General features: G+C 73.5%; 52 protein-coding genes and 5 pseudogenes (1 of these 57 cut by a window edge). 18 read left to right on the forward strand and 39 right to left on the reverse strand.

Translation table 11 applies throughout. From position 1 onward, the window contains the following. Positions 1–61 precede the first annotated feature (61 nt). From M2302_RS16120 to M2302_RS16155, 8 genes are all read right to left on the reverse strand, one after another. The gene (locus tag M2302_RS16120; RefSeq protein WP_280838723.1) at positions 62–3,562 is read right to left on the reverse strand and encodes an ABC transporter ATP-binding protein/permease; all 3,501 of its coding nucleotides are present in this window, start codon (positions 3,560–3,562) and stop codon (positions 62–64) included. Between the two features lie 122 nt (positions 3,563–3,684). After that, entirely contained in the window at positions 3,685–4,278 is a 594-nt protein-coding gene (locus tag M2302_RS16125) for a TetR/AcrR family transcriptional regulator (protein WP_280838724.1), read from the reverse strand. Positions 4,279–4,294: 16 nt separating this feature from the next. Then, entirely contained in the window at positions 4,295–5,704 is a 1,410-nt protein-coding gene (tnpB, locus tag M2302_RS16130) for an IS607 family element RNA-guided endonuclease TnpB (RefSeq protein WP_280838725.1), read from the reverse strand. Then, positions 5,701–6,276: an IS607 family transposase gene (locus M2302_RS16135; protein WP_280838726.1), complete on the reverse strand. Its 576-nt coding sequence runs from the start codon at positions 6,274–6,276 to the stop codon at positions 5,701–5,703. The genes tnpB and M2302_RS16135 overlap by 4 nt, the downstream gene beginning before the upstream one ends. A gap of 125 nt (positions 6,277–6,401) precedes the next feature. Beyond that, positions 6,402–8,552, reverse strand: coding sequence for a YhgE/Pip domain-containing protein (locus M2302_RS16140; RefSeq protein WP_280838727.1), 2,151 nt, complete (start codon positions 8,550–8,552; stop codon positions 6,402–6,404). Next, positions 8,549–9,406 carry an ABC transporter ATP-binding protein gene (locus M2302_RS16145; RefSeq protein ID WP_280838728.1) on the reverse strand — a complete coding sequence of 286 codons (858 nt, stop codon included), beginning with the start codon at positions 9,404–9,406 and terminating at the stop codon, positions 8,549–8,551. Before M2302_RS16145 ends, M2302_RS16140 begins: the two co-directional genes overlap by 4 nt. Positions 9,407–9,532: 126 nt before the next feature. Continuing rightward, entirely contained in the window at positions 9,533–10,372 is an 840-nt protein-coding gene (locus M2302_RS16150) for a DUF4081 domain-containing GNAT family N-acetyltransferase (RefSeq protein WP_280838729.1), read from the reverse strand. A gap of 46 nt (positions 10,373–10,418) precedes the next feature. Beyond that, on the reverse strand, positions 10,419–11,642 hold the full coding sequence (locus M2302_RS16155) for an MFS transporter (RefSeq protein ID WP_280838730.1): 1,224 nt from the start codon (positions 11,640–11,642) through the stop codon (positions 10,419–10,421). 119 nt (positions 11,643–11,761) lie between these two features. Between M2302_RS16155 and M2302_RS16160 the strand changes: the two genes are divergently transcribed. Continuing rightward, positions 11,762–12,340 (forward strand): PadR family transcriptional regulator, encoded by a 579-nt coding sequence (locus tag M2302_RS16160; RefSeq protein WP_280838731.1) that lies wholly within the window; start codon positions 11,762–11,764, stop codon positions 12,338–12,340. Between the two features lie 91 nt (positions 12,341–12,431). Here the strand turns inward: M2302_RS16160 and M2302_RS16165 are convergent, their stop codons facing one another. Continuing rightward, positions 12,432–13,265, reverse strand: a complete 834-nt coding sequence (locus tag M2302_RS16165) for a class I SAM-dependent methyltransferase (protein WP_280838732.1) — start codon at positions 13,263–13,265, stop codon at positions 12,432–12,434. Between the two features lie 130 nt (positions 13,266–13,395). On the opposite strand from M2302_RS16165, the gene M2302_RS16170 reads away from it, so the two are divergent. Next, positions 13,396–14,082 (forward strand): helix-turn-helix domain-containing protein, encoded by a 687-nt coding sequence (locus tag M2302_RS16170; RefSeq protein ID WP_280838733.1) that lies wholly within the window; start codon positions 13,396–13,398, stop codon positions 14,080–14,082. 100 nt (positions 14,083–14,182) lie between these two features. On the opposite strand, the gene ispG is transcribed toward M2302_RS16170, so the two are convergent. The 6 genes from ispG to M2302_RS16200 all read right to left on the reverse strand — a co-directional run bounded on the left by ispG (position 14,183) and on the right by M2302_RS16200 (position 19,553). Next, positions 14,183–15,355: a flavodoxin-dependent (E)-4-hydroxy-3-methylbut-2-enyl-diphosphate synthase gene (gene ispG, locus M2302_RS16175; RefSeq protein WP_280838734.1), complete on the reverse strand. Its 1,173-nt coding sequence runs from the start codon at positions 15,353–15,355 to the stop codon at positions 14,183–14,185. A 9-nt stretch (positions 15,356–15,364) separates the two neighbouring features. Next, entirely contained in the window at positions 15,365–16,603 is a 1,239-nt protein-coding gene (locus M2302_RS16180) for a site-2 protease family protein (protein WP_280838735.1), read from the reverse strand. After that, entirely contained in the window at positions 16,603–17,814 is a 1,212-nt protein-coding gene (gene dxr / locus M2302_RS16185) for a 1-deoxy-D-xylulose-5-phosphate reductoisomerase (protein WP_280838736.1), read from the reverse strand. The genes M2302_RS16180 and dxr overlap by 1 nt, the downstream gene beginning before the upstream one ends. Then, positions 17,811–18,266, reverse strand: a complete 456-nt coding sequence (locus M2302_RS16190; RefSeq protein WP_348529425.1) for a DUF397 domain-containing protein — start codon at positions 18,264–18,266, stop codon at positions 17,811–17,813. The genes dxr and M2302_RS16190 overlap by 4 nt, the downstream gene beginning before the upstream one ends. A gap of 181 nt (positions 18,267–18,447) precedes the next feature. Next, positions 18,448–18,957: a YcxB family protein gene (locus tag M2302_RS16195; protein WP_280838737.1), complete on the reverse strand. Its 510-nt coding sequence runs from the start codon at positions 18,955–18,957 to the stop codon at positions 18,448–18,450. Between the two features lie 50 nt (positions 18,958–19,007). Further along, positions 19,008–19,553 carry a GNAT family N-acetyltransferase gene (locus M2302_RS16200; protein ID WP_280838738.1) on the reverse strand — a complete coding sequence of 182 codons (546 nt, stop codon included), beginning with the start codon at positions 19,551–19,553 and terminating at the stop codon, positions 19,008–19,010. 51 nt (positions 19,554–19,604) lie between these two features. Between M2302_RS16200 and M2302_RS16205 the strand changes: the two genes are divergently transcribed. Both M2302_RS16205 and M2302_RS16210 read left to right on the forward strand, forming a co-directional pair. Beyond that, positions 19,605–20,435 (forward strand): YhjD/YihY/BrkB family envelope integrity protein, encoded by an 831-nt coding sequence (locus M2302_RS16205; RefSeq protein WP_280838739.1) that lies wholly within the window; start codon positions 19,605–19,607, stop codon positions 20,433–20,435. 59 nt (positions 20,436–20,494) lie between these two features. After that, positions 20,495–22,096, forward strand: coding sequence for an NAD(P)/FAD-dependent oxidoreductase (locus tag M2302_RS16210; protein WP_280838740.1), 1,602 nt, complete (start codon positions 20,495–20,497; stop codon positions 22,094–22,096). On the opposite strand, the gene M2302_RS16215 is transcribed toward M2302_RS16210, so the two are convergent. After that, positions 22,077–22,724, reverse strand: a complete 648-nt coding sequence (locus tag M2302_RS16215) for a TMEM175 family protein (protein WP_280838846.1) — start codon at positions 22,722–22,724, stop codon at positions 22,077–22,079. The two genes, M2302_RS16210 and M2302_RS16215, sit on opposite strands and share 20 nt — an antisense overlap. A gap of 109 nt (positions 22,725–22,833) precedes the next feature. After that, a complete protein-coding gene (locus M2302_RS16220; RefSeq protein WP_280838741.1) occupies positions 22,834–24,414 on the reverse strand; it encodes a Rieske 2Fe-2S domain-containing protein in 1,581 nt (526 codons plus the stop codon). 167 nt (positions 24,415–24,581) lie between these two features. Here M2302_RS16220 and M2302_RS16225 point away from each other — a divergent pair, with 167 nt between their 5' ends. After that, positions 24,582–24,803 (forward strand): DUF2631 domain-containing protein, encoded by a 222-nt coding sequence (locus M2302_RS16225; RefSeq protein ID WP_154943497.1) that lies wholly within the window; start codon positions 24,582–24,584, stop codon positions 24,801–24,803. A 130-nt stretch (positions 24,804–24,933) separates the two neighbouring features. Here the strand turns inward: M2302_RS16225 and M2302_RS16230 are convergent, their stop codons facing one another. From M2302_RS16230 to M2302_RS16240, 3 genes are all read right to left on the reverse strand, one after another. After that, complete coding sequence (locus M2302_RS16230; RefSeq protein WP_280838742.1) at positions 24,934–26,007, reverse strand: DivIVA domain-containing protein; 1,074 nt, start codon at positions 26,005–26,007, stop codon at positions 24,934–24,936. 20 nt (positions 26,008–26,027) lie between these two features. Beyond that, positions 26,028–27,179, reverse strand: coding sequence for a 23S rRNA (adenine(2503)-C(2))-methyltransferase RlmN (rlmN, locus tag M2302_RS16235; protein ID WP_280838743.1), 1,152 nt, complete (start codon positions 27,177–27,179; stop codon positions 26,028–26,030). Positions 27,180–27,283: 104 nt separating this feature from the next. Next, positions 27,284–28,582: a phosphatidate cytidylyltransferase gene (locus tag M2302_RS16240; RefSeq protein ID WP_280838744.1), complete on the reverse strand. Its 1,299-nt coding sequence runs from the start codon at positions 28,580–28,582 to the stop codon at positions 27,284–27,286. Positions 28,583–28,723: 141 nt separating this feature from the next. Between M2302_RS16240 and M2302_RS16245 the strand changes: the two genes are divergently transcribed. Then, positions 28,724–28,975 (forward strand): hypothetical protein, encoded by a 252-nt coding sequence (locus M2302_RS16245; RefSeq protein ID WP_280838745.1) that lies wholly within the window; start codon positions 28,724–28,726, stop codon positions 28,973–28,975. Positions 28,976–29,051: 76 nt separating this feature from the next. Here the strand turns inward: M2302_RS16245 and frr are convergent, their stop codons facing one another. The 5 genes from frr to M2302_RS16270 all read right to left on the reverse strand — a co-directional run bounded on the left by frr (position 29,052) and on the right by M2302_RS16270 (position 33,880). Continuing rightward, positions 29,052–29,609, reverse strand: coding sequence for a ribosome recycling factor (gene frr / locus M2302_RS16250; protein WP_280838746.1), 558 nt, complete (start codon positions 29,607–29,609; stop codon positions 29,052–29,054). An 84-nt stretch (positions 29,610–29,693) separates the two neighbouring features. Continuing rightward, positions 29,694–30,461: a UMP kinase gene (gene pyrH / locus M2302_RS16255; RefSeq protein ID WP_280838747.1), complete on the reverse strand. Its 768-nt coding sequence runs from the start codon at positions 30,459–30,461 to the stop codon at positions 29,694–29,696. A gap of 161 nt (positions 30,462–30,622) precedes the next feature. Further along, positions 30,623–31,450 (reverse strand): translation elongation factor Ts, encoded by an 828-nt coding sequence (tsf, locus tag M2302_RS16260; RefSeq protein WP_280838748.1) that lies wholly within the window; start codon positions 31,448–31,450, stop codon positions 30,623–30,625. Positions 31,451–31,587: 137 nt separating this feature from the next. After that, positions 31,588–32,469, reverse strand: a complete 882-nt coding sequence (gene rpsB, locus M2302_RS16265) for a 30S ribosomal protein S2 (protein WP_280838749.1) — start codon at positions 32,467–32,469, stop codon at positions 31,588–31,590. A 445-nt stretch (positions 32,470–32,914) separates the two neighbouring features. Then, positions 32,915–33,880: a hypothetical protein gene (locus M2302_RS16270; RefSeq protein WP_280838750.1), complete on the reverse strand. Its 966-nt coding sequence runs from the start codon at positions 33,878–33,880 to the stop codon at positions 32,915–32,917. A 215-nt stretch (positions 33,881–34,095) separates the two neighbouring features. On the opposite strand from M2302_RS16270, the pseudogene M2302_RS16275 reads away from it, so the two are divergent. From M2302_RS16275 to M2302_RS16315, 9 genes and pseudogenes are all read left to right on the forward strand, one after another. Beyond that, a pseudogene (locus M2302_RS16275) lies at positions 34,096–34,453 on the forward strand (YraN family protein). Positions 34,454–34,475: 22 nt separating this feature from the next. Then, positions 34,476–34,682, forward strand: a pseudogene (locus M2302_RS16280) (magnesium chelatase domain-containing protein); the annotation flags it as partial. 300 nt (positions 34,683–34,982) lie between these two features. Then, on the forward strand, positions 34,983–35,657 hold the full coding sequence (locus M2302_RS16285; RefSeq protein WP_280838751.1) for a hypothetical protein: 675 nt from the start codon (positions 34,983–34,985) through the stop codon (positions 35,655–35,657). A 344-nt stretch (positions 35,658–36,001) separates the two neighbouring features. Next, positions 36,002–36,334: a hypothetical protein gene (locus M2302_RS16290; RefSeq protein WP_280838752.1), complete on the forward strand. Its 333-nt coding sequence runs from the start codon at positions 36,002–36,004 to the stop codon at positions 36,332–36,334. After that, complete coding sequence (locus M2302_RS16295) at positions 36,331–38,565, forward strand: tetratricopeptide repeat protein (RefSeq protein ID WP_280838753.1); 2,235 nt, start codon at positions 36,331–36,333, stop codon at positions 38,563–38,565. Before M2302_RS16290 ends, M2302_RS16295 begins: the two co-directional genes overlap by 4 nt. Positions 38,566–38,913: 348 nt before the next feature. After that, positions 38,914–39,774: pseudogene (locus M2302_RS16300) on the forward strand (ATP-binding protein); the annotation flags it as partial. Next, positions 39,771–40,928 (forward strand): annotated as a pseudogene (locus tag M2302_RS16305) (DNA-processing protein DprA); the annotation flags it as partial. The pseudogenes M2302_RS16300 and M2302_RS16305, both read left to right, overlap by 4 nt. Positions 40,929–41,654: 726 nt before the next feature. Then, positions 41,655–42,827 (forward strand): tyrosine recombinase XerC, encoded by a 1,173-nt coding sequence (locus tag M2302_RS16310; RefSeq protein ID WP_280838754.1) that lies wholly within the window; start codon positions 41,655–41,657, stop codon positions 42,825–42,827. Between the two features lie 186 nt (positions 42,828–43,013). Continuing rightward, the gene (locus tag M2302_RS16315) at positions 43,014–44,195 is read left to right on the forward strand and encodes an aminotransferase class V-fold PLP-dependent enzyme (protein WP_280838755.1); all 1,182 of its coding nucleotides are present in this window, start codon (positions 43,014–43,016) and stop codon (positions 44,193–44,195) included. Positions 44,196–44,375: 180 nt separating this feature from the next. On the opposite strand, the pseudogene M2302_RS16320 reads toward M2302_RS16315, so the two are convergent. After that, positions 44,376–44,778 (reverse strand): annotated as a pseudogene (locus tag M2302_RS16320) (peptidoglycan DD-metalloendopeptidase family protein); the annotation flags it as partial. 507 nt (positions 44,779–45,285) lie between these two features. Here M2302_RS16320 and M2302_RS16325 point away from each other — a divergent pair. Further along, positions 45,286–46,392 carry a sulfite oxidase gene (locus tag M2302_RS16325; protein ID WP_280838756.1) on the forward strand — a complete coding sequence of 369 codons (1,107 nt, stop codon included), beginning with the start codon at positions 45,286–45,288 and terminating at the stop codon, positions 46,390–46,392. Between the two features lie 166 nt (positions 46,393–46,558). Here the strand turns inward: M2302_RS16325 and M2302_RS16330 are convergent, their stop codons facing one another. The 12 genes from M2302_RS16330 to proS all read right to left on the reverse strand — a co-directional run bounded on the left by M2302_RS16330 (position 46,559) and on the right by proS (position 54,836). Next, positions 46,559–46,882, reverse strand: a complete 324-nt coding sequence (locus tag M2302_RS16330; protein ID WP_007075222.1) for a DUF2469 domain-containing protein — start codon at positions 46,880–46,882, stop codon at positions 46,559–46,561. After that, the gene (locus M2302_RS16335; protein ID WP_280838757.1) at positions 46,879–47,691 is read right to left on the reverse strand and encodes a ribonuclease HII; all 813 of its coding nucleotides are present in this window, start codon (positions 47,689–47,691) and stop codon (positions 46,879–46,881) included. Before M2302_RS16335 ends, M2302_RS16330 begins: the two co-directional genes overlap by 4 nt. Continuing rightward, positions 47,685–48,161, reverse strand: a complete 477-nt coding sequence (locus M2302_RS16340) for an NUDIX domain-containing protein (protein WP_280838758.1) — start codon at positions 48,159–48,161, stop codon at positions 47,685–47,687. Before M2302_RS16340 ends, M2302_RS16335 begins: the two co-directional genes overlap by 7 nt. A 61-nt stretch (positions 48,162–48,222) precedes the next feature. Further along, positions 48,223–48,855 (reverse strand): signal peptidase I, encoded by a 633-nt coding sequence (gene lepB, locus M2302_RS16345; RefSeq protein ID WP_280838759.1) that lies wholly within the window; start codon positions 48,853–48,855, stop codon positions 48,223–48,225. Next, the gene (gene lepB, locus M2302_RS16350; protein WP_280838760.1) at positions 48,852–49,733 is read right to left on the reverse strand and encodes a signal peptidase I; all 882 of its coding nucleotides are present in this window, start codon (positions 49,731–49,733) and stop codon (positions 48,852–48,854) included. Before lepB (M2302_RS16350) ends, lepB (M2302_RS16345) begins: the two co-directional genes overlap by 4 nt. A gap of 190 nt (positions 49,734–49,923) precedes the next feature. Then, positions 49,924–50,280 carry a 50S ribosomal protein L19 gene (gene rplS, locus M2302_RS16355; RefSeq protein ID WP_088991045.1) on the reverse strand — a complete coding sequence of 119 codons (357 nt, stop codon included), beginning with the start codon at positions 50,278–50,280 and terminating at the stop codon, positions 49,924–49,926. Positions 50,281–50,423: 143 nt separating this feature from the next. Next, entirely contained in the window at positions 50,424–51,212 is a 789-nt protein-coding gene (gene trmD, locus M2302_RS16360) for a tRNA (guanosine(37)-N1)-methyltransferase TrmD (RefSeq protein WP_280838761.1), read from the reverse strand. Between the two features lie 16 nt (positions 51,213–51,228). Then, on the reverse strand, positions 51,229–51,783 hold the full coding sequence (gene rimM / locus M2302_RS16365; protein WP_238449763.1) for a ribosome maturation factor RimM: 555 nt from the start codon (positions 51,781–51,783) through the stop codon (positions 51,229–51,231). Between the two features lie 2 nt (positions 51,784–51,785). Then, a complete protein-coding gene (locus M2302_RS16370) occupies positions 51,786–52,046 on the reverse strand; it encodes an RNA-binding protein (RefSeq protein ID WP_172862164.1) in 261 nt (86 codons plus the stop codon). Beyond that, positions 52,021–52,521 carry a 30S ribosomal protein S16 gene (gene rpsP, locus M2302_RS16375; RefSeq protein WP_280838762.1) on the reverse strand — a complete coding sequence of 167 codons (501 nt, stop codon included), beginning with the start codon at positions 52,519–52,521 and terminating at the stop codon, positions 52,021–52,023. The genes M2302_RS16370 and rpsP overlap by 26 nt, the downstream gene beginning before the upstream one ends. A 238-nt stretch (positions 52,522–52,759) precedes the next feature. Beyond that, a complete protein-coding gene (locus M2302_RS16380) occupies positions 52,760–53,380 on the reverse strand; it encodes a DUF402 domain-containing protein (protein WP_280838847.1) in 621 nt (206 codons plus the stop codon). 49 nt (positions 53,381–53,429) lie between these two features. Then, positions 53,430–54,836: a proline--tRNA ligase gene (gene proS / locus M2302_RS16385; RefSeq protein WP_280838763.1), complete on the reverse strand. Its 1,407-nt coding sequence runs from the start codon at positions 54,834–54,836 to the stop codon at positions 53,430–53,432. 168 nt (positions 54,837–55,004) lie between these two features. Here proS and M2302_RS16390 point away from each other — a divergent pair, with 168 nt between their 5' ends. Continuing rightward, positions 55,005–55,601 carry a TetR family transcriptional regulator gene (locus M2302_RS16390; RefSeq protein ID WP_280838764.1) on the forward strand — a complete coding sequence of 199 codons (597 nt, stop codon included), beginning with the start codon at positions 55,005–55,007 and terminating at the stop codon, positions 55,599–55,601. Between the two features lie 141 nt (positions 55,602–55,742). Here the strand turns inward: M2302_RS16390 and M2302_RS16395 are convergent, their stop codons facing one another. Further along, positions 55,743–56,822: an amidohydrolase family protein gene (locus tag M2302_RS16395; RefSeq protein ID WP_280838765.1), complete on the reverse strand. Its 1,080-nt coding sequence runs from the start codon at positions 56,820–56,822 to the stop codon at positions 55,743–55,745. 151 nt (positions 56,823–56,973) lie between these two features. Here M2302_RS16395 and rpsD point away from each other — a divergent pair, with 151 nt between their 5' ends. Continuing rightward, on the forward strand, positions 56,974–56,977 hold the beginning of the coding sequence (gene rpsD, locus M2302_RS16400) for a 30S ribosomal protein S4 (protein WP_280838766.1). It continues 608 nt past the right edge of the window; only the first 4 of its 612 coding nucleotides appear in the window; it begins with the start codon at positions 56,974–56,976; its stop codon lies beyond the right edge, outside the window.

Raw genomic sequence — 56,977 nt, forward strand, 5'->3', positions numbered from 1 at the left:
CGCGGTGTCCCCGTCCAGGGACACCGCGACACGCCGCAAACCGTGGATCACCCGGCCGGGGTCAGCCGGCCAGGTGACCCCAGTCGTCCTCCAGGTCGCGCCAGGGGCCCTGCGCGGCGACCGCCCCGTCGCGCAGCACCACCACGTGGTCGGCCCGCACCAGCGCCGCACGTTTCGACGTCGAGCCGACCACGGTCACGCCGTGCTCACGCAGCGCCGCCCAGAGCGCCAGCTCGGTGGTGACGTCCAGCGCCGACGAGACGTCGTCGGCCACCAGCAGCTCGGTACGCGGCGCCAGCGCCCGGGCCAGCGCCAGCCGCTGCAACTGGCCGCCGGAGAGCCGGGTCCCCTTGTGCCCGATAAGCAGCCCGAGCCCACCCCCGGCGGCAGCCAGGTCGTGGTCGAGCTGCGCGGTCGACACCGCCCCGGCCGCGTCCACCTCGTGGCCGAGCGCGATGTTGTCGGCCACCGTGCCGGAGAGCACCCGGGGCAGCTGCCCGACGTACCCCACCTGCTGCGGGCGCAGGAACAGCTCCGGCTCGGTCACCGGTTCGCCGTTCCAGCGCAGCGCGCCGACGTGGTGCACGATCCCGGCCAGCGCGCGCAGCAGCGAGGACTTGCCGGAGCCGACCGGCCCGACGACCAGCACCAGCTGCCCCCGGTCGACGGTCAGGTCGACGTCCCGCACGGCCAGGGTGCCATCGGAGTGCAGGGCCCCGAAGCCGGCCAGCTCCAGCCGGCGCAGCGGACGCCGGGCCGGCGGCACGGGCGCGGGCGCGGTGCCGGCGGCCAGGTCGACCCCGGGGACCGCCGCCGAGTACGTCCCGACCCCGCACATCGCCGCCGTCCGCCGGGTCCAGACCCGCGCCGACGGGTAGTGCGAGACCAGTGACGCGGTGGTCCAGGCGAACCAACGGGCCGCGCCCAGCGTGGAGACCGCCACCAGGGTCGCCCCGGCGGAGAGCCCACCGGCCAGGTAGAGCGCCCACGCGCCGATCGGCAGCAGCCCGCTGACCAGCGACGGCGTGGAACGCGCCCACACCTGCGCGGAGATCTCCCGGCGCTGCCGGTCGCTGCGCACGGTGTCCAGGGCGGCCAGGTGGGTCAGCACCGGCCGGGTGGCGCCGGCCAGCTTCACCGTGCGGGCCGCGGAGAGCGCGGAGACCAGCGCGGTGGCGAAGGCCGCCCGCGCCGCCACCGTGCCCCGGGCGGACCGCTCCAGCCGGGGCCCGAACAGCGTCGCCGCCAGCCCGGAGACCACCATCGTCCCGGCGAAGAAGAACGCCGGTACGAAACTGCCGGTCACCGCCGTCATGGTGGCCACGATCGCCAGGGCGATGAACTGGTCCATCAGGTTGTCGGCGAGCTGCACCACCCGCTCGGTGTCGCCGCTCTGGGCGACCACCTCCGCCGGGGTGTGCCCGCTGACCCGGCGCGCCCCGGTCTGCCCGTGCACCAGGCGCAGGCTGATCCGCAGCATCTGGCGTACCCACCACTGCGGGAACCACAGGTTGGTGTAGAACGGCAGCGGCAGGACGACCAGCAGCGCGGCGGCGATGCCGAGCGCGGGCAGCCACGGGCTGCCGCCGTCGACCACGTCGGCCCAGAGCCACGGCAGCACCGCGCCGTCCAGGCCGAGCAGCGTCATCACCACGAACATGGCGACCGACACCAGGCCGTACCTCGGGTCGTTGGTGCCCAGCCGGAGGATCTCCCGCATGGTGCGCGCGGGCGGCGGCGCGGGCAGCGGCGGCGGGTCGGTCTTCGGCACCGCCACGGCGGCCGGCCGCTCGACCGCCGGTGCCGACGCCGGCGGCTCCACCTCCCACGGGTCGCGCGGCCCGGGCAGCAGGTCCACCCCGCCCCGGCCCGCGCCGGCCGGGGCGTACGCGGCGGCGTGGCTGCTGGCCAGCAGCTCGGCGAAGCGTTCCGACTCGCGCAGCGGGCCGGCCTCCAGCACCGCGCCGTCGGCCATCACCACCACCTCGTCGCAACGGCGCACCGAGGAGAGGCGGTGCGCGATGACGATGCCGATCCGGTCGGTGAGCAGCCGCTCGGTGGCCTGCCGCACCCGGGTCTCGGTGACCGGGTCCAACCGGGCGGTGGCCTCGTCGAGGATCACCACGTGCGGGTCGCGGACCAGGATCCGGGCGAACGCCACCAGCTGTTCCTGACCGGCGGAGAGGACGTGCCCGCCCTCGCCCAGCCGGGTCCGGACGCCGTCGGGCAGCTCGGCGATCCAGCCGGCCAGCCCCAGCTCCTCCAGCGCCCGGGTGGCGTCGTCGAGCAGGTCGGGGTCGAAGAGCGCGACGTTCTCGGCCAGCGTCCCGGCCAGGATCTCGGTGCGCTGCGGGACCACGGCCACCCACCGGCGCAACTGCTCGACGTCCAGGTCCACTAGGTCGGCGTCGCCGAGGAAGACCGTGCCGCGCGGCACGTCGACCGCGCGGGTGAGCACCTTGGCCAGCGTCGACTTGCCCGACCCGGTCCGCCCGACCAGGGCGTACGACCGGCCGCGGACGAAGGTGAGCCGGATGTCGCGCAGCGCCGGCCCCCGCTCCCCGTCGGCGGTGTCCGGGTACCGGAAGGTGAGCCCGCGAACGCTCAGGTCGCCCTCGGCCGGGGCCGCACCGCCCGCCGGCTCCTGCCGGGCGTCGGAGAGCAGTTGCACCCGGGCCCACGCGCCGAGCGCGTACTGCAGGTGGGGCACCCAGCGGGCGAGATGCTCCACGGTGGCCCCGAAGGCGATGGCGAGCAGCCAGATCGCGGTCAGCCGGGCGCCGTCGATCCGGCCGGTGGCCAGCGCCCACGCCCCGCCGAGCACCACGGCGGCGATGCCGGCGCGGATCGCGCCGGCGGCGATCGTGGTGACCCGGGCGGACATCAGGAACACCCGCCGGCACCGGGCCAGCACCTCGGCGGCCCGCCCGGCGTAGAGGCGCAGCACGTACGGCCGGGCCAGGCTGGTCCGCACGTCGTCCTGGCCGTGCACCGCCTCCTCCATCACCGCGGCGAGGTCCGACCAGGCCTCCTCCTCGGCCATCCGGGCCGGGGCGATGCGCGCGGTCGGGCGGCGCAGCACGACGCCGAGCAGGGCGGTGAGCACGAGCATGCCGACACCGGCCGGCCACCAGACGAACAGGGCGCTGACCGTGGCCAGCAGGCAGACCGCCAGCCCCTGCACGAGCCGTACGCCGGTGTTCCGCAGCTCCGAGGCGACCTGGTAGACGTCGTTGTCGATCCGGTCCAGCAGCTCGCCGACCGGCGTGGTCTCCAGGGTGGTCAGGTCCTGACCGAGCGCCACCCGGCAGAGCCGGCGGCGGACGTCGGCGGACCAGTCGGCGGTGAGCCCGGCCATCAGCAGGCCGATGACGAGGTCGCTGAGGACGGCGGCGACCAGCGCCAGCACCAGCACGGCGAAGAAGGCGGTGGACCGGTGCACCAGGACCGGGCCGGCCAGGGCCGAGGCGGCGGCCTGCCCGGCGGCCCCGAGCACGATCAGCACGACCACCACCGCCATCCGGCGTGGCGCGGCGGCCCAGAGATCACGGAGCAGGCGCATGGGAGGGTCCCTCCGGACTCGGGTTGGTGGTGGCGGTAGGTCCAGCCTGGCCCTCGGGCCGCGACCATTCAACGCATTTACCGCGCCCCCGCCGCCTCCGACCTGCCCAGATGTATCGAAGGTCAGGTCTGGGCGACCCGCCGGACGATGCCGAGCAGCGCCTCCTGCACGTCCTCGATCGGCCGGTCGGGTTGGAAGACCAGCCAGTCCACGGCCACCACCAGGCCGACGCCGAACAGCGCCGAGGAGGCGGTCCGCACGTCCAGGTCGGCGGGGAGGTCACCGCTGGCCACCCCGGCCCGGACCGTGTCGGCGATCACCTCGATCGCCTCGCCGCGCAGCAGTCGCAGCGTCTGCTGCCACTCGCGGTTGGTCCGCCACATCTCCGAGAGCAGCAGTTGGGCGAAGGCCCGGTACCGCTGGATGTACTCCAGCTCGGCCCGGACCAGGGCGGCGAGCGCGTCGCGCGGCGGCAGGCCGGCCACCGCGGCCCGGAAGTCGGCGGTGAGCAGGCCGATGCCGTGCCGCAGCAGCTCCTCGAAGAGGACCGTCTTGGACTCGAAGTTGTAGTAGACGGTGCCCTTGGCCACCCCGGCGCGGGCCGCGATGTCGTCCACGGTGGTGGCGGAGAAGCCCTGCTCGGCGATGAGTTCCACCGCCGCCACGAAGAGGCGCTGCCGGGTGTCCTCCCGTCGCCGCGACCGTCCGTCCGTCACTCGCCGTTACCTTTCACTAAGCGTTAGATAGCTCATGATCGGCAGCCGCCCGTTGCCGGACGGCGTTGGCCGCAAGCGGCCTGGACGCTTCGACACCCGCTGCCCGGCCCGCGGGTGCGGGGCTTACGGGTCTTACACAGGCTCCACGTCCTGTTTTAACGTCGCCCGGCAACTCCAGGTCGACGTGCCGCACGAGGGCGGCAAGGTTGCGCGCAGCGTTGACGTCCCGGTCCAGGGACAGGCCGCAGGCATCGCAGTGGAATGTGCGCTCGGACAGCGACAGCTTGGGTTTCACCGTCTGGCATTGCGAGCAGCTCTTCGAGCTGGGGTACCACCGGTCGGCGACGTGCAGGACGCTGCCGTACCAGCCGGTCTTGTACTGCAACTGCCGCCGCAGGGTGGCCGGGGCGGCGTCGGACAACGCCCGGGCCAGCCTGTGGTTGCGCTTCAAGCCGGCCACGTGCAGATCCTCCACCGCAATGGTGTCGTACTGCTGGGCGAGCCGGGTGGTGAGCTGGTGCCAGGCGTCGGCGCGGACCGCGGCGACGGTGGCGTGCAGCCGGGCAGCCTGCGTCTGGGCGCGCTTCCACCGGTTCGACGGGGTGCGCTTGCGGTGCGTGGCCGGGTCGTACGGCCCGATCCGGCGGCTGGCCCGGCGCTGGGCCTTGCCGAACCGCTTCAGGGCCGCCTTGAACGGGGCCGGGTTGTCGACCATCTCGCCGGTAGACAGCACCGCGAGGTGCTTGATCCCGGCGTCGACCCCGATGACCCGGCCCAGCCGGGGGGCGTGCGCCGGGCGTTCGATGGTCCGCTTGACCGCGACCTGAAACGAGCAGAACCAGCGCCCGGCGGTCTCGGTGACGGTCGCGGACAGGATCTTCGCGGTGCCCGCCTCGACCCGGCGGGCCAGCTTGCGGGTCGACTCGTGAGTCCGGATCCGGCCCAGCCGGGGCAGCACCACGTGCCGCCGGTCGGCGTCCACCCGGATCGCCCCGGTGGTGAACCGCACGGACCGGGCCGCGGCCTTGCCTTTGAACCGGGGCCAGCCCATCTTGCGGCCCTTACGCTTGCCGCTGCGTGACGCCGCCCAGTTGGCCAGCGCCCGGGCGAGCGCGTCCAGGCCGGTGTTGAACGCCTCCTTGGAGCATTCCTGCCACCACGGCGCCACCCACGGCTTGACGTGGTTCCAGGTGCGCCGCAGGTCCGGCAGCGACCAGCCCTGCCACGGCGTCAGGTCCGCCTCGGCGACCCCGTAGGACGCCTCCGCCAGGCGCTGTGCCTTGACCGCGCTGAGCCGGCCGAGCATGTGGTTGAAGGCGAACCGGGCCGCCCCGGCATGCCGACGCAGGCTCTGCTCGTCGGCCGGGTCCAGGGCGAACTTGTACGCCTGCACGGTCCAGCCCGCGGGGGCCTCGTACCGCTTCACTCGGCATCACCCAAGGTGGCGGCGGCCACGGCTCGCTCGGCCCGGTTCGCCGCCGCCCGGCGGCCATACAGCCGGGCGCACAGCGAGGTCAGGATCTCGGTCACGTCGCGGACCAGGTCGTCGTCCACCTCGGCCGGGTCGACCACGAGCAGCCGACGGCCCTGGGCGGTCAGCGCGGCCTCGACGTACTCGGCGCCGAAGCGGGCGAACCGGTCCCGGTGCTCCACCACGATCGTGGTCACGGCCGGGTCCCGCAGCAGCGCGAGGAAATTCTTACGGCGCCCGTTGAGCGCCGAGCCGACCTCGGTGACGACCCGCGCCACCGCAAGGTTCTGCCCGGTGGCCCAGGCGGTGACCCGGGCGACCTGCCGGTCCAGGTCAGCGCGTTGGTCCGCCGAGGACACCCGGGCATATACCACCACGGTCTCGGCCGGGGCCGGATCGGCGGGCGACTCCACCAGGATCAGACCACCGACCCGGCGAGCGGGCACAGGCAGCTTGCCCTCCCGGAACCAGCGATACGCCGTTACCGGGTGGACCCCTTCCCGCTTCGCCCACTCTTTCAAGTTCACAACTGCATACTATCGCATACCGTCAAGTCAACTATTGGAACCCCGTCCGCCCGACCGGCCCGTGGCGGACCGGTGCGAGCCGGGGAGGGGTTGCTCGCGTACCCCCGTCCGGCCCATCAGCATCCTCACATGGTCAGTTCGGGGTGCAGCTTCGCCGGGGTCAGTCGCCGGGACCGGCGCGCCGCGCCGACGGTGAGCACCAGCGCCGCCGCGCCGAAGGCGACGATGACCAGCGCGGCGGTGACCACGGTCGCCGACGACCCGCCGTTGATGCTGTGCCGCAGCCCCTGCACCACGTACGTCATCGGCAGCCAGGGGTGGATCGCCTGGAAGAAGCCGGGCGAGGTCTGCACCGGGTAGGTGCCGCCGGAGGAGGTGAGCTGGAGCATCAGCAGGGCCAGCGAGGCGAGCCGCCCGGCCGGGCCGAGCTGCGCGCCGAGCCACTGCATGATCGCGGTGAAGGCCAGCGAGGTCAGCGCGAGCAGCCCGAACGTCGCCGCCGGGTACTCCGGGTCGAGGCCGAGCACCAGGGTGACCACGGTGAAGAGCACCCCGGCCTGGGCCAGCCCGATCGCCACGGCGGGCAGCCAGCCGGCGAGCGCGACCCGCCAGGCGGGCGCGTCGGACATCACGTGCCGCCGGTTCACCGGCCGCAGCAGCATGTACGTGATCATCGCGCCGACCCAGAGCGCCAGCCCGAGGAAGTACGGGGCGAACCCGACGCCGTACGAGCCGGCGGGGTGCTCGGACGTGCGGTCCAGCGAGACCGGGTCGCCGAGGATGCCGGCCCGGTCGGCCGCGTCGTCGTACCCGGGGATCTTCTTCTCCCCCGCGGCCAGCCCGTCGGCGAGCTGGCCGGCGCCGCCCTCCAGCTTGGTCAGGCCGGCGGCGAGCCGGTCGCCGCCCCCGCTGAGCCGGGCGAGCCCGCCGTCGAGGTCCCGGGCCCCGGTGGAGAGCCGGAACAGCCCGCCCCGCAGCTGGTCGGCGCCGGTGGCGGCGGTGCCGAGCCCGTCCCGCAGCTCGGCGTTGCCCTTCGCGATCCGGTCGATGGCGTCCGCGAGCCGGTGCACCTTGGTCCTGGCGCCGGCCACGTCGTCGGCGAGGTGCGGCGCGGCGGCGGCCACCTCGCGGGCGGTGGCGGCGACCTCCCGCATCTTCTTCTGCAGCGCGGCCAGGTCGGTCCGGTCGATGGTGGCGGCCAGCTTCTCGGCCTCGGCGACGGCCTTGTCGGCGGCGGCGCGGGCGGCGGTGACGGTCGGGTCGTCGGCGAGTTCGGGATGCGCCGCGACGAGCGCGTCGAGGCGGTCGGCGACCTTGCGCGCCTGGGTCAGCACGATGTCGGCCTGCTCCGGCAGTGTGTCGAGCCCGTCGGCCAGCGCGTCGGCGCCCTCGGCGATGACGGTGGCGGCCGTGCCGATCTCGTCGGCGTTCTCGCGCAGGAACGGCTCGGCCCGGTCCGCGAGGGCGTCCACCTTGTCGGCGGCGGCCCGGGTGGCGGTGGCCGCCTGGGCGCTGCCGTCGGCGAGCTGCTTCGCGCCGGTGCGGAGTTCGTCGAGGCCGGAGGAGAGCTGGTCGACGCCCTGGGCGCTGCGGTCCAGCCCGGCGGCGAGCTGCCCGGCGCCCGCTTCCGAGCGGCCCAGCCCGTCGGCGAGCTGCCCGGCACCGTCCTGGGAGGTGCCGAGCCCGTCGGCGAGCTGGCCGGCGCCGTCGGCGGCCTTGCCGGTCTCGGCCTTCAGGTCGGTGAAGCCGACCAGCATCTTGTCGAAGTAGCCGCTGGCGGTGCTCTCCGCGGCGGCGGCCCGGATCTCGCTGAACGCGGAGCGGGCGAGCAGGCCGGAGAGGTAGTTGGTGGCGTCGTCGTTGACCACCCGCAGCTCGCCGCGCCGGGCCGGCTGGTCGGGCTCGGGGCTGGCGACGAGGGTCGCGGAGAAGTCCGCCGGGATGGAGAAGACCAGGTGGTAGCGGCCGCTGCGCAGGCCGGCCGTGGCGTCGTCGGCGTCGGTCACGTGCCAGCCGAAGACCTTGCGGTCGAGCAGCTCGTCGGTCAGGTCCTGACCGGCGTGCACCACCCTGCCGTCGCCGGCGGTGGCGGGCCGGTCGGCGTTGACCAGGGCCACCGGGATCCGGTCCATGTGCCCGTACGGGTCCCAGAAGGCGTAGAGGTAGAGGGCGCCGTAGAGCAGCGGGATCACGGTCAGCACGGCGAGCGCGGCGCGCGGCAGCCGGCCCCGGGTCATCCGGCGCAGCTCGAAGCGGGCGAGGCGGAAGACGCTCATCGGTTCACCTCGGGGTCGACGATGTCGGGGGTGGTGGGGTCGCCGGCCGGCCCGCCGGCGCCCTCCGGTTCGGCGGTCGCGTCGGGGTCGGCGGTCGCATCCGGGTCGGTGACGTCCGTCGGGACGGCCTGGGCGGGGACGGCGACGGTGCGCGCCGGGGCGGTGGGGGCCGGAAGGCTCAGGTCGGGCCGGACCGGCAGCGACGGGTCGCCGAGCCGGTGCACGACGGCCCGGGCGCCGGGCTCGACCGCGCGGGCGCTGGCGACCACCGCGTAGCCCTGGTCGGCGAGGCGGGCCAGGGCATCGAAGAGCCAGGCCCGTTCGGGGGCGTCGGAGCCGGCGTCCACGTCGTCGGCGACGATCAGGCTGGGACCGCTCAGGGTGGCCAGGACCAGGCCGAGGACCTGCCGCTGCTGCGGGGTGAGGTCGCGGCCGTGCACGTCCGGATCGAGGGGTACGTCGGTGAAGCCCGCCCCGGCGATCGCGGCGGCGAAGGCGTCCCGCCGGTACGCCCGGCGGGCCCGGACGGCGGCCACCGGCACCAGTTGGCGACGGCGGCGCGGGACGGGCCCGAGCAGCAGCAGCCGCTCCTGGATGTGCTCGGCGACGGTGAGCGCGGGGTCGGGCTCGTGCACCCCGGCGACCTGGCCGAGCGCGGCCGGCCCCCGGGTGCGCAGGGTGCCCTCGTTGTGCGGGAAGCGGCCGGCCAGGGCGAGCAGCAGCGAGGTACGCCCGCTGCCGGGCGGCCCGGTGACGACGTGCAGCTCACCCGCCTCGGCGGTCAGGTCGACGTCCCGGTACACCCAGCCCCGCCGGGTGCGCAGCCCCAGCCCGTGCGCCTCGACGATCCTCATCCGACATCCCGACATGCTTGAACTGACTGGTCAGTATAAAAACATGCCCAGCATAGCGCCGTACGTCCGTTTCCCGGACCGGGGCGGGCGTGATCCCCGCCATGGCCGGCGGGCCGGACGGGACAGTCAGAACAGCACGGTGGCGAGGGTGCCGACCGGCTGGAAGCCGCAGCGCTCGTAGACCCGGCGGGCGGGCAGGTTGAAGTCGTTGACGTAGAGGCTCACGGTCGGCGCGACCCGCAGCAGCGCGTCGCGCACCACCGCCGCCATCGCCGGGGTGGCGATCCCCCGCCCGCGCCACTCGGGGGCCACCCAGACCCCCTGGACCTGGGCGGTACGCCGGGTCACCACGGCCAGCTCGGCCTTGAAGACCACCCGGCCGTCGACGAAGCGGGCGTACGCCCGACCGGCCCGCACCAGGTCGGTGACCCGCCGCCGGTAGGCCCGTCCACCGTCCTCGGCCAGCGGCGAGACGCCGACCTCCTCGGTGTACATGGCCACCGCCGCCGGGAAGAGCCGGTCGATCTCAGCGGCGTGCACCCGGCGCACCTGCGGGTCGGCGGAGACCGGGGGCAGCGCGTCGGTGGCCAGCAACGGCTGGTTGGGGCGGACGTCGCGGGCCGGACCCCAGTGGGTGGCGAGCCGGTCCCAGAGGCCGAGCACGGCGTCGGCCCGCCCGACGATCGAGGAACAGAGGCGTTCCTCGGCGGCGAGCTGCTCGGCGAAGGCGGCGACGGCCGGCTCCGAGGCGAGCACCGGGGTGAGGTTGCCGCCCAGCCAGCAGATCGACTCCAGGTTGCGGCGCGCCCCGTACCCCAGGATCCGCCCCTCGGCCCGCCACCAGGCCAGGCCGCGGGCGGCGACCCGCTCGGCGACCTGCGCGCCCGCGAACGGGTCGAGGTCCAGCAGCCGCTCGACCGCGCGGCGCTCCGACTCCCCCAGTTGGCGTACCGGCACCGTCAGCACGGCTACCAGCCTGCCAGATGTGGGCGGTCACTCGCCGGCCGACCGGTCAGACGGTGACAGGTTCGGCCACCGGCTCGGCCGGCCGGGTCCGCGCCGCCCACCGCACCACCGGCGGCACCAGCGCGCCGAGCACCAGGAACAACCCGCCGAGCACCAGCCAGCCGGGCGCGCCCCAGCCGACCGCGAGACTGGTCACCACCACCGGGGCGACCATCCCGCCGAGCTGCATGCCCATCCCGTACGCCCCCTGGTACTGGCCCTGCGCCCGGGCCGGGGCGAGGCCGAAGGAGATTCCCCAGCCCGCCGCCGCGTGCCACAGCTCGCCGACCACGTGCACGAGCGCCCCGGCCAGCAGCAGCGCCACGGCGGCCGGGGTCGGCACGCCGGCGCTGGCGGCGAAGAGCGCGCAGGCCACTGCGATGACCACGCCGGCCCGCCGGGCGGCCCGCGCGGCCCCGGGCAGTTCCTCGGTGCCCCGGGAGGCGCGGACCTGGAAGAGCACCACCGTCACCGTGTTGACCAGCATGCAGGCCGAGATGAGCCAGTGCGGCGCCGTGGTGTGGTCGGCGATCCAGAGCGGCAGGGCGATGTTGAGCAGCCCGAAGTGCATCGACATCAGCCCGTCGAGCACGGTGAACGCCAGGAAGGGGCGGTCCCGCAGCGCGATCAGCCGTGGCCCGTGGGTGGGCGCCGGCACCGGCGGGACCGGCGCCAGCCGGAGCAGCACCACCGCCGCCAGCAGGTAGGTGACGCAGTCGAGCAGGATCAGCGCGACGTACGCGGCGCGGGTGTCGGCGGCGAGCCCGACGCCGGCGACCACTGCGCCGACCGAGATCCCGACGTTGGTGACGGCGCGCAGCCAGGCCCGGGTGCGGACCCGCTGGTCGGCGGGGACGGCTCCGGCGATCAGCGCGCCCCGGGCACCCCGGCTGGCGGCGTCGGCGACCGCCATCAGCACCCCGACGACCAGGAACGTCGGGAACGACCGGACGGTCACCAGGGCGGCGGTGAAGGCGCCGGAGGCGACCAGCGCGGCGAGCTGGATGCCGCGCGGGCCGTGCCGGTCGGCCAGGTACCCCATCGGCGTGCTGGCGATCAGGCTGACCAGCGCGGTGACGGTGAGGCCGACGCCGACCTCGCGCACCGAGAGGCCGACCGAGCGGGTGAGGAAGAGCGCGCTGACGGTCAGCCAGGTGCCCCGGCCGATCGTGTTGACCAGGGTGGAGAGGGCGAGGGTCCGGGCCGGGCCCGGTTCGGGAAGCAGGCGCACGCCGACACTCTAACAAGACGTACGTACGGTTTGGTGTCCGCTTCAACCAGTCCCTTGTCGCCGACACGTTGCCGATATATCGTCGATGCATCAGCGACAGTCCGAGAAGGGATCGTGGCATGGGATTCCATCAGCACTTCCACGCGATGCACGAGGCCCGTCGACGCGGGTTCGGCTTCCCGCCCGTCCCGCCCGGCCCGCACGGGCACGGCGGCTGGGGTGGGGGCCGGGGCGGCCGGGGTCGGGGCCGGGGTCGCCGGCCGAACGTCCGCGGTGCCGTGCTGGCGCTGCTGACCGAGCGGCCGATGCACGGGTACGAGATGATCCAGGAAATCGACTCCCGCACCGGCGGGGCGTGGCGGCCCAGCCCCGGCTCGATCTACCCGACCCTCCAACTGCTCGAGGACGAGGGGGTCATCGCCGCCAGCACGGACGCCGCCGCCGGCGGACGGAAGCGGTTCGGCCTCACCGACGCCGGCCGCGAGGAGGCCGCCGCCGCAGCACAGACCCCGCCCTGGGCGGAGTTCGCCGAGAACACCGTCAACAGCTGGCACGACATCCGCGACGCCGGCGCGCAGGCGATGCACGCGCTGCGCCAGGTGATGATGACCGGCACCGACGACCAGCGGGAACGCGCCGCCCAGGTCCTCGACGAGACCCGCCGCAAGCTCTACGCCATCCTCGCCGAATCCGAGTGACCGCCGCCCGGCGGTCGCTCCCCCGCGGCCTCGTCCCCCCGGGCAGGAGTGGCGGTCCAGCCTGTGGCCGCCGCTCCTGCCGGAGCCGGCGTCAACCGCACTTGTGCGCCGTGAGAAGCAGATACTCCCACCGCATCACGCCGTCGTCCGGCGTGTGCCGCCGCGCCAACTGGGTGAGGTCGTGATCGAGGGCGGCCACCCGCTCGGGGTCGCCGGCGATCGCCCGGTACACCGAGATCGTCGGTCCGTAGTGGGTCTTGAAGTAGTCGCGAAACGCGTCGGGGCCGGCGAACCTGTCGACCATGACGGTCTGGCGGCGCGTGACGACGTCGGTGGCCCGGTCACCCAGCAGTGCGCGGACGTGCTCCTCGCTGCCCCAGAGCGGCGGGGGCTGCGCGCCGGGCGGCGGTGGTGGCGCGTACGGCTTCATCGTGGCGAACAGCTGACCGATGAAGCCTTCGGGCGTCCAGTTGAGCAGGCCGATCGTCCCGCCCGGCCGGCAGACCCGGACCAGTTCGTCGGCGCTGACCTGGTGCCGGGGAGCGAACATCACGCCCACACAGGACAGCACGCTGTCGAACTCACCGTCGGCGTACGGGAGGTCCTCGGCGTCGGCCTGCTGCCACTCCAACTCGGCACCACGCTCTGCGGCGAGCACCCGGCCGGCCGCCAACAACTCCGGGGTGAGGTCACTGGCCAGCACGCTGGCCCCGGCCAGCGCCGCCGGAATGGCCGCGTTGCCGGTGCCTGCGGCCACGTCCAGCACCCGGTCCCCCGGTTTCACACCGGCCGCCCGGACCAGGATCGCCCCCAGTTCCGGGATGATCTCCTCGGCGAGCGCGGGGTAGTTACCCAGTGCCCACATCTGTCGATGCCGGGTCTTCACGGCCCGGTCGATCTCCATCGCATCGGTCTGCTCGATCATCACGTCTCGTCTCCTCCACCCGTCCTGCCCTCAGACGCTAGGCAGCGGAAGACCGGCGAACTAGTACGAGATCTGTACCGGCGGCCGGCCGGTCCTGATCCCGGTTGCGCAGGCGGCATAGCCTGCAGCCATGGGGACCTCCTACCAGCAGTTCTGTCCGGTCGCGAAGGCCATGGAACTCCTCGACGAGCGGTGGACGCTGCTCGTCGTCCGGGAGCTGGTGAGCGGATCCCAGCGGTTCAACGAACTGCGCCGCGGCCTGCCGCGGATGTCACCCACCCTGCTGTCCCGGCGGCTGCACCAACTCGTCCGGGCCGGCGTCGTGGAGCGGCACACTGACGGCAACGACGTACGGTACGTCCCCACCCAGGCCGGGCAGGAGCTGCGGCCGGTGCTCGAAGCACTCGGCGCGTGGGGGGTCCGCTGGATCGGTGAACTCGGGGACGAGGACCTGGACCCGAAGCTGCTGCTGTGGGACATGCACCGCAACGTCGATCACAGCGCCGTCCCGCACGGGCGGACCGTCATCCAGTTCCGCTTCCGTGACGTGCCGGCCGCCCTTCGTGACTGGTGGCTCGTCATCACCAGCGAGGAGGCCGACGTCTGCGATGTGGATCCCGGCCACGGCGTGACCGTGACGGTGACCGCGAGCCTGCGCGGCATGGTGGGGGTCTGGCGAGGCGACCTCAGCTGGCCGGAGGCGCTTCGCGGCGGCGCGGTGGCGGTGTCCGGCCCCGAAGCGCTCCGACGGGCCCTGCCCCGGTGGTTCACGCTGCCCGGATTCGCCGCCGTACCCAGACCGACGCCGACGGCCTGACCGCGACCCAGGGCCCCACCGTGCCCGCCGGTACGGCCCGGGAAGGGCGGGTGCGGCTGTCCCCGCGGGGACGGCCGCACCCGCGTGCCGACTCCGTCGGTCAGTGGACGGTGACGGTGGCGCCGGGGACCAGGTCGCGGAGTTCCTCGGGGATCTCGGCGCCCATCTCGTCGGCGAGGCGGAGCGCCTCCTCGATCAGCGTCTCCACGATCTGCCCCTCGGGCACGGTCTTGATGACCTGGCCCTTGACGAAGATCTGGCCCTTGCCGTTGCCGGAGGCGACGCCGAGGTCGGCCTCGCGGGCCTCACCCGGGCCGTTCACCACGCAGCCCATCACGGCGACCCGCAGCGGCACCGGCAGCCCTTCCAGGCCGGCGGTGACCTCCTCGGCCAGCTTGTAGACGTCGACCTGGGCCCGGCCGCAGGACGGGCAGGAGACGATCTCCAGGCCCCGCTCGCGCAGCCCCAGCGACTCCAGGATCTGGTTGCCGACCTTGATCTCCTCGACCGGCGGCGCGGAGAGCGAGACCCGGATGGTGTCGCCGATCCCCTCGGCCAGCAGCGCGCCGAAGGCGACCGCCGACTTGATGGTGCCCTGGAACGCCGGGCCGGCCTCGGTGACGCCCAGGTGCAGCGGGTAGTCGCACTGCTCGGCGAGCTGCCGGTACGCCCGGATCATGACCACCGGGTCGTTGTGCTTGACCGAGATCTTGATGTCCCGGAACCCGTGCTCCTCGAAGAGCGAGCACTCCCAGAGCGCCGACTCGACCAGCGCCTCGGCGGTGGCCTTGCCGTACTTGGCGAGCAGCCGCTTGTCCAGCGAGCCGGCGTTCACGCCGATCCGGATCGGCACGCCGGCCGCGCCGGCCGCCTTGGCGATCTCCTTGACCTTGTCGTCGAACTGCCGGATGTTGCCCGGGTTGACCCGGACGGCGGCGCAGCCGGCGTCGATCGCGGCGAAGACGTACTTCGGCTGGAAGTGGATGTCGGCGATCACCGGGATCTGCGACTTGCGCGCGATCGCCGGCAGCGCCTCGACGTCGTCCTGGCTGGGCACGGCGACCCGGACGATCTGGCAGCCGGACGCGGTCAGCTCGGCGATCTGCTGAAGGGTGGCGTTGACGTCGGAGGTGAGGGTGGTGGTCATCGACTGCACCGAGACCGGCGCACCGCCACCGACCGGCACCGAGCCGACCATGATCTGGCGGCTGACCCGACGGGGGGCGAGCGGCGGGGGCGGCACGGCGGGCATACCGAGACTGACAGCGGTCACTTCAGGCACTCACCTTGAGAAGAGCGTGATCGGATTGACGACGTCCGCGGTCACGGTCAGCAGCGTGAACGCGCCACCGACCAGGATCACCGCGTACGTGAGCGGCATGAGCTTCATGTAGTCCACCCGGCCCGGGTCACGGCGGCCGATCCGGGCGTACAGCCAGGAGCGGACCCGTTCGAACCAGGCGATGGCGATGTGGCCGCCGTCCAGGGGCAGCAGCGGCAGCAGGTTGAACACGCCGACGAAGAAGTTCAGCGAGATGAACAGGAAGGGCAGCATCTGCCAGAAGCCGTTCGCCAACGCCTCGCCGCCGAGCCGGCTGGCGCCGACCACGCTGATCGGGGTGTCCTTGTCCCGCTCGCCGCCGGTGACGGCGGTCCAGAGGGCGGGCACCTTCTCCGGGATCCGCTTCATCGCCTCGTAGGTGCCGACGGCGAGGTCCTTGGTGTAGCCGGCGGTGGCCGGGATTGCCTCGACCGGGCCGTACGTGACGGTGGCCGGGACGCCCGGCGGCAGGGACGGGCCGGCGACGCCGAGGGCGGAGACGGTCTTCGGGGCGCCGTTCGGGTCGTCCAGCGGCTTGCGCTGCACGGCGGCCAGCGTCACCTGGGCGTCGTCCTGCACGCCGTCGCGCTCGTAGCGGATGGTGGCCTTGCCCGGGGGCAGGTCGCGGACCTTCTTGACCAGCTCGGTGTAGTCGGCCACCGGCGTCCCGTTCACCGCGAGGATCTTGTCGTCGTCGCGCAGCCCGGCCTGCCTGGCAGGGCTGACCGGATCGCCGGGGGCGCACTCGCGCTGGGCGTCGGTCGGGATGACGCAGTCCACGACCTTGACGTGCGCCGGCAGCGGGTTGGGCAGGTCCCTGTTCGGCATCCCCACGAACATCGCGACGAGCCAGATGGCGACGATCGCGAGCGCGAAGTGGGTCACCGAGCCGGCGGACATCACGATCGTCCGCTTCCAGACCGGGTAGCGCCACATCGCCCGGTGCTCGTCGCCCGGCTCGACGTCGTCGTCCTGCGGCGTCATCCCGACGATCTTGCAGAAGCCGCCGAGCGGGATGGCCTTGATGCCGTACTCGGTCTCACCGCGGCGGAAGGACCAGAGGGTCGGGCCGAAGCCGACGAAGTAGCGGGTGACCTTCATCCCGAACGCCTTGGCGGTCAGCATGTGACCCGCCTCGTGCAGGCTCACCGAGATGAGAATCCCCAGGGCGATCGCGACCACCCCGAGCAGATAGAGCATCAAGCTTCCTTCCCCGACCCCGAGATGATCTCCTGCGCGTGCGCGCGTGCCCACGACTCGGCCGCGAGCACGTCCTCGACGGTACCTGGTTCGCCGAAATCGGGTGCCTCCTCCAACACCCGGCGCAGGGTGTCGACGATGCCGAGGAAGGGCAGCCGGCCGGCGACGAAGGCGGCGACGCACTCCTCGTTCGCCGCGTTGTAGATCGCCGGGCGGCAGCGGCCGGTCTCGCCGGCGGCCTTGGCCAGGGCGACCGCCGGGAACGCCTCGTCGTCCAGCGGGGCGAACTCCCAGGTGTGCGCGGTGGTCCAGTCGACCGCGGCGGCGGCGTCGGCCACCCGGTCCGGCCAGCCGAGGCCGAGGGCGATCGGCAGCCGCATGTCCGGCGGGCTGGCCTGGGCGAGGGTGGAGCCGTCGACGAACTCGACCATCGAGTGGATCACCGACTGCGGGTGGACCATCACGGTGATGTCGGCGTAGGGCACGTCGAACAGCTCGTGCGCCTCGATCACCTCCAGCGCCTTGTTGACCATGGTGGCGGAGTTGATCGTGACGACCGGGCCCATGTTCCAGGTGGGGTGGGCCAGGGCCTGCGCGGGTGTCACCTCGGTCAGCTCGTCGCGCCGCCGGCCGCGGAACGGCCCGCCGCTGGCGGTGACGACCAGCCTGCGCACCTCGCCGCGGGCCCCGCCGCGTAGGCACTGCGCCAGCGCCGAGTGCTCCGAGTCCACCGGCACGATCTGCCCCGGCCGCGTCACCGCGGCCTTCACCAGCGGGCCGCCGGCCACCAGCGACTCCTTGTTGGCCAGGGCGAGGGTACGGCCGGCGCGCAGCGCCGCCAGGGTCGGCGCCAGCCCCAACGACCCCACCACCCCGTTGAGTACGACGTCGCAGGGCCACTGCGCCAGCTCGGTCATGGCGTCCGGGCCGGCGACGATCTTCGGCAGCCGGAAGTCCCCGGTGGCCCAGCCGCGCCGGCTCGCCTCGGCGTAGAAGGCGAGCTGGAGATCCTGCGCGGCGGACGACTTCGCCACCCCGACCGCGTCCACGCCCAGCTCCAAGGCCTGCGCGGCGAGCAGCTCGACATTGCCGCCGCCGGCCCCGAGCGCCACCACCCGGAACCGGTCCGGGTTGCGCCGCACGATGTCGATGGCCTGGGTACCGACCGAGCCGGTGGAGCCGAGCAGAACGAGGTCGCGGGGAGTTGTCACGCGGCCATTCTGCCCCGGCGTCGCTGTGCGCCCGCTGGGAGCCTCAGCCCGGCGGCGTCGGCTCGGGCGCGAAAGCGGCCTGGGCCATCCGGGCTCACCCCTCGGCGGACAGTCTGCTGGCGCCCAGCCCAGTCGCGCTGCCCCCACCCGCCGCCGACGCACAACCGGTGCGTCATCCCAGGTCGGCGGAGCGACGGCCACTCACCGGGCCACGGGTGCCGACGGTCGGCGGACGGCGGACGGCGGATGGCGGTGAGGCCGTCGGTCGCGACGACGTGGGCGAAGGCGGTCCACGCTGCGAGCGGGAAGGTCAGCGCCCGGCCCTGCCGGTCCGTGCTGTCGCGCGCTCCCAGCGGACCAGCCGAGTCGGCCAGCTCGGTGATCCGGCGCACCCCGGTCGCGTCGATCTGCCGGGAGGTGGGGCGGTCGTACAGCCGCCAGCAGTGCCGCACGACCCGCCGGAACAGCAGCTCCGGCCCCAGCCAGCGCCGTCCCCCGGCGTGTCGCGGCGAGGACGACCTGTGCCTGGTGAGCGATATACCTGAGAGGCATAAATATGCCTCTCAGGTATATCGCTCACCAGCATGTCCGGTGGGTGGGCACTACGCTCCGTGACGGTCCGGCGGGGGCGACCTACCGCCGGACGGCCTGCGGCCTCGGCTCGACCGGATCGGCGGTGAGTAGGTTCCGGCCGCGCAGGTAGGAGTACAGCTCGGCCTGCTGTTCGACGCTCAGACCGTCGATCGGGACCGGGAACACCTGGTACCGGCTGAGCCGGAACAGCAACTGGCCGGGGATGGGCTCCACCCCGGTCAGCGCCTCCCAGCGCACGACGCTGTCGGAGAGGGCGTTCGCGCCGCGCACGCCCTCGTCGGAGATCGTCCAGGTGATCGGGATGCCGTGCATCTTCCAGCTGGCCCGGACCAGCGCCCGCAGGACCAGCGGCGACAGCACCGCGGCGGTCACCGCGGCGGCGACCCAGGGCAGCGCCTCCAGGGGATCTCCGAGGAGCACGGCGACCAGGGCCGGCAGGAGCAGCACGACCGGGCAGAGCCAGTACAGCAGCAGCGTGTGCCGGTAGGCGCGGCGCAGGGCGGCGGTGAGCCGCCGCCGGTCCGGCTGCGTCTCGAAACTGATCATCACGGCGGAGGACGATACGGCCCGTGCGGCGTTCTCCGCTGTCCCGGCAGGCGTCAGGCGTCGGCCCGGCGAACGAAGGTTTCCAGCACCTCGCCGCCGTACCAGTCGGTGCGCCGGCCCAGGTGGACCATGCCGAGCCGGCGGGCCACCGCCATCGACGGGTGGTTGCCGGGCGGGATCACCGCGTACACCTGCGGGGTGCCGGCGGCGAACTCGCGGGCCAGCACCGCGCGGGCCGCCTCGGTGGCGTACCCGTGCCTCCAGGAGTCCGGATGCAGGTGCCAGCCCACCTCGATGTCGTCGGTCTCCGTCACGCCGTCCGCCCCCGGCAGCGGCTTGAGGATCAGAGTGCCGGCGACCCGGCCGGTGTCCCGGACCTCCATCGCCCAGGTGCCGTACCGGCCGCCCTGGCCGGCGTGCCGTTTCCGCCAGATGGCCAGCCGGTCCAGGGCCTGGCCCGGGTCGGTCAGCGGCAGGCCGGACACGGCCAGCCAACGGGTGATCTCGGTACGCGAGTAGATGTCGAAGATCCGATCCAGGTCCGCCGGGGCGTCGGTCCAGTCCCGCAGCACCAGGCGTTCCGTGGTGAGCACCGTCATGAGGCGCGATCGTAATGCGTGCCCCGGCCCGGGAGGGGGAAGGAGATCGCGATGGGCCACGCATGGCAGCGCACGAAGCGGATCATCAGCGCCGCCTTCCGGCCGGTACGCGGCCGGGACATCTCGCTGCACGCCGCCGCGATCACCTTCTACGGGGGGATCGCCGTGGTGCCGGTGGCGCTGCTGGCGATCTGGCTGACCTCGCTGCTCGCAGGCGGGGAGCGGGTCCGCCGGCTCACCTCGTACGCGGTGAACACGCTGCCGGACGCGATCGGGGCGCCCCGGGCGGTGGAGGCGCTGGTCGCGGCCGGGGTGGAGTTGACCCCGCTGCTCGCGCTGGCCTCCCTGCTGCCGGCGTCGCTCTACGGCGAGGGGCTCCGTCGGGCGTTCGTCTCGGTCGCCACGCCGCCGAACCCGGACGAGGCGCTGGTGGGCTGGCGCGGTCGGCTGCTGCTGCTGCCACTGCTCGCCCCGGCCCCGGCGCTGCTGCTGTCGATCCTGATCGCCCTGCCCACCACCACCCACCTGGTCAGCCAGGGCGGCTGGGTCGGCGCGCTCGGCGTGGTGCTGTCGTTCCTGGGGGTGTGGCTGGTGCTCACCCCGGTGGTGATGTGGGTGTTCCGGGTGGTCGGACCGGCCTCCCCGGACTGGCTCTCCACCCTCGCCGTCGGCTCGTTCACCGCGGCGAACCTCTCCGGCTTCCTGCACGGGTTCGTGCTGTTCGCCTCGCTCCCGATCGACCTGGGGGCGCCCTTCGGCGGCTTCGACGAGATCGGCGCGGGCGTCGCGGTGCTGCTCTGGCTCTACCTGTTCCACGTGATCGTGCTGGCCGGCTACTCCGCCACCCTGGCCCTGAGCCGCTGGCGCGCCCAGCGCCGCTGAAACCCTCCGGCCGCTGAAGCCCTCCCGCCGGGGGCCGCGCCGCACTAGGCTGCCCGGGCATGAGCGAAGCGAGTGAGCTGCCGGCCCGCGCCGACGTCGTGATCGTCGGATCCGGGCACAACGGGCTGGTCTCGGCCGTCCTGCTGGCCCGGGCCGGGCTGGACGTGCTGGTGCTGGAAGCGGCGGAGGAGATCGGCGGGGCCACCCGCACCGAGAACCCGTTCCCCAAGGTCCCCGGGCTGCGCCACTCCACCGGGTCGTACCTGCTCGGGCTGATGCCACCGGAGCTGCTCGCCACGCTCGACGTGCGGATCCCGGTGCTGCGCCGCGACCCGCACTACTTCCTGCCCACGCCGGGCGGCATCGGCTCGCCGTACCTGCTCTTCGGCAGCGACACCGCGGCGACCCGCAAGCAGCTCGCGGAGTTCTTCTCCCCCGCCGACGCGGCCGCCGACGACGCCTTGCAGGCCGAACTGGCCCAGCTGCGCGAGGACCTGGCGCCGGCCTGGCTGGCCGAGCCGCTGCCGGTGGAGGAGACCGCCGAGCGGTACGTCCGGCCGGCGCTGCGGCAGGTCTTCGTCGACCTGGTGCGCGGCTCGGTCGCCGACCACCTGGCCCGCTTCGACTTCCGCTCCGAGCTGCTGGTCAGCATGTACGCGGTCACCGACGGCCTCTCCGGCCTCAACGCCGGCCCGGACGACCCCGGTACCGGGCACAACTTCCTGGTGCACAACATGTGCCGGCTGCCGGGCGCCGACGGCACCTGGATGATCGCCCGGGGCGGCATGGGCACCGTCTCGCGGACCTTCGCGGAGGCCGCCCGCGCCGCCGGAGCCACCATCCGCACGGGTACGCCGGTGACCGGGGTGACCCTGGACGGCGGCGCGGCCAGCGGGGTGACCCTCGCCGACGGCCGGCACGTCGCCGCCCCCGTGGTGCTCGGCGCCTGCGACCCGTACCGGCTGATGGACCTGCTGCCCGACGGCGCGCTCCCGGCGCCGCTGCACCAGCGGATGACGGCGGTCCGCCGCCCCGGCACCACCCTGAAGCTGAACCTGGCGCTGACCGGGCTGCCCCGCTTCGCCTGCCTGCCGGCGGGGGCGCCGAGCCCGTTCGGCTCCACCATCCACCTGCTCCCCGGCTCGGCCTCGCTGGTCGGCGGGGGCGGCGAGGCGCCGATGGCCGCGCTGCGCGCGATGTGGGCGGACGTGCAGGCCGGCCGGCTGCCCGAGGAGCCGACCATCGAGTGGTACCTGCACACCACCGTCGACCCGTCGCTCTCCGACGAGGCCGGCCACCACTCCTCGGCCCTGTTCGTGCAGTCGGTCCCCTACGAGCTGGCCGGCACCACCTGGGACGAGGCCATGCCCGGGTACGTCGAGAAGCTGATCGCCATCTGCGAGCGGTACGCCCCCGGCGCCGGCGACCTGATCGCCGACGCGGTGCCGCTGCCCCCGCCCGGCATCGAGGCGCACTTCGGCATCACCGGCGGGCACATCCACCACGTGGACAACACCGTCTCGTTCACCGACCGCATGCCGTACGCGACCGGCGTCGACGGCGTCTACGCGGGCAGCGCCGGCTGCCACCCGGCGGGCAGCGTGATCGGCGCCGCCGGCCACAACGCCGCCCGCCGCATCCTCAGCGACCTCGGTCGCTGACCTCACCGCCGGCCTCGGCGGGGGGCAGATCGCCGGGGCGGCGGATGAGGGAGAGACCAGCGAGCAGCAGGTAGAGGACGAGGCTGAGGATCGGGTCGACGAAGACGAAGGCGAAGGCGATCAGGTAGAGCAGCGGGCGCAGCAGCAATCGCCGCGAGACCGCCCGGGCCAGTTCGGGATCCAGGTCGGGGTGGAGCAGCCGCCGCCTCCGAGCCCACCACCAGCTCAGGTTGAAGAAGAGCGACTCGCCGAGCACGGTGCCGAGGTAAAGGGCGGCGGTCAGCCGCTGCTCGGTCGCACTGCCGCGCAGGTTGTCCGACAGCAGGTCGGCGGTGAACGGGATGGCGGCCACGAAGAGCAGCACGAGCAGGTTGAACACCAGCAGCAGCTGGTCGACCCGGACCACGTACCGCCACATGTTGTGATGGCCGAGCCAGATCTGGCCGGCGATCACGAAGGTGATCACGTACGCCAGGTAGGACGGCCAGGCGTGGGCGAGGGCGTCGGGAAGCTCCCTCCCGCCGACCCTCGCCGGACCATACTGGAGCAGTTCGACGGCCATCACCGTCAGCACGACCGCGAAGACGCCGTCGCTGAACGTCTCCACCCGGGAGGCGTCCCGGCCCATCTCCCGGTCACGCCTGAACCGGTACCCGCTCCTGCCCGCGCCGTCGGCCACGCCGCCCCCCTTCCGACCTGATGGTCACCCGGCGGGGGCGGCGGGCGCGGGGAAACCGCTAGGTGAGCGCCTCCCCGGCGGGGGCGGGGGTCTGCTCGTCGGCGCGGTGGGCGCGGATCTTGTGGCCGACGCTGGTCAGGCAGCGGCCGCTGGGCATGTCGAACTTCCAGCCGTGCAGCTGGCAGGTGAGCTGGTCGCCGTCGACGATGCCGAACCGGCTCAGGTCGGCCTTCAGGTGCGGGCAGCGGCGCTGCACCACCCAGTCGCCGATGGTGATGTCCTCCGCGTCGACGGCCCGCTCGTGCTCGTCGTACCAGCCCTCGGCGTACTGGAGGCGCTCCTCGGAGAGGCACTTGAAGAAGGCGTAGACGAACTCGTTGTACTGGCCGATCCGGGCCGCCGAGAAGCGGCAGGAGAGGAAGAGGGAGTTGACCCAGTCCACCTCTTCGATGTGCAGCAGGTGCTCGATCAGCGCCCGCTCGGTACGGAACCGGTAGCGCACCTTCTCGTCCGCGTACGGGCGGACCTCCTTGCCCGGGAAGTCCACCACGATCGACTCGACGCTCTCGCCGTCGTAGCCGACCAGGTCGAAGCGGACCGGGCCGCCGACCCCCTTGGCCAGGTAGATCGACTCGTCCAGCAGCGGCTCGATGCGGCGCTTCATCTCGCCGAGCACGTCCACCTCGGGGTGCCGCCAGGACGCCTTCTCCGCCTCGATGATCGGGCGCTTGCGCTCCCGCATCTCCTCCAGGTGCGCGGTCTTGTTCGCGAAGAACTCCTCCACCGGCACCGGGTGGGTGGTGCTCGCGCCCTCCGTGGTCACCTCGGCGACGCTGCCCGGCAGCAGCACGATGCCGTTGGTGCCGCCCACCTTGGCGTACTCGGCCAGGAAGACCGACTGGTCGGGGAAGATGTTGCCCTCGTCGCCGTGGATGTCGTTGAACTGCCACAGCGCGTCGTCCAGGAAGCACGGCGGGCCGGCGATCGGGAAGACGTGGTCGGCCTTGAGGTCGTCGATGTAGCGCCAGGTGCGGTCGAACTGCCGGTCGCGCTTCTGCTTGCCGAACGCGGTCTTGGCCGCCTGCGGCAGCTCGTAGACCATCGGGTACCAGATCGCGCCGGAGAACTGGAGCAGGTGCGCGTGCACGTGGCCCAGCTCGGCGAAGACGCTCAGGTCGGTCGGGCGGGCGTCGTTCTGGTTCAGCAGCCGGACCCCGTCGTACTCCACCCAGAGCGAGGAGTCACCGATCGGGCCGTCGGTCGGGCTGGTCAGCGCCTGGATCATGATCTTCAGGCCGCCGTCGAGCTCCACGACCTGCTCGTTCGGGGCCTTGAGGAACTTCGTGAAGCCGAGCGCCCGCAGCTCGTCCTCCATCTCCGAGGTGGGGAACTCGGGGAGGAGCACGGTGGCATCCTTCGAGACGTACCGCTTGAGGTGGGCGGCGTCGAAGTGGTCCCGGTGCAGGTGCGAGACGTACAGGTAGTCGACGTCGCCGAGCGCCGCCCAGTCGAGCTGGGAGTTGTCCGGGAAGGGGAACCACGAGGCGAAGTAGGCGGGATTGACCCACGGGTCGCACAGGATGCTGCCCGCGGCCGTGTCGATCCGCATGCTGGCATGTCCCGTACCGGTCACTCGCACCGCAGTCCCCCTCAAAACGACAATCAAGGTGTACGTCAGAACGCTACCGGAGGCGGTGTGGTCGCCGACCCGCGACGCCGTACCCCCATCAGGCCGGACCCTGCGCCGGGCCCGCCGCGGGGCGTGCCAGACTAACCGGAGATCCGATCGCGAGGGAAGGACCGACAGTGGCAGGAAGCGAGCCGGTAACCGCGCCAGATCAGCACAAGCCCGGGCACCGCAGGTCCGGACGGATCGGCGCGGTGCTCTCCGCGTTGGCGCTGCTGGCGATGCTGTGCGGCAACCACGAGGGCAGGGTCGAGGACATCTGGCTGGTCGGCCTGGCCGTGCTGCTGCTGGCGATCGTCATCGGCGACGCCGTGCTGCGCCGCAACGGCCTGCGCTCCTGACCCGACCGCCGCGCCGGACCACGAACGCGTGAAGGGCCCACCCCCTCGGGGGTGGGCCCTTTCGTCACGTCGGTCCCCGTCGCTCCGGTCCCGTCGCTGCTGTCTCGTCGCGGCGGTCCCCCTCGCGCGGTCAGCGGCCGAAGAGGATGTCCTGCACGTCCTTGAGCGCGGCGTCGACCTCGGCCTCGAAGTAGCCGCCCGGCACCAGCCCGAAGCGCAGGGTGTCCAGGTCCTTCGGGTTCACCGGCATCGGGTTGCGGCCCTGCATGCCGCCGAGCAGCGTCTCGAAGAACCGGTCCACCTGGTCCGGGTCGTATCCGCTGCCGAAGCGACGCACCTGGAAGCTACGCCGGATCTGGTCGACCCGGTAGAGGTCGCTGCCGGGCGGACCGGCCATCGGCGGGCCCACCATCGGCGGGCCGCCCACGGGCGGACCGGCCATCGGCGGCGGGCCGCCCATCGGCGGGCCACCGAGCGCCTGCGGCGGCATCGGCGGGCCGGCCGGGCCGCGCCCGCGCATGTCGCGCTGGTCCCGCTCCGGCATCCGGATCTCGGCGGTCATGTCGGCCCGGCCGTGCCGGCCCGCCTCGAAACCGTCGAACCGCGGCTCCTCCGGGGCGCCGTAGCCACCCGAACCCGGGGGCAGGCCGCGCTGCGGCGGACCGCCGTGCCCACCCGGCCCACCCGGGCCGCCCGGACCCATCGGCCCACCCGGGCCGCCGGGACCACCCGGACCGCGCGGCGCGTCGTAGCCGCCCCGGGGGGCGTCGTACCCGCCGGCGAAGGCGCCGGTGGGCTCGTCGTACCGGTTGCCGTAGCCCTGCGGGCCGGCCTGCGCCGGCATGGCACGCGGCGGGAGCGGCTGCGGCACCGGGGACAGGCCGCGGTGGTCGTCGCGCATGGGCGGTCCGAGACGGGGGTCGGCGCCCCGCGGGTCGGCGCCGCGACCGCCGAGGCCGCCGCGCTCCTCCAGCTCGGCCAGCTGCCGCTCGACCCGGTCCAGGTGCAGGTCGACCTGCCACTCGTCGTAGCCGTTGAAGCGGACCCGGAAGACGACGTCGTGGACCTCCTGGGAGGCCACGGGCGCGCCGACCGGCTGGCCGGCGAGTGTCGCCTCGACCCGGTCCAGGAAGGCGTCCACCTCGTCGACCTTGTATCCCCGGCGGAGCGCCTTACGCCGGAAACGCTGACCCTGACTCGCCACTATGTCTCCTGGTCTCGTCGCTACGCCCGGTCACGCCCGCGCGGCGCATCGGTGTCCCTGTCCTCGGCGGCAGCCAACTGCCCGCACGCGCCGTCGATCTCGCGCCCCCGGGTGTCCCGCACCGTCGTGGACACCCCGGCCTCGCGGAGTCGCCGGACGAACTCGCGCTCGACCGGCTTCGCGCTCGCGTCCCACCGGCTGCCGGGTGTCGGGTTGAGCGGGATGAGGTTCACGTGGGCCAGCTTGCCGGCCAACAGCCGCCCGAGCAGGTCCGCCCGCCACGGCTGGTCGTTCACGTCCTTGATCATCGCGTACTCGATCGACACGCGGCGCCCCGTCCGGGCCACGTAGTCCCACGCTGCGTCCAGCACCTCGGCTACCTTCCAGCGCTGGTTGACCGGCACGAGTTCGTCGCGCAGATCATCATCGGGCGCGTGCAGCGACAGCGCAAGGGTCACTGAGAGGTCTTCGCTGGCCAGTCGGCGGATGGCCGGAACCAGGCCGACCGTGGAAACGGTGATGTGCCGCTGCGACAGGCCCAGCCCCTCGGGGGCCGGCGCGACCAGCCGACGGATCGCCGCCACCACCCGGTTGTAGTTCGCCAGCGGCTCGCCCATGCCCATGAAGACGACGTGCGACAGCCGCGGCGGCGACCCGGCCACCGCGCCCGAGGCCGCGACGCCGGCGAGGTAGACCGCCTGGTCGACGATCTCGGCCGTGGACAGGTTGCGGGTCAGCCCGGCCTGGCCGGTGGCGCAGAACGGGCACGCCATGCCGCAGCCGGCCTGGCTGGAGATGCAGACGGTGACCCGGTCCGGGTAGCCCATCAGCACGCTCTCCACCAGCGAGCCGTCGTGCAGCCGCCAGAGCGCCTTGCGGGTGGCGCCGTCGTCGCAGGCCAGCTCGCGGACCGGGTTGAGCAGGGTCGGCAGCAGCGCCCCGGCCAGCCGCTCCCGGGTGGCCGCCGGCAGGTCGGTCATCAGCTCCGGGTCGCGCACCAGCCGGCCGAAGTAGTGGTTGGAGACCTGCTTCGCACGGAAGGCCGGCTCGCCCAGCTCGGTCACCAGCGCCTGCCGGCCCGGCAGGTCCAGGTCGGCGAGGTGGCGGGGCGGCATCGCGGGCCGGCGCCCGGGGGCGTCGGGGTCTACGGGGATCACAGGCAGGCTCGTCATGGCCGGTCCAGTCTGTCACGCCGGCCGGGGAACACACCCGTCCGGAGGTGCCGAATCGACCCCCACCGGGCGGGGGACACGGTCTGCCGGACGTGATTCATGCCTCAGCCCACCACCGGCACGAAGACCGCCAGCAGCAGGTACGCGGTGGGGACGGCGAAGAGGATCGAGTCGAGCCGGTCCATCAGGCCGCCGTGCCCGGGCAGCAGGTTGCTCATGTCCTTCACGCCCAGGTCACGCTTGATCATGGACTCGCCGAGGTCGCCGAGGACCGCCGCGACGGAGACCGCGACCCCGAAGAGCGCACCCCACCACGGCGCCAGGTCGAAGAGCAGCCAGAGCAGCACGGCGCTGCCGACCGCCGCCGCCGAGACCGACCCGGAGAAGCCCTCCCAGGACTTCTTCGGGCTGATCGAGGGGGCCATCGGGTGCTTGCCGAAGGACACGCCCGCCGCGTACCCGCCGGTGTCGGAGAGCACCACGGCGACCAGGGTCGCCAGCACCCGCAGGTGGCCATCGTCGGGCGCCGCCGCGAGCAGTGCCGCGAAGCCGCCGAGGAACGGCACGTAGACCGCGATCAGGGTGGCCGCGGTGAGGTCCCGCTGGAAGCCGCCCGGGCCGTCACCGAGCCGCCAGATCATCGTGCCCAGCACGGTGACCAGCAGACCCAGGCTGAGCGCGTCCGGCCCGGCGTACCAGGCCAGCCCGATCATCAGCACGCCGCCGGCGATCAGCGGCACCAGCGGTGGATGGGCGCCGCTGCGGCGTACCGCCCGGGCCATCTCCCAGATGCCCACGCCGATCGCGCCGGCCACCACGGCGAGGAACGCCGGCAGGTAGAAGAAGAGCGGGATCAGGATCAGCGCGCCGAGCCCGAGGCCCACGCCGATCGCGGCCGGCAGGTTGCGGCCGGCCCGGCTGGCCGCCGGCTGCCCGGTCGCCGGCCGGTCCGCGCTGGCCCGGCGCCGGCCGGGCTGCCGCCGGCCCGGGGGCCGCTGCGGGTCGCGCTCCGGCTCGGCGGCCTCCCGCACCGGGGGGAACTGGGAGGTCGGCATGTCGTCGTCGCGGACCGGCGGGAGCGAGGAGGTGGGCATCTCGTCGTCGCGCGGCGGGCGCCCGGGACCGCGCCGGTCGTACCCGTCGTCATAGGCGCCGTAGCGGTCGACGTCGTGGCGGTCGTACGGGTCGCCGTGCCCGTCGTACGGGTCGAGGGCGGGCTCGTCGTACCGGCGGGCGGTCGGCCGGGGGCGGGCCTGCGGCCCGGCGTACAGGTCGGCGCCGGACTGCCGGTTCCACGGGCCGGTGGGCTCGACGTCATGCTCCGGCCAGGGCAGCGCGGGCGGGCGTTCGGGGCGGTCCCAGCCGCGAGGCTCGGCGCCGCCGTAGGGGTCGGGGTGGGACATCACGCACCGAGCGGGAACGGTACGAGTTCCACCACATGCCGCAAGACCAAGGCCATCCCCTACACGCGTGACTGTTCCGTCCGGTTGACCGGCCCGACGGCCGGCCGATTCCCGCCGTTCACCGCGCGGTGGCCGGGAATCGTGCCGAGCCTACTGCACCGGGCGGCCGGGGGCGGCGGACGAGGCCAGCCGGCCACCGGCAGCAAGGTACAGGCACGGTACGGCGCCGACGAGATCACCTGCGACGGCGGCACCACGAGCCTCTCGATGAGCTGCTACCGGGCCGACCCGGTCCTGCACCCGGGGCGGGCCGTCGTGCGGTTCGAGCTGCACGACGCGTACCAGGGGACGACGCTGACCGAGACGACCCGGAGCGTGCGGATCCCGCGCTGAACGAGGCGAGGCCCGCTCCCCGGTTGCGGGGAGCGGGCCTCGATGGCGTCCGGGACGGGGCGTCCCGTCCGGGCGGCTACACCTCGAGCAGCTCGGCTTCCTTGTGCTTGACCAGCTCGTCGACGCTGGCGACGTACCGCTGGGTCAGGTCGTCGAGCTCCTTCTCGGCGCGGCGGCCCTCGTCCTCGCCGACCTCGCCGTCCTTGACGAGCCGGTCCAGCTCTTCCTTGCCCTTGCGGCGGATGTTGCGGATGGCCACCTTGGCCTCCTCACCCTTGTGCCGGGCCACCTTGATCATCTCGCGGCGGCGCTCCTCGGTCATCTGGGGGAGCAGGATGCGCAGCTGGTTGCCCTCGTTGTTCGGGTTCACGCCGAGGTCGGAGTCGCGGATCGCCTTCTCCATGGCGTTGATCTGCGAGTTGTCGTACGGCTTGATGATCACCATGCGCGGCTCGGGAACCCCGATGGAGGCCATCTGGGGCAGCGGGGTGGGGGTGCCGTAGTAGTCGATGACGACCTTGGAGAACATGGCGGCGTTGGCGCGGCCGGTGCGGATGGCGCCGAACTCTTCCTTGGCGTGCTCGATGGCACGGTCCATCTTCTCTTCGGCCTCGAGGAGGGTGTCGTCGATCACCGGTCTCCTCGCCTCCTTCTGTTACTCGTGGTGGGCTCTGCTGCTGTCCGTCGGAGGACCGCCGAGACGGTCGGCCGGGGGAGTTCAGGCGGTGATCAGGGTACCGATCTTGTCGCCGCCGACGGCGCGAATGATCGTGTCGTCGCCCTGGGCGCCGAAGACCAGCATCGGCAGGCCGTTCTCCATGCAGAGGCTGAACGCGGCGGCGTCGGCCACCCGCAGGTTGCGGCGCAGCACCTCGGAGAAGGTGATCGAGTCGAACTTGCTGGCGGAGGGGTCGATCCGGGGGTCGGCGGTGTAGACGCCGTCGACGCCGTTCTTGCTCATCAGCACCACGTCGGCGCGGATCTCCAGCGCACGCTGGGCGGCGACGGTGTCGGTGGAGAAGTACGGCATGCCGGCGCCCGCGCCGAAGATGACCACGCGGCCCTTCTCCAGGTGCCGGATGGCGCGCAGCGGGATGTACGGCTCGGCGACCTGGGCCATCGTGATCGCGCTCTGCACGCGGGTCTCGATGCCCTCCTTCTCCAGGAAGTCCTGGAGGGCGAGGCAGTTCATCACGGTGCCGAGCATGCCCATGTAGTCGGCCCGGGCCCGGTCCATGCCGCGCTTCTGCAGCTCGGCGCCGCGGAAGAAGTTGCCGCCGCCGACCACCACGGAGACCTGCACGCCGCGGCGGACCACGGTGGCGATCTGCCGGGCGATGGCCTGGACGACGTCCGGGTCGACGCCGATCGACCCGCCGCCGAAGACCTCGCCGGAGAGCTTCAGCACCACCCGGCGGGCCCGCCCGGGCGGCGGCGCCGTCGGGTCGTCCGCTTCCAGGCTCCGGTCACTCACAACCTGCGTCATCCGCCCCGCCCTTCCCCGCGCGCACGTCCTGCACGCCATGTACCCCGCAACTGCCGTTGCCGACCCTATGTGACGAGGAGGCCGCGGTGCCTGTCACGTACACCGGCGGCCTCCTCGTCGACGTTCCCTGCCCTCGGGCGCGTCACGCCCGATCCGGCGGCTCAGGCCTGGCCGACCTCGAACCGCAGGAAGCGGGTCACCTCGATGCCGGCCTCGGCCAGCACCTGCTTCACGGTCTTCTTGTTGTCGGCCACCGACGCCTGCTCGACGAGGACGTAGTCCTTGAAGAAGGCGTTGACCCGACCCTCGACGATCTTCGGCAGCGCCGCCTCGGGCTTGTTCTCCTCGCGGGCGGTCTGCTCGGCGATGCGCCGCTCGGACTCGACGACCTCGGCCGGCACCTCGTCCCGGGTGAGGTACTTCGGCCGCATGGCGGCGATCTGCATGGCGGCGCCGCGCGCGTCGGCGTCACCGGCCTCGTCGGTCTGGCCGGCGTACTCCACCAGCACGCCGACGGCCGGCGGCAGGTCCTGGCTCTTGCGGTGCAGGTAGACCGCGACGTTGCCGTCCAGCTTGGCGAAGCGGTTGAGCACCAGCTTCTCGCCGATCTTGGCGGACTGCTCCTGGACCAGGTCGGCGACGGTCTTGCCGTCCAGCTCGGAGGCGAGCAGCTCCTCGGCGTTGCTGGCGCCGCTGCGCTCGCCGTGCTCGACCAGCTGCTGGGCCAGGGCGACGAACGCCTCGGTCTTGGCGACGAAGTCGGTCTCGCAGTTGAGCTCCAGCAGGGCCTTGCCGGAGTGGGCGATCAGGCCGTTGGCGGCGGTACGGCCGGCCCGCTTGCCCACGTCCTTGGCGCCCTTGACACGCAGGATCTCGACGGCCTTGTCGAAGTCGCCCTCGGCCTCGGTCAGCGCCTTCTTGCAGTCCATCATGCCGGCGCCGGTGAGGTCGCGGAGCTTCTTGACGTCCGCGGCGGTGAAGTTGGACATGGCTCTCTCTTCGATGTCGGAACTGCGGGGTGGGATGGTCTGGGTGCCGGTTACCCGGATCCGGGCCGGATGTGCCCGGCGTACCCGCCGCTTCCCCACCGTCGGTGAAAACGGACGGTGGGGAAGCGGCGGTGCGCTCACTCCGCGGCGGCGGTCGCCGGCTGCTCGGCCGGCTGCTCAGCCTGCTGCGCCGGCTGCTCAGCCTGCTGCGCCGGCTGCTCGTCGGCCTTCTTCGGCTCCTCGAGCAGCTCGCGCTCCCACTCGGCCAGCGGCTCGTCGGCGCCAACCTGGCCCGGCTCGGGCTTCTCGTCGGTGCCCCGGCGGCGGCCGGAGCGAGCGATCAGACCGTCGGCGACGGCGGCGGCCACGACCCTGGTCAGCAGCTCGGCCGAGCGGATCGCGTCGTCGTTGCCCGGGATCGGGAAGTCGACCTCGTCCGGGTCGCAGTTGGTGTCGAGCACCGCGATCACCGGGATGCCCAGCTTGCGGGCCTCGTCGACGGCGATGTGCTCCTTCTTGGTGTCGACCACCCAGATCGCGGCCGGGAGCTTCTGCATGTCCCGCAGACCACCGAGGGTCTTGGTGAGCTTGGTCTTCTCGCGGAACAGCTGCAGGGTCTCCTTCTTGGTGTAACCCGCGGCGGTGCCGGTCAGGTCACCCAGGGCCTCCAGCTCCTTCATCCGCTGAAGGCGCTTGTACACCGTCTGGAAGTTGGTCAGCATGCCACCGAGCCAGCGGTGGTTGACGTACGGCTGGCCGACCCGGGTCGCCTGCTCGGCGATGGCCTCCTGGGCCTGCTTCTTGGTGCCGACGAAGAGGATGCTGCCACCCTCGGCGACGGTCCCACGCACGAACTCGTAGGCCTTCTCGATGTAGTCGAGGGTCTGGCGCAGGTCGATGATGTAGATACCGTTGCGCTCGGTGAAGATGAAGCGCTTCATCTTCGGGTTCCAGCGCCGGGTCTGGTGCCCGAAGTGGACACCGCTCTCCAGCAGCTGACGCATGGTCACGACGGCCATGGTGGGTACTCCTATTGTCCCTGGTTGTCCCGTCCGGCCGGCGGCCGGACGCCTGGCGCCCGGTCGTCGGCCATGACGGACCCGACCAAGATCGGGACCAGGGAGGCCGCCGCCCCACGACGAACCGTGGAGAGGGCGCGCGAGGTCGACCGCGCGAGGCGGTCGCCAGTCGACCAGTGTACGCGCCTGTCGCGCCACCGAGCTGGCGGGTGCGCGAACCCGATGCTCCCGTCGCGAATCCGGACGCGGCACGCCGACGGGATCTCCGGCACCTGCACCGCACCGCACCGACCCGGGCCCCGGGCAGGGCGACCGCCGGCCGGCTCGGGTCGGCCGGCGGCGTCCCGCCCGGGTCAGCCGACGCCGAGCGCGCTGCGCCCGCGTCAGCCGGCGGCGAGCGCGGCGGCGCCCGCGTCAGCCGGCGGCGAGCGCGGCGGCGCCCGCGTCAGCCGGCGGCGAGCGCGGCGGCGAGGAAGAGCACCAGCCCGACGGTCAGGTAGGCGGTCGGCGGGCGCAGCCAGCCCCGCGCCCCGTCGGCCATCGCCAGGCCGCCGGTGCGCAGCCCGTACAGGCCGGCGGCGAAGATCGGCAGCCCGGTGACGAGGAAGGTGCCCACGACGACGTGCGACGTCGAGACCGGGTCGCCGGTCAGGCCGTGCAGCAGCACCCGCAGCGCGGGAAGCTCGAAGACCAGCACCAGCACGACGAGGACCACCGCCAGCGCCGGCCGGCGGGTCCGGTAGACGCCGTCGGAGGACCCGCCGGCCGGACGGTACGCCGCCTCGGGGCCCATCGGGCCGTCCAGGCGGGGCATGACCGGGGGCATCGGGCCGGTCGGCATCTCCAACGGGTGCGCCTGCTCGGCGGGGCGGGGCGGCTCGACGATCGGGTACCCGCCCAGCGGAGCGGACCGGACCGGACCCGGCCGCTCCCCCACCTCCACGCCGGCCGACCCGGGGCCGCCGAGTCGGTCGACACCGCTGGTCAGCGGCCCGGCACCGGTGGTGGAGAGCCGGTCGACGGAGGTCAGCGGACCCGCCCCGGTGGTGGTGAGGGGGTCGGCAGTCTCCCGGGCCGCCCGCCGGCCGGGGCGGTCGCCCGGCAGCTCGCCCGAGACGTCGGGGTCGTCGGCACGGCGTGAGCGGGTCGGGCGGTATCCCTCGGACTCGCCCCGGGAGTCACCGAGCGGGTCCGCCGTGGCGTAACGCCCGGTCTGGCCGTACCGTCCCGGGCCGCCCGGATCGGCGAACCGGCCCTCCTCCGCGGCGCGCTGCTCGGGGGTCGGGTACTCGTCGTCCCGGATGCGGGACTCGCCCGCGCCGCGCCTGTCCGGCTCGCCGTAGCCGCGCTCCTGCCCGGCGGGGTACCAGCGCGACTCCTGATCTTCGGGATAGCTCCGTCGTGCGTCCACGTCCGGCACCGTATGCGACCCACCCCACCGGCGCCATTCGTCCCTCCCGGCACAGGTCCGGGCTATTCGGCGGCGGAGCCCTCCCCCGCCGGCGGCGGCCGGGCCCCTAGCACGGGACACCCATGATCGTCCGCCTGTCCGCAGGCCGGCTCGTCGTCCACAGGCCCCCCGCCGCGGGCCCCGGCGCGGCCGCCGGCCGGACCGCCCTGACCGGCATGACGAAGCGGAACCAGGCGGTCGGCGCGTACGGCGAGCGGTGCGCCGTCCGGCACCTGATCGGGGCCGGACTGCGGCGGTCGCCCGCAACTGGCGCTGCCCCGACGGAGAGATCGACATCATCGCCTGGGACGGCCGGGTGCTCGCCTTCTGCGAGGTGAAGACCAGACGCACCGACGACTACGGCACCCGGCCGAGGCGGTCGTGCCGGCCAAGGCCCGCCGGTTGCGCGGGCTCGCCGCCCGCTGGCTCGCCGAGAGCGGGGTCGACGCCGACGAAGTGCGCTTCGACGTGCTAGCGGTCCGGCTGCCCGCCACCGGCGCGCCCCGCGTCGAGCACCTCAAGGGAGCGTTCTGATGCGTACGCCGGGGGTGCTGGCGTGAGCTACGCCAAGGTGTTCAGCGTGGGGCTGGTCGGGGTCACCGGCCACCTGGTCGAGGTCGAGGCCGACCTGGCCGCCGGGCTGCCGGCGGTGGTCATCTCGGGGCTGCCTGACAGCGCCCTGCACGAGGCGCGCGACCGGGTGCGGGCCGCCATCGTCAACTCGGGTCAGCGCTGGCCCAACCGGCGGATCACGCTCAACCTGAGAACGCCGCCGAGGCGGCGGTCATCCCCGGGATCCGGGTCCGGGCGGTCGACACGCTGCACCGGCTGACCTGCTTCGGCGCGGGCAAGCCCCATCCCGGAATCTGACACACTTTCGCAGATCCGGTTCGTTGATCAGTATCCGACGGTGCCCGTGTCTTGCTGATCGCCATGGTCGGCGCGATGAGTGCTCCGTCGCCGATGGTTACCAGATGCTACCGCCGCAATCTCGGCGCATGTCTGAGCGACGACCGCGTGGTCCACGGCGAAACGCAGTGGCGGCCGGTTCAATCTCGCGACGATGATGGTGCGTGTGACACAGCAGACGGGTACGGACCAGTTCGGGTGGGTGCCGGCCGGTGCCGACTGGCACCACAACGCCGTGGTCGGGGACTTGACGTCCGACGACGCCGTCATCGCGTACGGCTTCCGCCGGATGGCGGACATCGCCGTGGAGAACTGGATCACGCGTGGTCCTGACGACGGGCTGTTCCTACCGATCGTTTACACGTATCGGCACGCGATCGAACTGCTGCTCAAGCAGGCGCTGCGGGAGGCGTGGGAGTGCCTGGACCACGACGGTCACCCGCAACCGACCCTGACCCGCCGCAACAAGCCGGTCGCAGCCGATACGTGGCTCGCAACCCATGACCTGAACGAGCTGGCCGCCCAACTCGACGCCTGTTTCGCGGTCCTGTCGATGCACGCGGCGGACAAGACGATGGCGCCGGACGTCGCGAAGACCATCGGGGAGCTACACGAGCTCGATCCGAGCGGGGATGCCTTCCGGTACTCGCAGGTTCGCAAGCCGACGGCCAGCACCTTCCGCCTCCACCGCGCCCCGGACGCGAGCGGGCGTGTACCGGTCGAGCAGGTGAACATCGTTCAGTTGCGCGAGGTGTGCGGCAACGTGATCACCTACCTGCTCGGTGCGGTGGACTACCTGACCATGTACCGCGAGGACCAGGGCCTATAGGACACGCTCAGGCATCACTGCGCCGCCCGCACGCTACCCGCGTCACGTTCTCCGCGCGTTCTGTTGCCGCCGCGCCGACCTGCTCGCCGGAGCACCCACGGTCGGCGAGCGCTCCGGCAAGCTGAGGACCTTAACCCTTGGCGACCTCGACCCACCCACTGCGGCCAACCACTTAATCACCGGTTAAGACAGTCACGGAACGGTGATGTCGGGATCGCTTGAGGTGGATGTGTTCGTAGCTGGAGTCAACCATCAGCATTTGATCATGCCCCTGATCGTGGGAGGTGGGTGCGATGCCCGGTCGGAGTCCGCGGTGGGTGTGGGCCGGGCGTGTCGTCTTCGGCGTGATCGTCATGGCGCTGGTGGTCTACCTTGCCGCTGTCGGCCTCGACAAGGCGGACAAGGTGGCCAGCAGTATCGGGGCCGTGGTGGCGTTGGTCGCTTTGGGTGCGCCGTATCTGCTGCCCCGGCCCCAGCCAGGGGGTGTGTCGATGCCTGATCCGGATCGGGTTGAGGAGTCCGGGAAGGCCACCGCCACGGGCGGCGGTCGGGCCAATACCGGGTTGCAGGCTGCTGGTGACGGTCGGCCGGCGCAGGTCACGCGTTCGGGGGACGCGACCGCCGAGGGGCCGGGTTCGGTGGCCAACACCGGCATCCAGCGCGGTCCCCGACCGTGACCACCAGCGAGACTCCACCGGACACGACGCCTGACGCGGCTACGGTCACCGGGTCCGGAAACGCGTCAGCCGACCGCGCTGGTCTCGCCAACACCGGCGTCATCATCGGCGATGTCACGTCCGAGTATCACGAGCACCATCACCATCCCCGCGCGGTACCGGTGTGGCCGGCGCTGGTGGGGCAGCCTCCCCCGTTGGCGTCGGCGTTCCAACCTCGACGAGGCCTGCGGGAGCAGATCCTGGCTGCCCGTCGCCGCGGTGACGACATCGTCCTGACCCAACCGGAGGACGGTGCCGGCAGCGCGGCTGCGGGGACGCAGGTTCTGGCCGGCGGCGGGGGTGTCGGGAAGTCGCAGCTGGCGGCGTGGTTCGCCCACGACGCCGTCGAGCATGGCACGGACCTGCTCGTGTGGGTGCCTGCGAGCAGCCCCGACCAGGTCATCACCACCTACGCCCGCGCGGCGGTACGGGTCGGTGTGCCTGGCGCGGACGGCACGGATCCGGTCGCGGATGCTGGGGCGTTGCTGGAGTGGCTGCACATCACCGACCGCACCTGGCTGGTCGTCCTCGACGACATCACCGACCCCGCCCACCTGACCCGGTGGTGGCCGCCGCACCGGTCTACCGGATGGACTGTGGCCACCACCCGCCTACAAGACGCCACCCTCACCAGCTCCGGCCGGCAGAAATTCGACGTCGACGTGTACACCGAGGGTGAGTCGCTGGCGTACCTGACCGACCGGCTCACCAACGCCCAGCTGGCCCACCTGCTCGACGGCAGCGCCGGCGACCTGGCCGCGGCGTTGGGGCACCTGCCCCTGGCGTTGTCCCACGCCACCGCCTACATGATCAACCAAGAGGAGAGCTGCGCGGCCTACCTGGCCCGCTACACGAGGCGCGAACAGTTGGCGGAACTCATGCCCGCAGACGCCGACCCCGACGCCTACGGCCGACCCGTGACCGTCACCCTCCTCCTCGCCCTCGACGCCGCCGACACCACGACCCCCGCCGGACTGGCCCGTCCCGCCCTCGCCCTGGCCGCCCTCCTCGACCCGAACGGCCACCCCGACACCCTCTGGACCACCACCGCCGTCACCGACTACCTGACCACCCACCGCACCCACAACACCGGCCAGCCCGTCACCCCGGACCAGGCACGCAAGGCCCTGCGGCTGCTACACCGCTACAGCCTGCTCACCCACACCCCCACCAACGGCCCCCGCGCCGTACGCATCCACGCCCTCACCGCCCGCGCCACCCGAGAAACCACCACCACCAACACGGCCACACTCGCCCACGCCGCCGCCGACGCCCTGCTACACCTGTGGCCAGCCAACGACCACACCACCCCCGACCTCACCGCCACGCTACGCACCAACACCACCACCCTCGCCGACATCGCCGGCGACCTGCTCTGGCACCCCCACGGACACCCGCTGCTCTACCAGTCCGGCAACAGCCTGCTCCGCGCAGGCCTACCCACCCCCGCCACCACCTACTGGCACCACATGACCGAACAAGCCGCGCGACTCCTCGGCGACGAACACCCGGACACCCTGACCGCCCGCGCCAACCTCGCCGCCTCCTACTGGCAGGCCGGACGCACCGCCGACGCCATCACCATCGAGGAAAAGGTCGTCGCCGACCGGGAGCGGCTCCTCGGCGACGACCACCCGGACACGCTGACCGCCCGCGCCAACCTCGCCGCCTCCTACTGGCAGGCCGGACGCACCGCTGACGCGATCACCATCGAGGAAAAGGTGCTCGCCGACCGGGAGCGGCTCCTCGGCGACGACCACCCGGACACACTGACCGCCCGCGCCAACCTCGCCTCCTCCTACCACCAGGCTGGACGCACCACCGACGCCATCACCATCAAGGAAAAGGTCGTCGCCGACTCCGCGCGGCTCCTCGGCGACGACCACCCGGACACGCTGACCGTCCGCGGCAACCTCGCCGCCTCCTACCGACAGGCCGGACGCACCACCGAAGCCATCACCATCGGGGAAAAGGTGCTCGCCGACCGGGAGCGGCGCCTCGGCGACGAACACCCGCACACACTGACCGCCCGCGCCAACCTCGCCGCCTCCTACCGGCAGGCCGGACGCACCACCGACGCCATCAACCTCCTCAAGACGGTGGTCGCCGACCGGGAGCGGCTCCTCGGCGACGAACACCCCGAGACCGTAGCGGCGGCCAGGGCGTTGCGGGCGTGGCAAGCCGACCCCTGACCTGATCTTGCAAACGGTCCGCCGTGCACGCGAAACACGGGTGGGCTTCGCGCCGCCCATTGGCATGGCTGCGGGCTTGTCCCCCACGCCTTCGGCGCCGTCATGCCCCAAAGGCTTGCGGTCAAGGGGCCGCGAGCAGGAGATCCCCCACTACAGACAGCCACAGGGCAGGAAACGACCCACCCGAACCACCGCGACCCGCCCCAGGGAGCCACGGTCCGATGCTCGCCGAGCACTTCTTCTGAAGTCCAGATCGACTTGGCGTATCAAATCCGAACAGGAACAACGCTTGATTGCAATCTTGCAAACATCGATGCGCAGAACTGGCGGGAATTCGAAGGGGACATAGGCACCGGCAAGACCATGCTCGCCGAGCGGCTCCCCTCGATCCTGCCGGAGCTGGACGACGCCGCCGCGCTGGAGGTCACCGCCCTGCACTCGATCGCCGGGCTGCTCCCGCCGGGCGGCCGGCTGCTGCGCCGGCCGCCGTTCCAGGCCCCGCACCACACGGCGACCATCCCCTCCCTGGTCGGCGGCGGGTCCGGGCTGGCCCGGCCGGGGGCCGTCTCGCTGGCCCACCGTGGCGTGCTCTTCCTCGACGAGGCGCCCGAGTTCAGCAAGGGCGCACTGGAGGCGCTGCGGCAACCGCTGGAGCACGGCCGGATCCAGCTGGCCCGCAGCGGGGGCGGCACCGAGTACCCGGCCCGCAGCCAGTTGGTGCTGGCCGCCAATCCGTGTCCGTGCGCGAAGCCGGCCGGCGACGCGTACTGCGAGTGCAGTCCGCTGGCCCGGCGGCGGTACCTGGGCCGGCTCTCCGGGCCGTTGCTGGACCGGATCGACGTGCAGGTGAAGCTGCTGCCGGTGCGGGCGGCGGAGCTGATGGAGGCGGCCGTGGCCAGCGAGTCCTCGGCGACCGTGGCGGCCCGGGTCGCCACGGCCCGGCAGGCCGCGGCGCTGCGCTGGGCTCCGGTGGGTCGCGGGCTCAACGCCGAGATCCCGGGCCCGTACCTGCGACGGCCGCCCTGGCGGCTGCCCGCCCGGGACACCGCCGAGCTGCGCGGCCGGCTGGACTCGGGGGCCGTCTCGGCCCGTGGCTTCGACCGGATTATCCGGCCGGCCTGGACCATCGCGGACCTCGACGGGCGGGCCAGGCCGCAGCGCGAGGACGTGTTGGAGGCCATCCAGCTCAGGACGGGAGAGGGAGCATGAGCACCAGCGAGGAGCGGCTGCTGGCCCGGGTGGCGCTGACCTGGCTCACCGAGCCGGGCACCCGGTCGGTGCACCGGCTGGTCCAGCAGCTCGGTCCGGTGGCGGCGCTGGACCTGCTGCTCGACGGGGGCGCGCCGGAGGCGAGCTTGCGTACGGCGGTGTCGGCGCGCATGGCCGGCGAGGACGCCCGCGCCGTCGCCGCCGACGCGCTCGCCCGTACCGAGCGGATCGGTGCCCGCGTCCTCACGCCCGAGGACGAGGAGTGGCCCGCCCGCCTCGACGACCTTCACGGGCTGGTGCTGTCCGGAACGAGCCGGCGGGTCGACCTGGAGACCGCCCCGCCGCTCTGCTTCTGGGTACGCGGCGGCTGGCCGCTCGGCGAGGCGCTGGACCGCTCCGTCGCGGTGGTCGGCGCGCGGGCCGCCACCGGGTACGGCCTGCACGTCGCCACCGAGATCGGGTACGGGCTGGCGGAGCGGGACTGGACCGTGGTCTCCGGCGGGGCGTTCGGCATCGACGCGGCGGCGCACCGGGGCGCGTTGACCGCCGGCGGGCTGACGGTGGCCGTGCTGGCCTGCGGCGTCGACCGGCCGTACCCGATGGGCAACGCCGCCCTGTTCGACCGGATCGCCGAGACCGGGCTGCTGGTCAGCGAGTGGATGCCCGGCGCCGACCCGCTGCGGCCGAGGTTCCTGATCCGCAACCGGGTGATCGCCGCCGCCACCCGGGGGACGGTGCTGGTGGAGGCGGCGGCCCGCAGCGGCGCGACCCAGACGGTGAACCGGGCGATCGCGATGGACCGGCGGGCGATGGTGGTGCCGGGCCCGGTCACCTCGGCGATGTCGGTCGGGGCGCACGAGGTGCTGCGGGACCAGCCGGCCGCGCGGCTAGTGACCGGGGTGCCGCACGTGCTGGAGGAGGTCGGCCGAATCGGGACGGACCTGGCCCCGCCCGCACGAGGGCCGGAGCGGCCGGGTGACCTGCTCGACGACGAGGCGACCATGGTGCTGGAGTCGCTGCCCCGGCGCGGGGTGGTCGGGCTCGACGCGCTCGCCGCGCGGGCCGGGGTCGACGTACGGACGGCGATGCGGAAGCTCTCCCTGCTGGAGGAGTTGGCGATGGTGCTTCGCCGGGACGGCGGGTACGCCCTGGCGCGGCCCGTCACGTCGGCGCGCGCCCCGCCGGCCCGGGGCGAGGGACCGGGCGGTGACCGAGCTCAGTCCCCCTCGAACCGGATCTCCAGGTCACGCTCGCGTACGCACCGGCGGACCAGCACCGCGACCCGCCGCACCTGCGCGGTCTCGGCCGGAGTGCGGGCGGCCTCGACCAGGCAGTCCAGTTCGGTCAGGAGCTGGGGTGCCCGCTCCGCCCCGACCACCAGCTCACCGAGCGGGTCGACCCGGTCCAGCGTCGGGGTGCGTCCGCCGCCCCGACCCCGCTTGAGCAGGTCGAGCAGCAGGTCGTCGGGGTCGGGCACCACCTGCGCCGCGACCGGGGACGGCCGACGGCCGGGGCCGCCACGGACCAGCCGGTAGAGGACGACGTCCAGGCCCATGAGCGGTCCCCTCCTCCCGTCGGCGTCCCCGCCGAGGCAACCGGGCGACGGCGCACGCGCCGTCCCTGCCTCCAGTCTCCCCGTCCACGCCACCACCGGCCAGCACCGACGGCGCGCCGCCACGCAAGGTCAGGTCTACTTTGTCCACGCCGCGCCCCTGGGAGGGAACGGCTGGGCCGGTGGGCGTCCTCGCGCCGCGTCGTGTCGATGCGCAGCCCTCTGCCGATCGCCCGGCACGCGCCTACGCTGAGCCCATGCCAGGCGGACGTCCTACGGTGCCACGCCTCCCCGCTCCGGCCTGCCCGTCGACGGCACGGGCGGGGCGATGACGGGCGGGACGCGGGCCACCCGGGCCACCCACGAGGCGCTGCCACCCGCCATGCGGGAGGCCGTGGACGACTTCGCCGACCACCTGGCCCGGGTGCGCAACCGGTCCGCGCACACCGTGCGGGCGTACGTCGCCGATGTGGTCTCGCTGCTCGACCACGCCGTACGGATGGGCTGCTCCGCACCCGCCGAGCTGGACCTGACGGTGCTGCGCAGCTGGCTGGCCCGGCAGCGCACCGTGGGTGCGGCCCGGACGTCACTGGCCCGGCGGGCGGCGGCGGCGCGCACTTTCAGCGCCTGGGCCCACCGCGCGGCTGTGCTCCCCATCGACGTGGCGGCTCCGCTGTCCAGCCCCCGGGCCCACCGCGACCTGCCCACCGTGCTCCGGGCCGACCAGGCCGCCGCCCTCGTCGAGGCACCCGATCGGCGTCCCGGCACCACCCGGCCCGCCGAAGCGACCGGGCCCGCCGCCGGCACCCGCCCCGACGCGGCCGCACGCATCGTCGGCCCGCGCCACGACGACCTCACTCGGCCCGCCGACCCGACCGGGCACACGGCGACCGGCCCCGACCCGGCCGGGCCCGACGCGGACGGACGCCGGGACGACTCGGCCACCGGGGCCGCCCGGCAGGACGGTCCAGCCGACCCCGCCCGCCCCGGGGACGAACCGGTGCGACTGCGCGACCGGGTCCTGCTGGAACTGCTCTACGGCACCGGGGTACGGGTCAGCGAGGCGTGCGGGTTGGACGTCGCCGACGTGGACCACGGCCGCCGGGTGATCCGCGTCCTCGGCAAGGGCGGCCGGGAACGCTCGGTGCCGTACGGGGTGCCGGCCCAGCGGGCGATCGACGACTGGCTGCGCTCCGGGCGGCCCGCCCTGGCGGTGCCCGGCTCCGGGGAGGCGCTGCTGCTCGGCGCGCGCGGCGGGCGGCTGAACCCGACGACGGCGCGCCGGATCGTGGCCGGGTACGCCGAGTCCCTCGGCCTGCCCCGGGTCAGCCCGCACGGGCTGCGGCACTCGGCGGCGACGCACCTGCTGGAGGGCGGCGCGGACCTGCGCGCCGTGCAGGAACTGCTGGGCCACTCCTCGCTCGGCAGCACCCAGATCTACACGCACGTCTCGGTCGAGCGGCTGCGGGCCGCGTACCGGCAGGCCCACCCGCGCGCCTGACCCACCCGCTGCGCACCGCCCCCAGCCTCGACGCGCCGCTGCTCAACGACCGCAGACTGCGGTCGCCCGATCGGCGGCGCACCGGGTCGAACCGCCGGCAGCACGGCGCGCTGCCGCGGACGGCGGGCTGCCGCCGGAGGACGCCGAACCGACGACGGTTGATCCGTCGACGGATATGATCACCGCGTGACCGTCGCCCGGCCGCCCGAGCCGATTCCCGGGGCCCGACTGCTCTTCTCGCTCGACGCGGCGGTCAGCTACCTCAACCACGGCGCGTTCGGCGCGGTACCGATCAGCGTGCAGCGGGCGCAGCAGCGGTTGCGCGACGAGATGGAGTCCAACCCGCTGCGCTTCTTCACCCAGGGGCTGGCCGACCGGATCGGCCACACCCGGCGGCACCTGGCCACCTTCCTGGGCGCCGATCCGGACGGTACGGCGCTGGTCGGCAACGCCACCACCGGCGTCGCGCTGGTCCTGCAGTCCCTCGGCCTGCGGGCCGGCGACGAGGTGCTCACCACCGATCACGGGTACGGCGCGGTCGGCTTCAGCATCGAGCGGGAGTGCCGCCGTACCGGGGCGGGCACCCGGGCGCTGCGGGTGCCGCTGACCGCCACCGACGAGGAGGTCGTCGAGATCGTCCGCACCGGTCTGCGACCCGGGCGGACCCGACTGCTCGTCGTCGACCAGCTCACCTCGCCCACCGCCCGACTCTTCCCGGTAGCGGCCATGGTGCAGGTGGCCCGGGAGCGGGGCGTGCCGGTGCTGGTGGACGCGGCGCACGTGCCCGGCATGCTGCCGGTCGACGTCGGCGCCGTCGGCGCGGACTTCTGGGTGGGCAACCTGCACAAGTGGGCGTTCGCCCCGCGGGGCACCGCGGTGCTGGTGGTCGCCCCGCCGTGGCGGGAGCGGATCGAGCCACTGGTGGTCTCCTGGGAGCAGGGAGCCGGCTTCCCGGGCAACGTGGAGTGGCAGGCGACCCTCGACTACACGGGCTGGCTGAGCGCCCCGGCCGGGCTCTACGCGCTGCGCAGCCTCGGCCTGGACCGGGTGCGGGCGCACAACGCGGCGCTGGCCGCGTACGGGCAACGGGTGGTCGGGGACGCCCTCGGGGTGGCGCCGGCCGACCTGCCGGACCCGGGCGGACCGGCGGTCGCCATGCGGATCGTGCCGCTGCCGCCCGGCGTGGCCACCACCATCGACACCGCACGCGCGCTGGGCGGCCGGATCGCCGAGCGGCTCGCCGCCGAGGTGGCGGTGATGGCCTGGGACGGTCGGGGCTGGCTACGGCTCTGCGCGCAGGTCTACAACACGGCCGAGGAGTACGAACGGCTGGCGGTCCGGCTGCCCCCGCTGCTCGCCCGGCCCTGACCCCGGCCCGCGCCGACCACACCGGCAGGCGGCCCTCGCCGTCCGCTCGGCGAGTGCGCCGCTCGCCGCCTGCCCGGTGAGCGGGCCGCTCTCGATCCGCTCGGCGAGCCCGCCGCTCGCCATCCGCCCGGGGAACGGGCCGCTCGCGATCCGCTCGGTGAGCGGGCCGTCCGGGTCGCGCACCGGGAGCAGCCGGACCGGCCCGAGCCCGAGCAGGGCCAGCGGGTCGAGGTAGTCCGCACCGCGCCGCAGCCCCCAGTGCAGGCAGGCCGGGGTGGGACAGCCGGGGTGCCCGGTCAGCAGCACGCCGAGCGGCGCGCCGGGCCGGACCGGGTCGCCGGGGCGTACCTCGGGTCGGACCGGCTCGTAGGTGGTCCGCAGGCCCGCCGCGTGCCCCACGGTGACCACCGGCCGGCCGGCGACCATGCCCGCGAAGAGCACCGTCCCGGCGCCGGCGGCGCGCACGGTCGCCCCCGCGGCGGCGGCCAGGTCGACCCCGCGATGACCGGGCAGCCACGGTCGGGGCGGCGGGTCGAAGCGCCGCACCGGACGGGCCGTGCCGTCGAGCGAGCGGCCACCGGAAGGCCGGCGCACCGGCCGCCGCGCCGAGGGTGGCACGCGCCGCCGCGACTGTCGCGGGCGGTCGGCGGCCGACCGCCGGCCCGGACGGGGAGGGCGACGCGGCACGGGTGGCTGTGGCGGCCGGCGGTGCGACGGGCCGGGCGCCGCCCGCCCGGTCCGCCCCCGGTCCGGGGGCCGCCGCGGCGACGGCGCCCGGGGGGCCGAGGACCAGCAGGACCGCCCACCACACCGTCACCGCCCGCACTGCTCTCCGCATGTCCGCAGCATGCCCGCATCGACCACCGGCCGACCCGGACAGCGCGTCCGCTGTGGACGACGGGGCCGCCCTGTGGACAACGCCCACCAATCGAGTCGATCTGCTAGGCGACGGGGGCGGAGCCGGCCGCGCCGGCACCCGACCGGCGGGCGCGTGGGACGCGGCCGCGAGCCGCGCCGGCACCGGGCCGGTGGAGCGGCGCGACGACTAGGCTGGGCCCACGCGCCGAGGGCAGATACCGGGGAGGCCGCCGTGACCAGCGTGGACGATGTGAGCCGCCCCTCCCGGGTGGCCGGGCCGGACGAGGCGATCAGCGCCGAGGAGCTGCAACTGGCCGCCCGCAACCACGGCATCCCGTTGGAGGCGTTGCGCTACGACGTCACCCCGGCCGGCCTGCACTATCTGCTGATCCACTACGACATCCCGGACGTCGACCCGGCCGGCCACGCGCTGACCGTCGACGGGGCGGTACGCCTGCCGCTCATCCTCGGGCTGGACGAGCTGCGCTCGCGCCCCCGGGTGACCCGGCAGGTGACGCTTGAGTGCGCCGGCAACGGTCGGGCGCTGCTGCACCCGCGTCCGGTGAGCCAGCCCTGGCTGGTGGAGGCGGTCGGCAACGCCGAGTGGACCGGCACGCCGCTCGCGCCGCTACTGCGTGAGGCCGGCATCGCGCCCGAGGCGGTCGACGTCGTCTTCACCGGGGCCGACCACGGCGTCGAACGCGGTGTCGAGCAGGACTACCAGCGGGCCCTCCCGGTCGCCGACGCGCTGCGGGAGGAGGTGCTGCTGGCGTACGAGATGAACGGCGCTCCCCTGCTGCCGCAGCACGGCGCGCCGCTGCGGCTGATCGTGCCCGGCTGGTACGGCATGGCGCACGTGAAGTGGCTGCGCGGCATCACCGTGCTGACCGAGGAGTTCGACGGCTACCAGAACGCGGTGGCCTACCGGCTGCGCCGGGACGCCGACGATCCGGGCGAGCCGGTGACCCGGATCGAGCCGCGCGCCCTGGTCCGCCCGCCGGGGTTCCCGGACTTCATGACCCGCACCCGGGTGCTGCGTCCCGGGCCGTGCACGGTGGACGGTCGGGCCTGGTCCGGGCACGCGCCGATCACCTCGGTGGAGGTGACCACCGACGGCGGGGCGACCTGGGCAGCGGCCATCGTGGACCCGCCGCGCGGCGGGGACTGGTCCTGGCGGCGCTGGCGGTACGAGTGGTCGCCGCAGCCGGGCCGGTACGTCCTCGGCGCCCGGGCCACCGACGCGTCGGGGCGGACCCAGCCGGTCGAGCAGCCGTGGAACCGGGGCGGGTTCGCCAACAACCTGGTCCAGCGGGTCGAGGTCGCGGTCCTCGCGGACTGACCCGCGAGGCGGCGCGCCACGGCAGCGCCGGACGCGTACGGCACTACCGGGGCGACGCGGGCAGCCGTGGCGGGCGGAATGCCCGGCGCCAGGAGGCAGGCGGCAGGTCGGGGGAAGAGGTCGGGCGGGCCGGCGGGTGGGGGTTGCCGGTGGGAAGAGCGGTGCGTCAGCCGCCGAAGCCGGAGTCGGCGGGGAGGGAGATGTCGGGCTTCTCCAGCTCCTCGACGTTGACGTCCTTGAAGGTCATCACCCGGACGTTCTTCACGAAGCGGGCAGGGCGGTACATGTCCCACACCCAGGCGTCGTGCATCTCGACCTCGAAGTAGACCTCGCCGTCGGAGTTGCGCACGTGCAGGTCGACCTGGTTGGCGAGGTAGAAGCGGCGTTCCGTCTCCACCACGTAGGAGAACTGGCGGACAATGTCGCGGTACTCCCGGTAGAGCTGCAGCTCCATCTCGGTCTCGTACTTCTCGAGATCTTCCGCGCTCATCGCACTCCGCCTTCCATGACCACATCTTCCCCCACCGGCGCCGGAGGCCGAGGCTGCTCGCCCAACGCCACGCCGACGGTACCCCCTGACGCGTCGAAGCGCTCCATCGGCTCGGACGCGGGCCCGACGACGGGCCGTCGGGACCGCGGCGGACGGCCGGCGCGGCCGGACACGGCGGCCACGTTGACGTACGAGAACCGGTGCTCCACGCAGGGGCCGCGCTCGCGCAGCGCCTCGCTGTGCTCGGGCGTGATGTACCCCTTGTGCTCGGCGAAGCCGTAGCCCGGGTACTGCCCGTCCAGCTCCACCATCAGCCGGTCCCGGGTGACCTTGGCCAGCACGCTGGCCGCCGCCACGCAGGCCGCCACCCGGTCGCCCTTCCACACCGCCAGCCCCGGGACGTCCAGCCCGTCCACGCCGAAGCCGTCGGTCAGCACGTACTCCGGCCGGGTGGTCAGCGACGCCAGCGCCCGGCGCATCGCCGCGACGTTGCACACGTGCAGGCCCCGGGCGTCGACCTCCTCGGCCGGGATGATCACCACCGCGTACGCCAGGGCGCGGGCGACGACCTCCTCGTACACCCGTTCCCGGCTGGCCGGGGTGAGCAGCTTGGAGTCGGCCAGCCCGTCGATCTCACCGCGCCGCCCCTCGGGCAGCACCGCGGCGGCGGCGACCAGCGGCCCGGCGCAGGCGCCCCGGCCGGCCTCGTCGGCGCCGGCGACGTGCCGGAAGCCGCGCCGTTGCAGGGCCCGTTCCAGGGCGTAGAGCCCACCTTCGCGACGCACCACCGTGCGCGGGGGCGTCAGCACGGCGCGCCCCCGCTGGGGTCGGTCAGGGCCCGGGTCAGCACGGCGGGCAGGTCCTCCGGGTAGTAGCGGTCGCCGGTCGCGGTCAGTTCGTCGACCGACCACCAGCGGTGCCCCGAGACGCTGGCCCGCTCGATGTCGGTGAAGCCCGTGGTGTCCACCTCCCAGCCCGCCACCCGGACCAGGAAGAACTCCTGCTCCTGCCGGTACCAGACGCCGTCGAAGGGGAACTCGACCGTCTCGGACCAGACCGGCGCGCCCAGCTCGCCCGGGTCCAGCCGCAGCCCGGTCTCCTCGGCCAGCTCCCGGGCGGCGGCCTGGGCGGGCGTCTCCCCCGGGTCCAGCCCGCCGCCCGGGGTGAACCAGTACCGGTGCTCGGGACGGGACGGGTCCCAGCCGCTGAAGAGCAGCACCCGGCCGCCCGCGTCGACGAGCAGCACCCGGGCCGCGCGGCGAGGGGTGTAGACGGTCACCGCCCCAGCCTGCCAGACGCCGGTGACGAACTGCCACGCCCGGGGGCCGGCCGCGGGTCCGCTACGGGTTGGGGATGGCGTCGAACTGCTCGGGTACGGTGAGCCAGGTGGCCCGGTCCACCGGCCAGAACACGGTGAAGGCCCGCCCGACCACCTGGTCCTCGCGGATGGTGGCGCTGTCGATGTTCCGACCGGACTGCTGCCAGTGCTCCAGGGAGTCGCCGGAGGCGGAGCGGTGGTCGCCCATCACCCAGAGCCGCCCCGCCGGCACGGTGATGTCGAACTCCTGATCGGCCGGCTTGTCCCGCTCGCCGTTGGCCGAGAAGATGTACGGCTCGTAGAGCGGCTTGCCGTTGATCACCAGCTTGTCGTCGTCGCAGCAGACCACGTGATCGCCGCCGACGCCGATCACCCGCTTGATGAAGTCCTCGCCGTCGGGGTTGCCGCTCCACTCGGTCGGCGCCTTGAAGACGACGACCTCGCCGCGGTGCGGTGACCGGAAGTCGTAGACCAACTTGTTGACCAGCACCCGATCGTCGATCTGAAGGGTGTTCTCCATCGACGGGGACGGGATGAAGAAGGTCTGCAACACGAAGTAGCGGACCAGCACCGCCACCAGGATCGCCACGCCCAGGAGGATGGGCAGTTCCTTCCAGAAGGAACTGCGGGGCTTGTCGGTCTGCTCGTCAATCACGGGTGGAGCCTACGTCCCCGGGCGCGGGCCGATCGTCCGGAACGCGCGACAACGGACATCAGGGTCACCGCCGGGAGGACGAGAGCGACACCGCCCACCGGGGTCGGTTCGGCCGGTGGCGGGGCGGCCGGGGCGGCGGCCGGCCGGGCGAGCCCGTCGAAGGTCTCCGGCACCGACAACGAGGTCCACCGCTGGGACGGCCAGACCACCATGAACGCCCGGCCGACCACGTTGTCGATCGGCACCGGGCCCTGGCAGCGGGCGTCCTGCGAGACCAGTCGGTGGTCGCCCATCACGAAGATCTGGCCGGGCGGCACGACCACTTCCTCGAAGCGCCGGGACCGGCACTCGCGGGCGTTGGGCGGCACGTCCAGCGGCGAGTTGCGGATCACGTACGGCTCGTCCAGGGGGGTGCCGTTGACCAGCACGCGCCCCTGGTCGTCACAGCACTTCACCCGGTCGCCGGGTACGCCGATGACCCGCTTGATGAAGTCCTTCTCGCCCGGGCGGCTGACCCCGACCAGGTCGCCGAACGTCCGCCCGACCTTGTCGGCGAAGCCGGGCTCGGGCTCCTGGACCTCCTGCGGGACCCACCGGTCGGTGCCCCGGAAGACCACGACCTCGCCGCGCACCGGGTCGCGCACGTCGTAGACGACCTTGTTGACCAGCACCCGGTCGCCGATGAGGAGGGTGTCCTCCATCGAGCCGGAGGGGATGAAGAAGGCCTGGAGCAGGAAGGTGCGGATCAGCACGGCCAGACAGAAGGCGACGACCAGCAGCAGCGGGAGTTCCTGCCAGAGCGGCATCTGTCGACGGGTGCGCCGGGTCCGCCGGCGCCACGGATCGACTGTGCCGTCCTCGTCAAGCACCTGCACCACGCCACTCCCCGGTCCGCAGAAACGACACTACCGCCCGGGGGCCTCGTCGAGGCCCCACGGGCGGTAGTGGACATTCGCACGCCGTGACCAGCGTCGCGGCGTCGCTGCCCCGCTGCGCCCGTACGACCAGGGTAATGCGATCTGGTCGATACGACACCCGCGCAGCTCAGGCGGCGTGGCGAGCGGGAAGTCAGCTGGGCTGCTTCTCCCGCTTCTCCTTGATCTTGGCCTTCTTGCCGCGCAGCTCGCGCAGGTAGTAGAGCTTGGCGCGACGCACGGCACCGCGGGTCACGACCTCGATCCGGTCGATGCCCGGGCCGTTGAGCGGGTACGTCCGCTCCACGCCGACCCCGAAGCTGACCTTGCGGACCGAGAAGGTCTCGCGCAGACCGTCACCCTGGCGGCGGATGACGACGCCCTGGAAGATCTGGACACGGGACCGGTTGCCCTCGACGACCCGCGCGTGCACCTTGACGGTGTCACCGGCACGGAAGTCGGGGAGGTCGGTCCGCTTCGACTGGGCGTCAAGGGCGTCCAGGATGTTCATCGCTGCGTCCTCGTGAGGCTCACGGCGCACCGTGACTCGGTGCGCGGATGGGTGATTCTGATCCCCGGGTGGTGGTCGGCGGGCCGACCCCGGTCGAGGATCCTCGCAACCGCCCGCGGGCGCGGGTGGATGCGGCAACCCCCCTACTTTGCCACATCCCCCGGCGGCAGCTGAAATCCGGCCCGGTCCAACGCGGCGACGTCCCGTTTGTCCAGGCTCTCCGAGGGCAGCGCGGCGATCATGTCGGGCCGCCGGGCGGCGGTACGGGCCAGCGCCTCGTCGCGCCGCCACCGGGCGATCCGCCCGTGGTCGCCGGAGCGGAGCACCTCCGGCACCTCGTGCCCACGCCAGGTCGCCGGCTTGGTGTACATCGGGGCCTCCAGCAGCCCGTGCGCGTGCGACTCCTCGTCCAGCGAGCCGGCGTTGCCGAGCACCCCGGGCAGCAGTCGGGTGACCGCCTCCAGGATCACCAGCACCGCCGCCTCGCCGCCGAAGAGCACGTAGTCGCCGAGGGAGACCTCGGTGACCCGCATCCGGGTGGCGGCGTGCTCCAGCACCCGCTGGTCGATGCCCTCGTACCGGCCGCAGGCGAAGAGCAGGTGCGACTCGGCGGCCAGTTCGTGGGCCATGGCCTGGGTGAACCGGACGCCGGCCGGCGACGGCACCAGCAGCCGGGGCAGGGTGTGCCCGTCGGGGCTGAGCTCGTCGGGGGCGAGGGCGTCGAGCGCCTCGCCCCAGGGCTCCGGCCGCATGACCATGCCCGGGCCGCCGCCGTAGGGCGTGTCGTCGACCGTGCGGTGCACGTCGTGGGTCCAGCTCCGCAGATCGTGTACGGCCAGCCGCAGCGTCCCGTTCTCCCGGGCCCGGCCGATCAGCGACAGGTCCAGCGGGGCGAAGTACTCCGGGAAGATCGACACGACGTCGACGCGCATGGGGGTGGCTCCGGTCTCAGAGGTCGAGCAGACCGGCCGGCGGGTCGACCACGACGCGACCGCCGGCGAGATCGACCTCGGGGACGATCGCCTGGACGAAGGGGATCAGCGCGGTACGCCCCTCGGGGCGACGCAGGACCAGCAGGTCGGAGGCGGGGGCGTGGTCGATCCGGGCCACCTCGCCCAGGTGCTCGCCGGCCGGGGTGACCACGGCGAGACCGACCAGCTGGTGGTCGTGGAACTCCTCGGGGTCCTCCGGCGGCGCGACGTCGGCGCTGTCCACGCCGAGCAGGGTGCCGCGCAGCGCCTCGGCGACCTCGCGGTCGAGAATGCCCTCGAAGGCGACCAGCATCCGGCCCTGGTGCCAGCGGGCCGCCTCGATGGTCAGCTCGGCCGGGACCGTGAAGGGCACCCCGGGGCCGGGGGCGGGGTTGGCCGGGGCGGTCGCCCCCGGCTCGGTCCGAAGAACCGTGCCGGGGGCGAAACGCGCTTCGGGCTCGTCAGTCCGCACCTCCACGGTGACCTCACCGCGGATGCCGTGCGGTTTGCCGATCCTGCCGACGATGAGCAGCATCAGTACGAGTCGACGATGTCGACGCGTACTCCGCGTCCACCGATGGAGCCGATCACCTGGCGCAGTGCCTTGGCGGTCCGGCCGGACCGCCCGATCACGGTGCCGAGGTCCTCGGGGTGCACGCGGACCTCGAGCCGCTTGCCCCGACGGGAGTCGACCATCCGGACGCGCACGTCGTCCGGGTGGTCCACGATGCCCTTGACCAGGTGCTCCAGCGCGGGACGCAGCGGCATGTCAGGCCTGCTCACCGGCGTCGGCAGCAGCGGCCGGGGCCTCGGCCGGAGCCTCGGTCTTCGGGGCCTCGGCCGGAGCCTCGGCCTTCGGCGCCTCGGTCTTCGGAGCCTCGGCCTTGGCGGCCTTCTTGGCCGGCTTGGCCGGGGTCTCCGGAGCCAGGCCGGCGGCGGCCTTCGCCTCGGCCTCGTACGCCGCCTTGCGGTCGGCACGCTCGGGGGCGACCTTCAGCGGCGGCGGGGCCGGCAGGCCCTTGAACTTCTGCCAGTCACCGGTCAGCTCCAGCAGACGCTGCACCGCCTCGCTCGGCTGCGCGCCGACGGAGAGCCAGTACTGGACCCGGTCCGACTTGACCTCGATCACCGAAGGGTCTTCCTTCGGCTGGTACACGCCGACGAACTCGATCGCGCGACCGTCGCGCTTGGTGCGCGAGTCGGCGATGACGATGCGGTACTGCGGGTTGCGGATCTTGCCCATCCGCAGGAGCCGGATCTTTACGGCCACAGTTGTTTCGCTCCTGTTGCGATCTCACCGGCCCGGTACGGGCGGTGCACGGGTGAGCGCCGACCGGCACAGTGGGGTTGGGCCGGAGACAGCTCGGTGGACTGGCGACACGCCCGGGTTAGAGGGCGCCGGACGTGCGCCGGATACCAGCGACCCATTCTGCCAGATCCGGCGCCGATCTCTCACACCGGACCCGGACATGTCACCCGACGCGGCGTGGCGGTGACGCGGAACACGGTCAGCGGACCGGCGGACGGTCCCAGCCGGGCGGCAGTTCGTCGGGTACGTCCCAGTCCGGCGGCGGGACGAAGTCGCACCAGGTGCCGTCGAACGGGAACTCCCCCGCCTCGGCCCGGGCGATCACCCGCTCCCCCTCGGCCCGTACCGCCGCCTCGTCGGCCACCCAGTAGTTGTCGCCGAAGGCGAGCCGCTCGGCGAACTCCTCCTCGTCCTTCCACCGCCAGCTGTGGTCCGGGTACACCACCACGTCGAGGTCCTGGTCCACCACATCGACCCCGGCGACCTGGCCGTCGTCCCAGCGGACGCCCGGCTCCTCCAGGTTGACGTACCAGTTGGCGAACCGGCCCCGCGCGTCGGAGAACCACCAGACCGAGTGGGCCGCCCCGGTGGGCAGGAACTTCAGCAGCGGCGGGCCGCTCCACCGGCCGCGCGCCAGCCGGTACGACGAGGAGATCCACTCGGCGAAGGGCATCGCCCGCATCCCCAGGCCGGCCTCGGTGACCTCGTGGGCGACCGGGGTGTCCCGGGCGATCCAGATCAGCAGTCCGCGCTCGTCGTCGCTGACCACCCGGCCCGGCCGGACCCAGCCGATCCGGCCGTGCCGCACGTTGCGGTGCATGATCAGACGACCCGGCGCGAACCGGTCGGCGGGACCGTCGGGGCGCACCTCAGTAGGCGCGGGCGAGGATGGCGATGAGGTCCGACTCGTCCTCCGAGTCGGGCACCGAGCCGTCGGCGCGGAGCAGGCAGCGCACGGTGACGCCCTGACCGTTCGCCTCGGCCTCACCCGCCACGCCGACCGCCGACCACGGCACCTTGGCCCAGCCGGTGGCCGCCGCCTCGATCGCCTCGGCCAGCGTCGACACCTCGACGGTGCGGGACTCGCGGTGCGCGAGGGCCTGGTCGTGCAGCACCCGCTGGTCGGCCTCCAGGGCGGCCAGCACCGCGCCGACCACGTCCGCCACCGGGGTGGGGGCCTTCGAGCCGTCCGTACGCCGGACCACGACCGCGTTGCCGGCCGCCAGGTCGCGGGGGCCGACCTCGACGCGTACCGGATAGCCGCGCAGCTCGGCGTCGACGGCCCGGCGGCCGAACGCGGTGTCGGTGCGGTCGTCCAGCGCGACCCGGACGCCGGCGTCCCGCAGGCCGTCACGGAGCTTGGCCGCCGCCTCGGCGACGCCCTCGCCGTCCTTGACGATCATCACGTACGCCTGAACCGGCGCCAGCTTCGGCGGCACCCGCAGGCCGTTGTCGTCGCCGTGGGCCATGATCAGGCCGCCGAGCATCCGGGTCGAGGTGCCCCAGGAGGTCGTCCAGGCGTGCTCCCGGCCGCCCTCGGCGGAGGAGTAGCTGATGTCGAAGGCCTTGGCGAAGTTCTGCCCCAGCTCGTGGCTGGTGCCGAGCTGCAGGGCCTTGCCGTCGCCCATCATGCCTTCGCAGGTGTACGTGGCGGTCGCGCCGGCGAAGCGCTCCCGGGCGGTCTTCAGACCGACCACCACCGGGATGCCGAGCACATTGACCATCAGGTCCTCGTACGCCTCGTGCAGGATCCGCCGCGCGTAGGCGCGGGCATCCTCGCGGGTGGCGTGCGCGGTGTGCCCCTCCTGCCAGAGGAACTCGCTGGTCCGCAGGAAGATCCGCGGGCGCAGCTCCCAGCGGACCACGTTGGCCCACTGGTTGAGCAGCAGCGGCAGGTCCCGGTACGAGTCGATCCACTTGGCCATGAATTCGCCGATCACCGTCTCGCTGGTGGGGCGTACCACCACCGGCTCGGCGAGCTGCTTGCCGCCACCGTGGGTGACGACGGCGAGCTCCGGCGAGAAGCCCTCGACGTGCTCGGCCTCGCGCTTCAGGTAGCTCTCCGGGATGAAGAGCGGGAAGTACGCGTTCTCCGCGCCGGCCGCCTTGATCCGGGCGTCCATCTCGGCCTGCATCCGCTCCCAGATGGCGTAGCCGGCCGGTCGGATGACCATGGTGCCGCGGACCGGGCCGTTGTCGGCCAGCTTCGCCTTGGCGATCAGGTCCTGGTACCAGCGGGGAAAGTCCTCCGCACGGGGAGTGAGCACGCGTGCCATGACCGCACATCCTAGGCGGCGTCCGCCCCGCCGCTGCGCCCGGGAGGCGGCGCGCCGCGTCCGCGTCGCCGCGCGGCCCGGCGGCCATGGGCCTGGGACCGGTGGTGCGGGCGCGGGGCCCGCCGGGCGGACGTCGGGCCGAGCGGGCGATCGTAGACTTCGACCACCATGGTTGAGCTGAGGGATTCCGCCCGGCAGCGGCTGCGCGACACGATCGTCGACGCCGCTCGCGCGCAGACCGTCGCGTCCGGCTGGGACGGGGTACGGATGGGTGGGGTGGCGGCCGCGGCCGGGGTCAGCCGGCAGACCGTCTACAACGAGTTCGGCAGCAAGGCGGGGCTGGCCGAGGCACTCGCCCGGCGCGAGGTGGACCGGTTCGTCGCCGACGTCCGCGCGGCCCTGCGCGAGCACGGCGCCGACGTGCGGGCCGGCGCGTACGCGGCCATCTGGCACACGCTGACCGAGGCGGCCGGCAACCCGCTGATCAAGGCGATCCTGACCAGCGCGCGGGGCGGCTCGGACGCGCTGCTGCCGTACCTGACCACCCGCGCCGAACTGGTGCTCACCGAGGCCTCCGGCGCCCTGCTGGACTGGGCGGGCGACCACCTGCCCGCCGCCGATCCGGCGGCCCTGGCCTTCGCGGCCGACACCGTCGTCCGCCTCGTGGTCAGCCACATCGTCCTGCCCCGCGCCCCCATCGACCAGACCGCCTCCTCCCTGGCCGACCTCGCCCTCCACCTCTTCCTCACCGCGGCAACCCCCTGACCCGGGGTCCCGCCCTCCCCCACCCCACCCCAAGATCGGCGTGCACTTTCACGGAATGAGTGGCCAAGCGGCCCGGAATAGCCACGCTTTCCGTGAAAGTGCACGCCGGGGCGGGTTGGGGGCGCTCGGGGCGGGGCGGGGTCAGGGGAGGGGGTGGCCGCGGAGGATGGTGCGGGAGGGGGTGCGGATTACGCGCAGGTCGCGGCGGGGGTCCTCGGGGTAGACGGTGAGGTCGGCGAGGCCGCCCTCGACCAGGCCGGGGAAGCCGAGCCAGGCGCGGGCGCCCCAGGAGGCGGCGGCGAGGACGTCCGTGGCGGACATGCCGGCCTGCTCGTGCAGGAGCAGCATCTCCTCGGCGGCCAGCCCGTGGTCGATGCCGCCGCCCGCGTCGGTGCCGACGTAGATCGGCACGCCGGCCTCGTACGCGGCCCGGACCACCTCCGGGAAGCGGTCGCGCAGGGTGAGCATGTGGTCGGCGTACCCGGGGAACCTGGCCCGGGCCTGGTCGGCGATGCCGCCGAAGGTCCGAATGTTGATCATCGTGGGGATCAGCGCGGTGCCCTGCCGGGCCATCAGGTCGACCAGGTCGAGGCTCAGGCCGGTGCCGTGCTCCACCGAGTCCACCCCGGCGCGCACCATGATCTCCACCGCCGCCTCGGAGAAGGTGTGCACGGCGGCCCGGGCCCCGGCGGCGTGCGCGGCCGCGACGGCCGCGGTCATCGTGTCGGCGTCCCAGGAGGGCGCCAGGTCGCCGACGCCGCGGTCGATCCAGTCGCCGACCAGCTTGACCCAGCCGTTGCCGGCGGCGGCCTGGGCCGCCACCGTCGCGGCCACCTCCGCCGCGCCGACCTCCACGCCGATGTCGCGCAGGTAGCGCTTCGGCGGGGCGACGTGCCGCCCGGCGCGGGCCAGGCGCGGCAGGTCCGGCTCGTCGTCGAGTTCCGGGTACGGGAACGGCGAGCCGGCGTCCCGGATGGCGAGCACCCCGGCGTCCCGGTCGATCCGGGCCAGCTCGCGGGCCTGGTCGAGCGAGGTGATCGGGGAACCGCCCCGGGCGATGCCGATGTGGCAGTGCGCGTCGACCAGTCCGGGCAGCACGTACCCGCCGTCCACCACGGTCTCGGCGCCGGGCACCGGTTCGAAGGTGACCCGGTCGCCGACCAGCCAGAGATCCCGGACCTCGTCGTCCGGCAGGAGCACACCGCGCACATGCAGAGCCATGTGCACAGTCCTACCCGATCACCTCCCGCCGTGCCGCGCCGGGCCGGAGCCGCCCCGGCGGTCACCCCGGCAGGCTCACCCGGATGGGGTGGGGCGGCCTCACCCGGTGCTGGTGGACGGTGGTCGGACCCCGAGAGGTCAGGGAGGAAAGATGG

Source organism: Micromonospora sp. A200 (genome assembly GCF_029893845.1).
Classification (GTDB): Bacteria; Actinomycetota; Actinomycetes; order Mycobacteriales; family Micromonosporaceae; genus Micromonospora; species Micromonospora purpureochromogenes.

Bases quoted from the DNA above. Each gene is read 5' to 3' on its own strand.
- M2302_RS16120 (WP_280838723.1), bottom strand. From the start codon at position 3,562: ATGCGCCTGCTCCGTGATCTCTGGGCCGCCGCGCCACGCCGGATGGCG.
- M2302_RS16140 (WP_280838727.1), bottom strand. From the start codon at position 8,552: ATGAGCGTCTTCCGCCTCGCCCGCTTCGAGCTGCGCCGGATGACCCGG.
- M2302_RS16145 (WP_280838728.1), bottom strand. From the start codon at position 9,406: ATGAGGATCGTCGAGGCGCACGGGCTGGGGCTGCGCACCCGGCGGGGC.
- M2302_RS16160 (WP_280838731.1), top strand. From the start codon at position 11,762: ATGGGATTCCATCAGCACTTCCACGCGATGCACGAGGCCCGTCGACGC.
- M2302_RS16165 (WP_280838732.1), bottom strand. From the start codon at position 13,265: ATGATCGAGCAGACCGATGCGATGGAGATCGACCGGGCCGTGAAGACC.
- M2302_RS16170 (WP_280838733.1), top strand. From the start codon at position 13,396: ATGGGGACCTCCTACCAGCAGTTCTGTCCGGTCGCGAAGGCCATGGAA.
- M2302_RS16180 (WP_280838735.1), bottom strand. From the start codon at position 16,603: ATGCTCTATCTGCTCGGGGTGGTCGCGATCGCCCTGGGGATTCTCATC.
- M2302_RS16200 (WP_280838738.1), bottom strand. From the start codon at position 19,553: ATGACGGTGCTCACCACGGAACGCCTGGTGCTGCGGGACTGGACCGAC.
- M2302_RS16205 (WP_280838739.1), top strand. From the start codon at position 19,605: ATGGGCCACGCATGGCAGCGCACGAAGCGGATCATCAGCGCCGCCTTC.
- M2302_RS16210 (WP_280838740.1), top strand. From the start codon at position 20,495: ATGAGCGAAGCGAGTGAGCTGCCGGCCCGCGCCGACGTCGTGATCGTC.
- M2302_RS16215 (WP_280838846.1), bottom strand. From the start codon at position 22,724: ATGGGCCGGGACGCCTCCCGGGTGGAGACGTTCAGCGACGGCGTCTTC.
- rlmN (WP_280838743.1), bottom strand. From the start codon at position 27,179: ATGACGAGCCTGCCTGTGATCCCCGTAGACCCCGACGCCCCCGGGCGC.
- M2302_RS16240 (WP_280838744.1), bottom strand. From the start codon at position 28,582: ATGTCCCACCCCGACCCCTACGGCGGCGCCGAGCCTCGCGGCTGGGAC.
- pyrH (WP_280838747.1), bottom strand. From the start codon at position 30,461: ATGACGCAGGTTGTGAGTGACCGGAGCCTGGAAGCGGACGACCCGACG.
- tsf (WP_280838748.1), bottom strand. From the start codon at position 31,450: ATGTCCAACTTCACCGCCGCGGACGTCAAGAAGCTCCGCGACCTCACC.
- rpsB (WP_280838749.1), bottom strand. From the start codon at position 32,469: ATGGCCGTCGTGACCATGCGTCAGCTGCTGGAGAGCGGTGTCCACTTC.
- M2302_RS16285 (WP_280838751.1), top strand. From the start codon at position 34,983: ATGATGGTGCGTGTGACACAGCAGACGGGTACGGACCAGTTCGGGTGG.
- M2302_RS16310 (WP_280838754.1), top strand. From the start codon at position 41,655: ATGACGGGCGGGACGCGGGCCACCCGGGCCACCCACGAGGCGCTGCCA.
- M2302_RS16330 (WP_007075222.1), bottom strand. From the start codon at position 46,882: ATGAGCGCGGAAGATCTCGAGAAGTACGAGACCGAGATGGAGCTGCAG.
- rplS (WP_088991045.1), bottom strand. From the start codon at position 50,280: ATGAACATCCTGGACGCCCTTGACGCCCAGTCGAAGCGGACCGACCTC.
- trmD (WP_280838761.1), bottom strand. From the start codon at position 51,212: ATGCGCGTCGACGTCGTGTCGATCTTCCCGGAGTACTTCGCCCCGCTG.
- M2302_RS16380 (WP_280838847.1), bottom strand. From the start codon at position 53,380: ATGCACCGCAACGTGCGGCACGGCCGGATCGGCTGGGTCCGGCCGGGC.
- proS (WP_280838763.1), bottom strand. From the start codon at position 54,836: ATGGCACGCGTGCTCACTCCCCGTGCGGAGGACTTTCCCCGCTGGTAC.
- M2302_RS16390 (WP_280838764.1), top strand. From the start codon at position 55,005: ATGGTTGAGCTGAGGGATTCCGCCCGGCAGCGGCTGCGCGACACGATC.
- M2302_RS16395 (WP_280838765.1), bottom strand. From the start codon at position 56,822: ATGGCTCTGCATGTGCGCGGTGTGCTCCTGCCGGACGACGAGGTCCGG.